29 protein-coding genes (2 of these 29 cut by a window edge) are annotated in these 57,671 nt (G+C 35.2%); 25 read left to right on the forward strand and 4 right to left on the reverse strand.

The genetic code is table 11. The features are described 5' to 3' along the window. From A4F88_RS10750 to A4F88_RS10870, 25 genes are all read left to right on the forward strand, one after another. A protein-coding gene (locus tag A4F88_RS10750; RefSeq protein ID WP_068842608.1) for a pectate lyase family protein crosses the window boundary here: on the forward strand, window positions 1-623 show its final stretch. Its footprint begins 1,837 nt before the window's first position; 623 of the gene's 2,460 nt are visible here — the last part of the coding sequence; the start codon falls outside the window, past its left edge; its stop codon occupies window positions 621-623. A 121-nt stretch (window positions 624-744) separates the two neighbouring features. After that, complete coding sequence (locus A4F88_RS10755) at window positions 745-2,769, forward strand: aceric acid hydrolase (RefSeq protein WP_068842667.1); 2,025 nt, start codon at window positions 745-747, stop codon at window positions 2,767-2,769. 204 nt (window positions 2,770-2,973) lie between these two features. Further along, a complete protein-coding gene (locus tag A4F88_RS10760) occupies window positions 2,974-3,960 on the forward strand; it encodes a pectinesterase family protein (RefSeq protein WP_068842668.1) in 987 nt (328 codons plus the stop codon). Between the two features lie 661 nt (window positions 3,961-4,621). After that, a complete protein-coding gene (locus tag A4F88_RS10765) occupies window positions 4,622-8,005 on the forward strand; it encodes a SusC/RagA family TonB-linked outer membrane protein (protein ID WP_068842609.1) in 3,384 nt (1,127 codons plus the stop codon). 19 nt (window positions 8,006-8,024) lie between these two features. Then, window positions 8,025-10,004, forward strand: coding sequence for a RagB/SusD family nutrient uptake outer membrane protein (locus A4F88_RS10770; protein WP_068842610.1), 1,980 nt, complete (start codon window positions 8,025-8,027; stop codon window positions 10,002-10,004). Between the two features lie 86 nt (window positions 10,005-10,090). Next, a complete protein-coding gene (locus A4F88_RS10775) occupies window positions 10,091-11,800 on the forward strand; it encodes a polysaccharide lyase (protein WP_068842611.1) in 1,710 nt (569 codons plus the stop codon). A gap of 169 nt (window positions 11,801-11,969) precedes the next feature. Further along, window positions 11,970-12,659 (forward strand): DUF3826 domain-containing protein, encoded by a 690-nt coding sequence (locus tag A4F88_RS10780; protein ID WP_068842612.1) that lies wholly within the window; start codon window positions 11,970-11,972, stop codon window positions 12,657-12,659. Window positions 12,660-12,709: 50 nt separating this feature from the next. After that, a complete protein-coding gene (locus A4F88_RS10785) occupies window positions 12,710-14,416 on the forward strand; it encodes a polysaccharide lyase (protein ID WP_068842613.1) in 1,707 nt (568 codons plus the stop codon). 105 nt (window positions 14,417-14,521) lie between these two features. Beyond that, window positions 14,522-17,728, forward strand: coding sequence for a DUF6298 domain-containing protein (locus A4F88_RS10790; protein ID WP_143155030.1), 3,207 nt, complete (start codon window positions 14,522-14,524; stop codon window positions 17,726-17,728). 259 nt (window positions 17,729-17,987) lie between these two features. Then, window positions 17,988-19,391, forward strand: a complete 1,404-nt coding sequence (locus A4F88_RS10795) for a glycoside hydrolase family 140 protein (RefSeq protein ID WP_068842614.1) — start codon at window positions 17,988-17,990, stop codon at window positions 19,389-19,391. A gap of 226 nt (window positions 19,392-19,617) precedes the next feature. After that, complete coding sequence (locus A4F88_RS10800; RefSeq protein ID WP_068842670.1) at window positions 19,618-21,186, forward strand: glycoside hydrolase family 28 protein; 1,569 nt, start codon at window positions 19,618-19,620, stop codon at window positions 21,184-21,186. A gap of 257 nt (window positions 21,187-21,443) precedes the next feature. Next, a complete protein-coding gene (locus A4F88_RS10805) occupies window positions 21,444-22,361 on the forward strand; it encodes a glycoside hydrolase family 43 protein (RefSeq protein WP_068842615.1) in 918 nt (305 codons plus the stop codon). A 134-nt stretch (window positions 22,362-22,495) separates the two neighbouring features. Continuing rightward, window positions 22,496-24,358, forward strand: a complete 1,863-nt coding sequence (locus A4F88_RS10810; protein ID WP_068842616.1) for a sialidase/neuraminidase family protein — start codon at window positions 22,496-22,498, stop codon at window positions 24,356-24,358. A 188-nt stretch (window positions 24,359-24,546) separates the two neighbouring features. Continuing rightward, complete coding sequence (locus A4F88_RS10815; protein WP_143155029.1) at window positions 24,547-27,327, forward strand: glycoside hydrolase family 78 protein; 2,781 nt, start codon at window positions 24,547-24,549, stop codon at window positions 27,325-27,327. A 212-nt stretch (window positions 27,328-27,539) separates the two neighbouring features. Next, window positions 27,540-28,958, forward strand: coding sequence for an acetylxylan esterase (locus A4F88_RS10820; protein WP_068842618.1), 1,419 nt, complete (start codon window positions 27,540-27,542; stop codon window positions 28,956-28,958). Window positions 28,959-29,219: 261 nt separating this feature from the next. Further along, a complete protein-coding gene (locus tag A4F88_RS10825; RefSeq protein WP_068842619.1) occupies window positions 29,220-31,670 on the forward strand; it encodes a glycoside hydrolase family 95 protein in 2,451 nt (816 codons plus the stop codon). A gap of 359 nt (window positions 31,671-32,029) precedes the next feature. Then, entirely contained in the window at window positions 32,030-33,598 is a 1,569-nt protein-coding gene (locus tag A4F88_RS10830; protein WP_068842620.1) for an MGH1-like glycoside hydrolase domain-containing protein, read from the forward strand. A gap of 70 nt (window positions 33,599-33,668) precedes the next feature. Then, window positions 33,669-34,757, forward strand: a complete 1,089-nt coding sequence (locus A4F88_RS10835; RefSeq protein WP_068842621.1) for a HEAT repeat domain-containing protein — start codon at window positions 33,669-33,671, stop codon at window positions 34,755-34,757. A gap of 176 nt (window positions 34,758-34,933) precedes the next feature. Further along, entirely contained in the window at window positions 34,934-37,684 is a 2,751-nt protein-coding gene (locus tag A4F88_RS10840; RefSeq protein ID WP_068842622.1) for a glycoside hydrolase family 78 protein, read from the forward strand. A 143-nt stretch (window positions 37,685-37,827) separates the two neighbouring features. Next, window positions 37,828-38,973, forward strand: a complete 1,146-nt coding sequence (locus tag A4F88_RS10845) for a sialidase family protein (protein WP_068842623.1) — start codon at window positions 37,828-37,830, stop codon at window positions 38,971-38,973. A gap of 230 nt (window positions 38,974-39,203) precedes the next feature. Then, entirely contained in the window at window positions 39,204-40,085 is an 882-nt protein-coding gene (locus tag A4F88_RS10850) for a sugar phosphate isomerase/epimerase family protein (protein ID WP_068842624.1), read from the forward strand. Window positions 40,086-40,168: 83 nt separating this feature from the next. Further along, entirely contained in the window at window positions 40,169-42,898 is a 2,730-nt protein-coding gene (locus A4F88_RS10855) for an alpha-d-galacturonidase (RefSeq protein ID WP_068842625.1), read from the forward strand. A gap of 331 nt (window positions 42,899-43,229) precedes the next feature. Continuing rightward, a complete protein-coding gene (locus tag A4F88_RS10860; RefSeq protein ID WP_068842626.1) occupies window positions 43,230-46,757 on the forward strand; it encodes a malectin domain-containing carbohydrate-binding protein in 3,528 nt (1,175 codons plus the stop codon). A 254-nt stretch (window positions 46,758-47,011) separates the two neighbouring features. Then, a complete protein-coding gene (locus A4F88_RS10865) occupies window positions 47,012-49,423 on the forward strand; it encodes a glycoside hydrolase family 2 TIM barrel-domain containing protein (RefSeq protein ID WP_068842627.1) in 2,412 nt (803 codons plus the stop codon). 305 nt (window positions 49,424-49,728) lie between these two features. Next, complete coding sequence (locus tag A4F88_RS10870; RefSeq protein WP_068842628.1) at window positions 49,729-50,940, forward strand: DUF4272 domain-containing protein; 1,212 nt, start codon at window positions 49,729-49,731, stop codon at window positions 50,938-50,940. A 161-nt stretch (window positions 50,941-51,101) separates the two neighbouring features. Here A4F88_RS10870 and A4F88_RS10875 read toward each other — a convergent pair whose 3' ends face one another. The 4 genes from A4F88_RS10875 to A4F88_RS10890 all read right to left on the reverse strand — a co-directional run. Further along, window positions 51,102-52,436: a hypothetical protein gene (locus tag A4F88_RS10875; protein ID WP_068842629.1), complete on the reverse strand. Its 1,335-nt coding sequence runs from the start codon at window positions 52,434-52,436 to the stop codon at window positions 51,102-51,104. 32 nt (window positions 52,437-52,468) lie between these two features. Further along, window positions 52,469-54,865, reverse strand: coding sequence for a TonB-dependent receptor (locus tag A4F88_RS10880; protein ID WP_068842630.1), 2,397 nt, complete (start codon window positions 54,863-54,865; stop codon window positions 52,469-52,471). 230 nt (window positions 54,866-55,095) lie between these two features. Beyond that, window positions 55,096-56,103, reverse strand: a complete 1,008-nt coding sequence (locus A4F88_RS10885; protein ID WP_068842631.1) for an FAD:protein FMN transferase — start codon at window positions 56,101-56,103, stop codon at window positions 55,096-55,098. A 284-nt stretch (window positions 56,104-56,387) separates the two neighbouring features. Then, window positions 56,388-57,671, reverse strand: partial view of a PepSY domain-containing protein gene (locus tag A4F88_RS10890; RefSeq protein WP_068842632.1) — the 3' portion only. It continues 900 nt past the right edge of the window; only the last 1,284 of its 2,184 coding nucleotides appear in the window; its start codon lies off the right edge, out of view; it ends in the stop codon at window positions 56,388-56,390.

Raw genomic sequence — 57,671 nt, forward strand, 5'->3', positions numbered from 1 at the left:
TTTTTCCTTCTTATGTAGAAACGCAATCAGCGAAAGCGGCTTATAAAAATGTGCTTTCAGATGTTGGTGCTAATCAGCCGTTTTTTGATAAACATGATAACAGAATTGTAGAGGAAACTTTAAAAGGAACTTTCACTTATAAAGGAAGTAAAAGCGGTTTAGGCGGAATGATTGATAACGAACAAGATGCAGGCGGATGGCCAAATTTTGTATCAGAAACTCGTCCAGCAGATTGGGATACAGATCATGACGGATTGCCAAACTGGTGGGAAAAAGCTTTTGGGTTAAACGAAAATTCAAAAGTTGGAGATTTCTCAGATGCAAATCAAGATAATGACAAAGACGGATTTACTCAATTAGATAATTATTTAGACTGGTTGGCTCAGCCTCATTATTTTATCAATTTAAAAGATAAAAAGACTTTAAACATAACAGATTATTTCAAAGGATATGAAAACAAACCAGTTTATACTTTCTCTGATCTTAAAAATGGAAAAGTGGTTTTAAAAGGAAAAGAAATTCAGTTTACAGCTGTTGAAAAAGGATTTGCTTCTTTCGTTCTAACTGTAAAAGATGTAGACGGAGATTCAATGAGCAGAACCATTAATTTCTTTGTAAAATAATATTAAACCATATAAGTGATATAAGAAATTATAAGATTGACTTAATGCTATGTGGTTTAAGTTCAAGAAAGTTTAGTTTAAATGAACTTAGATTACTTATATGGTTCAAAATCATTATAAAATGAAAAATTTATTAAATGTTTCCCTTAGCTTGTTTTTTATTAGTGCTGGAATATTGGCCCAAAATAAAGGTTTGGTTGCGAATTCAGAAAGTCCGTATTCAAAATTGCAAAGCGTAGGCTTGCAAGATGTAAAATGGACAAACGGTTTTTGGAAAGAACAATTTGATGTAGAAACCAAAAATACATTGCCATATATGTGGGATTTGTATCATAACGATGAGATTTCGCATGCATACAAAAACTTCGAAATTGCAGCAGGTTTAAGCAAAGGAACTTTCAAAGGGCCTTCGTTTCATGATGGTGATTTCTATAAGATTTTTGAGGGAATGGCAGCGACTTATGCTGTCACAAAAGATAAAAAACTCGATGCTGAAATGGATAAAACTATTGCGCTTTTCGCGAAAGTACAGCGCAAAGACGGTTACATTCATACGCCAGTTTTAATCGATGAACGTTGGGGTACTTTAGGCCCGGAGGAAGTGAAAAAACAATTGGGTTTCGAAAAATACAATATGGGACATTTAATGACTGCAGCTTGTATTCATTATCGTGCTACAGGAAAAACAAATTTCCTGAATATCGCAAAAGGTGTTGCTGATTTCTTGTATGATTTCTACAAAAAAGCTTCACCAGAATTGGCTCGAAATGCAATTTGTCCGTCTCATTACATGGGAATTGTAGAAATGTATAGGACGACCAAAAATCCGAAATACTTAGAATTGGCTAATAATCTAATTGATATTAGAGGAACTACAAATGACGGAACCGATGATAATCAAGATAGAGTTCCGTTTAGACAGCAGACTACCGCAATGGGTCACGCTGTAAGAGCAAATTATCTTTATGCCGGAGTTGCCGATTTGTATGCTGAAACGGGAGAAAAGAAATTATTAGACAATTTAGAATCCATTTGGGATGATGTAACCTATCGCAAAATGTACATTACTGGAGGTTGTGGATCTTTATACGATGGTGTTTCGCCAGACGGAACTTCTTATGATCCAACAATGGTTCAGAAAATTCATCAGGCTTACGGAAGACCTTTTCAATTGCCAAATGCAACAGCTCATACCGAAACCTGTGCTAATATTGGAAATGTATTATGGAATTGGAGAATGCTTCAAATTACGGGAGAAGCCAAATATGCTGACATCGTTGAATTAGCATTATACAATAGTGTGCTTTCGGGAATGGATTTAGAAGGAGAAAAATTCTTGTATAATAATCCGCTGAATGTTTCCAATGATTTGCCATTTCACCAGAGATGGGGAAATGAACGTGAAGGATATATTACCTTATCAAACTGTTGTGCGCCAAACGTAACGAGAACCGTGGCGGAAGTTGGAAATTATGCTTACAATATTTCGAAAGAAGGTTTGTATGTAAATTTATACGGAAGTAATCAATTGAAAACAAAGTCTTTAAATGGAGAAGAAATCGAAATCGAACAGCAAACCAATTATCCGTGGGACGGGAAAATAACATTGAAAATTGTAAAAGCGCCAAAAGATTTACAAAATTTCTTTTTAAGAATTCCTGGCTGGAGTCAGAATGCTGAAGTTTCAGTTAATAATTCGAAAATTACAGATAAAATCGCTTCTGGAACTTATTTGAAATTAAACCAAAAATGGAAAAAAGGAGATGTAATCGAATTGAATCTTCCAATGCCGGTTGAATTGATGGAAGCGAATCCGTTGGTTGAAGAAGTTAAAAATCAGGTTGCTGTAAAAAGAGGGCCTTTGGTTTATTGCTTAGAATCAGATCAGCTTCCTTCGAAAATAAGTGTAAATGATGTGGCTTTGAATTTGAAATCGAATTTCGCAACAAACAATTTCATCTTGAATAATAGAAATTTAGTAAGCATTGATGCAGAAACCGTTATAAATTCAAATAATTCATGGAATAAAACGTTGTACAAACCGCTTTCTTCTAAAAATGTTGATGCTGTACAAGTAAAATTGATTCCGTATTTTGCATGGGGAAATAAAGGAAAAGGAGAAATGACAGTTTGGATGTCGCACTAAATTTTGGATGCGGATGAAACGGATTTACTTCGTAAAGACGCGGATTATAAACGGATTTAACCCCACAGTTTGTCATTCCGAGGAACGAGGAATCTCCACAAGTAACTCTACAAAGATTGGCGAATCACAATGAGGAGTTACTTACGAAGATTTCTCCCTACGGTCGAAATGACAAATAGAAGAAGAATAAACAACTCAAAACATATGAAATATATCCTAGCATTACTTTTAATAACAACATTTTCCTTATCAGCCCAAACGCTCGATGATAAATTGACATTAACCGTTGCACAAGATGGTTCGGGAGATTTTAAAACCATTCAGGAAGCGATAAATAATTTGAAAGACAATTCAGTAAAAAGAGTTATAATTACTATAAAGCCAGGAAAGTATGTCGAGAAATTGGAAATTCCAACTTCAAAACCCTTTATTACTTTAAAAGGTTTAGACAGAAATAAAACCATTATTTCATTTGATGATTATTCGGGGAAACCGCTTCGAGAACTTGATTCGTCAGGAAAAAAAGAATTTGGAACAGGAACTTCGTATTCTTTCATGATCAAAGGAAATGATTGTACGCTTGAAAATCTAACTGTAGAAAATACAGCGGGACGAGTAGGGCAGGCGGTTGCACTTCACATTAAAGGCGATAGAATTATTGTTAAGAATTGCAATCTTTTAGCAAACCAGGATACACTTTATTTATCAGAAGGAAATACCCGAACTTATTTTGAAAATTGTTTTATCAACGGAACAACCGATTTTATCTTTGGCGCTGCAACGGCTTATTTCTATAAGTGTACTATTGAAAGTTTAGTCAATTCTTATATTACAGCGGCTTCAACTCCGCAAGGGCAAACTTATGGTTTTGTTTTTGTTGATTGTAAGCTTACTGCGAAAGACAAATCAGTCGATAAAGTATTTCTGGGAAGACCTTGGAGACCTTATGCACAAACTGTTTTCATTAATACAGATTTAGGTTCGCACATTATTCCAGAAGGTTGGAATGCCTGGATAGATACTAGATTTCCGGATAAAGACAAAACAGCTTATTATGCGGAATACGGAAGTAAAGGTGGGAGTGCAAAAAATATCTCACAGCGAGTGTCATGGTCACATCAATTAAAAAAAGAAGATATTAAAAAGTATAATAGAGATTTAGTTTTAAGTGAATGGAATCCTGATAAATAAATCTAAAAATTAGAATTATTATTCTTACCGATTATCTTGCGAGTGGCTGACCTTACTGCGTTGTAGTAAGTTTTGGTCACTCCTGTTTTTAAATTTAGTGTAAAAATCACGTTTCATTTTTTTATTGGTCAGAATTTACGTTTAAAAAAAATATTTTTTTGTGAAATATTTAAGGATTGTTTTAGGCCTCATTCCCTTGATTATCTTGTAAGTTTTTTACTTTTAATTGAAAAATGGATCGTAAAAGTGTAAGCATTTTTTGCTGAATTGATACTGACTTAACTTATTCAAAAACAGAGTGTCGGCGCGTTATTTTGCATAAAATAGACATAAAATTCCTTTTTGATGCATATTCTTTTTCTTTTATCAAAAAAGACTGCTTCCCATTTCGGTATGCTCAAACAATTTCTTTAATTTTTCTATATCGCACATTTATTCTTTCTCTTTTTTATTAATATTGTTTTTTTGAGTAGTTTTTTTTTAGATAATGCCATTAAAACAGGATAGAGCAGGACGGTTGTAATGTATCGTCGTTATATTTTTGGTATACAAAAAATAAATGTGTTTTAAACATTTAATAAGATTTACTTAAAGTTTGTTTTATTAAAAAGAAGCATATTAACATGACTAACAATTACTAACCTAACCAAAAAAAACATTTATGAAACAAACACTTTTAAAGAGATGTAGTTTTCTTTTGTTTACATTAATGACCGTGATGAGTTATGCTCAAAACTCGACCACTTACACTATTGTAACCATAACAGGAACTGTTACTGATAATTTAGGTGGCCAATTGCCCGGAGTTAACGTAACTGAAAAATCTACAAAAAATACAGTGACAACAGATTTTAATGGGCAGTATACAATTAAGGTAAAAGCAGGAGGGACCTTAGTATTTTCTTTCATCGGAATGAAAAAGTCTGAGATTGCATTAAACGGACGCACTATTATTAATGCCAAGTTAGTCGAAGATTCAAATCAATTAGATAATATAGTGGTTGTAGGTTATGGTACCCAGAAGAAAAAAGAACTTACAGGGGCTATTGCAACTATTAAACCAGATGATTTAATGGATTTGCCAGTAACCAACTTATCTGATGCCTTAAAAGGATTGGTACCAGGTCTTGCCGTTACAGGCGGTTCTGGTCGTCCGGGAGATGCTGCTAGTATTCAGATTCGTCAAACTTTTGGTTTTTCAAAAGATGGAAATTCAACTATACCATTAATTGTAATTGATGATATGGTTCAGGTTGACCCGGCAACAGGTAAAGCTACCTTAGATGCCTTTAACAGATTAGATCCTTCAGAAATTGAAAGTATTACTGTCTTAAAAGATGCATCAGCTGCTATTTACGGTTCACGTGCATCCCAAGGTGCCGTAATTGTAAAAACTAAGAGAGGAAAAGCAGGTAAAGCTAAATTTAGCTACAATAGCCAATTTGTAGTAAATGATGCAGTTAGCCATACCAAAACCATGAGTGCTTATGAGTTTGGAGTTTTTAGTAACAGGTTCTTCACAGGACAAAATCCGGCTACTGTTCCCGCTAACTTGTTTTCTGCAGCAGAACTGGAGGAAATGAAAGGTTTAAATTATGATTGGTTAAAAGAAGCCTGGAAACCAGCTATTCAGCAGAAACATTCGTTTAATGTAAACGGTGGTAGCGAAGATATTACTTATTTTGCAGGAGCTACATATTTAACGCAAGATGCAAATTTAGGATATCAGAAATATGATAAATGGAATTACCGTACCGGAATTAATGCCAAAATAGCGAAGAACTTAGATTTTTCTGCTTCTATTTCAGGAACTTCTGCATTTATAGATAAATCATTTACTAAAGCATCTGCAAATATTAGCGATGGTAGTTATGGTAGTGCCGCGGGTGGTGAACAAGCTGATTATGGATATTTAGTGCACATGCCGAAATTTATTCCATGGCAGACAGTAGTAGATGGTAAAACGTATTACATGTCTCCATTTCCTAACACGAATAAAAATTTTGGAAGTGCAAATGCAAATAACAATATAGCAGGATGGAATTACTTTGCCAACCTAAATAATGGATCTCACCAAACTACAGATGATTCTTCTTTCAATGTTAATGCTTCTTTGAACTATAAAGTTGCAGCTATTAAAGGATTATCTTTTAAAGCAACTTTTTCAAGAACTAAAAATTCTACCTATTCTGAACAAATCCAGTTACCATATGATTTAGCAAGAATTACAAATTACCAATTGCAGGATAATAAGCTTGCAAGTGCAGCTTATCCTAGTGCAATTACTAAAAATCCTGAGGTAGGAGGAATGATTGATTACGCTATAGAAACTAACGTTAGAAACTCAAGAGTATATTACAACAGTAATTTTTCTAAAAGTACACAAGCAGATTTTTTTGCCAATTATAGCAGAACTTTTGGAGATCACCAAATTAGTGGAATGTTTGGTATTGAAAGATCAGAATCTGAATGGGAGAGTACTCGCTTAGCATATACAAATACTCCTAAAGATTATCTTGGAGATTGGCGTACTGCAGGAACAGTAGATACAGGTAATTCTACAGCTCTAAAAGGAAACAATGCAACACTTTCGTATTTCGGAACTTTGAATTATAATTATAAATCAAAATATTTATTACAGTTTCTTTTGCGTAGTGATGCTTCTACAAAGTTTGCACCAGAAAATTATTGGGGAACTTTTCCTTCTCTTCAATTGGGTTGGGTTGCCTCTAAAGAAGAATGGTTTGAAAGAGCTCTTCCAGGAGTAAATTTCTTTAAATTAAGATACTCAATCGGTAAAACCGGAAAAGATAACCTTCAGCCTTGGAAATGGTATCAGTTTTATGATCTTACAGTCAACAAAGGTTGGCAGTTTGGACCTAATGGAGGTCAGTTAGGTTCAGGGTTAACTCCAAAAGTAAATCCAAACAGAGATGCAAAATGGGATTCTACATTAAAACAGAACCTTGGTCTAGATTTAGCTTTCTTAAAAAGTAGATTGGAAGTGAATGCAGATTTCTACTACGATATCACAAAAGATATGTTGACTGATATGGGTAGTGCGACAGGTGTGCCTATTTCAGTTGGAGGTGCATTTGCAGAACAAAATTATGCACATGTTGATGCTTGGGGATCTGAACTTAACATTAACTGGAATGATAAAGTTGGTAAAGTAAGTTACAGTGTAGGGGTGAACTTTAGTTATGCAGATAACAAAATTAAAAGATATCCGGACCAGGGAAATTTACTTCCATCAAATAATACACGAAGAGAAGGATATTCAGAAGGATTTAATCCGGTATGGGGATTCAAAACATGGAAAGGAACCTCAACAGGAGATGGTATTTTGCGTACAGATGAAGATATAGCCAACTATTGGAACTATCTAAGTACAAATGCAGCTGCAGCAGGTAAAACTCCAAGTTATTTAACAATAGTCGATCCAACTAAAATTCTGAAAGGGTCATTAGCTTATCAGGATCTTGCTGGTACTCTTAATGCTGATGGAACACTTACCGGACCTGATGGACAAATTCTTGCAGGTAATGATTATGCTAAATTGGCAAAAAGCAGCAGAACATATGGTTTTAATACCAATTTAGGTTTCAAGTACAGTAATCTATCTTTAAAGACTCAAATTTCAACATCTTGGGGAGGAGCTAATTTTGTTGACTTAGTAAGCCAGCCAACTTCTAGTGCCAGCAACATGTGGTCACGCGAGCCCTTCTGGAATGATATGTATGGGGTTGATAATTTAAATGGTAAATATCCTAATTTAGCAACAACAGGTGTATTAAGTCCTTCTGATTTTTGGCAGATTAGCACTTTTCGTTGTTTCATCAGAAATTTAACTGTTGCCTATGAAATTCCTAAACAAGTTTTCGCTAATACAAAAGTCAATAATATATCATTGGGTATAACAGGAAATAATCTTTGGGATTTATATAACCCATATCCGGGGCATTACAGAAATATGTACGATAATTCATCTGTGGGTTACCCTACACTTAGATCATGGTCGTTTAATTTCAATATCTCATTCTAATTTAAACTCGATTGTAACTATGAAAACAAAATTTAATATATATATAACTTTGGCACTTGTACTAGTTTTAAGTGCTTCCTGTAGTGAGAATTTTCTGGAAGATGTTAAGCCTATCGGACAATATGATGATTCGTTCTATCAAAATCAGGCACGTGTACAGGCTTATGTTGATAATCAGTATTATGATTTTTTTGCCTCTTTCAAAATGCCGACTGCCAGTGTAATTGGTGTTTACACAGATGCAAATACAAAACTTACCGAAGAACAGGGAGGCGTTCAGGATTATACAAATCCAAGTAAGCTCCTTAATACTTCAGATGCTGCTAAAGATTATTTTGGAGCAAAAATAGGTACAGGTCTTGTTAACAATGCTTATACAAGAATTAGAGAATGTAATAATTTAATTGAAGATATTGATGTAAAAGGAGCAAGCTTAGATAAAACATTCCGTGATCGTGCAAAAGGACAAATGTATTATATGCGTGCCATACAATATTTTGATTTAATGCGTACTTATGGAGGTGTTCCTATTGTTACGAAAGTTATGAGCCCTTCTGTTGATGATGAAAGTATAAAACTACCAAGAGCAAAAGTTTCTGAAGTTGTAGCTCAGATAGTTAAAGATTTAGATATGGCTGCCAGTTTATTACCGGGAGATTGGGATTCTGCCAATTACGGACGTTTCACAAAAGGGGCAGCTTTGGCGCAAAAATCCAGAGTATTATTAACCTTTGCAAGCCCTTTGTTTAATAAAAGTTGGGACGGATCGAATGAGCGTTGGCAGGCAGCATTAGACGCTGGATTGGCTGCAGAAGCAGAATTAAGTCAAAACGGTTACGGATTATACGGAAGTACAATTAAAGAATGGGAATCTATGTTTTTAATTGATAACATAAAATGTAGAGAAGCAATCACCGTACAGCTTTTATCTGCCTCAAATAGTGATGTCAATTTTAATGTAAATAATAACTGGGAAAAATCTACTCGTTTACCTAGTCAGGGTGGAACAGGCGGAATTTCTGCACCTAAAGAAATGATTGATTTATTCCCATTAGCAGATGGTAGAAGACCAACTGCAGCAAATGGTTATAATGATTTTACTTTCTTTGTTAACAGAGACCCTAGATTCTACAGAACTTTTGCTTTTTCAGGAGTTAAATGGGGGTATAAAGAAAGTGCTAATGCTGTTTTCTGGTCTTATCGTTGGCTGGATAGTGCTAACAAAGCTTACTTCAATGATCTTAATACTACAACAACAAGTCCGGCAGTGGTTAGAAAAATGACTAATCAGACGGCAAGTAATGCAATGAATTATGCTTATTCGCCAACTGATATTATAGAATATCGTTACGCAGAATTATTATTAAATATAGCAGAATGTTATGCGGCACTAGGACAAACTGGAAATACTATTGCTTATTTAGGAAAGATTAGAGCTCGTGTTGGTATTCCTTCAGGCAATAATTATGGAATTGGTACTTTGACAGACAAATATGCCGCTATTGAAGCTTGTTTATATGAGAGAAGAGTTGAATTAGCCTATGAAGGGAAACGTTTTTGGGATGTTCAGAGATGGATGTTATATGATAACGAAACACTTCCGGGTACTAGTGGAGGAACAGTTAGTAAATTAGGTTTAACACCAATTAACGGAACACAAAGAACTGGAAATTATTTACAATATAGAACTACAGCAACAGCAGCAGATCCTTTAACAGCTTCACGTGCAAGCATAGTTGTTGATCCAGATGCAGCTGCGGCTACTTTCCAAACGCAATTGAATACTTTGGCAGCTTATTACAATGCTAATTTTGTGCGCACTACTTTAGTTACTCCTATGGATAATGTTAGTGGAACTGCTGTTAAAATTAAATTCAATCCAAATTATTATATAAGTGGTCTTAATACAACTGCTTTAACATCAAACCCTTGGTTATTGCAAACAATAGGCTGGAATGATAATTTTGGTGGAGCTGGAACTTTCAACTATCAGGAATAAAACATAAAAACATAAAAAACGATCACCTGTACTCATTTTGATACAGGTGATTTGTTTAAAAACGCTTACCGTAATTAAAAATTAACATGAAAAATTCAGCATTATTTATCTTGACGCTTCTGTTTTTGGGAAGTGCAAATTGTTTCGCACAATACCCGAAGATAAGCCCGGAAGTTCAGGCGCAGGAAAAAGCTATTAAAGAAGAAGCTCAAAAACTTTCTGATGAAGCCTGGGAAAAAGCTTTAGTGATTATTGAAGAAGAAGCAAAACATGGAAAACCATATATTCCGTGGGCAGCAAGACCAACCGATTTACCTCAGGCAGAAATTCCTGCTTTCCCGGGTGCTGAAGGTGGCGGAATGTATACATTTGGAGGTCGTGGCGGAAACATCTACACCGTTACAAGTCTGGAAGACCGCGGACCTGGAACTTTACGTGAAGCCTGCGAAAAAGGAGGAGCAAGAATAATAGTATTCAATGTTGCCGGAATCATCAGATTAAAAAGCCCGTTAATTATTCGTGCACCATATATTACAATTGCAGGACAGACAGCTCCCGGAGATGGTATTTGTGTTGCCGGAGAATCAGTTTGGGTTGACACTCACGATGTAGTGATCAGGCATATGCGTTTTCGCCGTGGAGAAACTTTCGTAGGTCGTCGTGATGATGCTATTGGAGGAAATCCTGTTGGAAATATCATGATCGATCACGTATCTGCAACTTGGGGATTAGACGAAAATATGTCAATCTACAGACATATGTACAATCCGGGACCAGGTTATCCGGATATTAAAGTTGGAACGGTAAATATTACCATCCAAAACAGTTTATTCGGAGAAGCTTTGGATACTTACAATCATGCTTTCGGAAGTACTTTAGGTGGAGAAAACTGCTCTTTTATGAGAAATATGTGGGCAAACAATGCAGGTAGAAATCCTTCTATTGGTTGGAACGGAATTTTCAATTTTGTGAATAATGTAGTTTTCAACTGGTACAACAGATCTACAGATGGTGGAGATTATACTGCTAATTACAATATCATAAACAACTTCTATAAACCAGGACCTGTAACCGATTTAACACAGCCAATAAGCTATAGAATCCTAAAACCAGAATCAGGAAGAAGTAAATTACCATACATGGTTTTTGGTAGAGCTTATGTAAACGGAAACGTGGTAAACAATAACGAAAAAGTGACCAAAGACAATTGGGACGGCGGAATTCAGCTAGAAAATAAAAAAGGTGAGTTAATGACTTATGAAGAATCGAAAACGTATTTCGATAAAATGAAAGCAGACAAACCTTTCCCAATGCCTTGGTTCAACAAATTCATGACGGCTGAAGAATCGTATGAATTTGTACTTAAAAATGTTGGAGCTACTTTGCCAATCAGAGATAAAGTAGACGAAAGAATTGTAAGAACAGTAAAAACCGGAATTCCGGAATATGCAAAAGGATTAGAGAAAAAAGAATTCTACCAATTCGAACACAGACGTTTACCGATGGATTCGTATAAAAAAGGTATCATCACTGATATTTCTCAAGTTGGAGGATATCCGGAATACAAAGGAAAACCTTATGTAGATACAGACAAAGACGGAATGCCGGATGCATGGGAGAAAAAATACGGTTTAAACCCGAACGATCCATCTGATGCAAAAGGAGATTTAAACGGAGATGGATATACCAATATAGAAGATTACATCAACGGTGTAAATCCTGCAATAAAAGTAGACTGGAAAGATTTAGCTAATAACAAAGAGACTTTAGTTAGACCTTTATTAGATTTAAAATAAGAAAAACAGAAAAAATTATTTAACACATAGAAACATAGATTAAATCTAAAAAAGAAAATAAAAGAAAATCCAGATTTTGCACACATAGCTATGTGTATTAATAACAAGTGAAACGCCTTTTATGGACAAAGAAAATCTATGTTTCTATGTGTTTAAAAAAATAAAGACAATGGCACTAAATAAAATAAATGCTGGTTTATTATCGCTTGTTTTTGCATTTTCAACTTTAAATGCACAACAGCATTTAGATCCTGAATATGTAAAAGTTACTAACGAAAGAGCTGCAAAAATCGTTACCAAATTAGATTTGAAGAACGAAGCAAAAGAAAAAGCAGTTTCAAATATTATCGCGCAGCAATTTAGAGATTTAACTGAAATCCAGGACGGAAGAGATGCTGAAATAAAAAAAGTGAAAGAAGATACTTCTTTAGCCAAAGAAAAGCAAAACGAGAAAATTGATAAACTGAAGTCAAAAGCAGACGAATCAATTGCAAAACTGCATAAATCTTATATCAAAAAATTAGGTAAAGAATTATCAGAAGATAAAATCACTGAGGTAAAAGACGGAATGACTTATGGAGTGCTTCCTATCACAGTCGCAGGTTACAACGATATGTTGCCAAATTTAACTGCAGAACAAAAAGACTATATCTACAAAGCTTTAGTTGAAGCCAGAGAGCATGCAATGGATGCAGGTTCATCTAAAGAAAAACACGGCTGGTTTGGTAAATATAAAGGAAGAATCAATAACTATTTATCCAAACAAGGTTACGATTTAAATAAAGAAAGTGCTGACTGGCACAAACGTATCGAAGAAAGAGAGAAAAGTAAAACAAAAGATTCTACTGTAAAAGAATAAATTTCTTTGACTTTTTACCAAAAACTATTAACTACAACCACACACAATTCATGCAAAATATTTTTCCCAATCGTACTTTAAAGAGAACATTTATGGCGCTGTCATTTTGTTCGCTTGTATCATCGGCATATGCCCAATATCCCGTAATTCCAAAGCCTGTTCAGGAAAAAGCAGATGCTATTTTAGCGGATGAAGAAAAAAGGCTGAGCGAAATCTGGAATAATAATCTTCATATAATCAAAGAAGAAGCAAAACAAGGAAAACCATATTTACCTTGGGCATCCTATCCAAAAGATTTTGTTTTTGCTGATATTCCTGCTTTTCCAGGCGCAGAAGGCGGTGGAGCTTACACACAAGGCGGGCGCGGCGGAAAAATATTTGTAGTTACGAGTTTAGAAGACAGCGGAAAAGGTACTTTTCGTGAAGCTTGTGAAGCTGTTGGAGCGAGAACAATCGTCTTCAACGTTTCAGGAATTATTCGTTTAAAGAAAAGAATCAGCATGCGTGCGCCTTACGTAACCATTGCGGGGCAAACTGCTCCAGGTGACGGAATCTGTATTGCCGGAGAAACTTTAGAAATCGACACACATGACGTTATTATCAGACACATGCGTTTCAGACGTGGGGAAACTGATGTAACCAGAAGAGATGATGCGTTGGGAGGAAATCCGATGGGAAATATTATCGTAGACCACTGCTCGGTAAGCTGGGGATTAGACGAAAATGTTTCTTTATACAGACATCAGTTTGCTCCGAATTCAAAATCAAAATTGGAAAAATTACCAGCTTGTAATATCACGATTCAAAACACTATTTCATCAGAAGGTTTAGACACGTATAATCACGCTTTTGGAAGTACAATTGGCGGATTAAATAGTACTTTTATGCGCAACTTATGGGCCGACAACATTTCGAGAAACGCTTCTATCGGAATGTATGGTGACTTTAATTTTGTGAATAACGTAGTATTTAATTGGTGGAATCGTACGCTGGACGGAGGAGATTATCGTTCGATGTTGAATATCATCAACAATTATTTTAAACCGGGGCCAATTACACCACAAAACGAACCTATTGCACACAGAATCGTAAAACCTGAATCTGGATATATTGAGCCAAAACAATACGGAAGAGCTTACGTTTCAGGAAACTTTATTGTTGGTTCTCCTGAGGTGACAGCGGACAATTGGAATGGCGGTGTGCAATTGGAAAACCTTCCAGAAGCAGAAACAAAAGAATTTTTAGCCGCAATCAAACAGCCAAAACCTTTTTCAATGCCAAAATTCAATATCATGTCAGCAGAAGAAGCTTATGATTTTGTTTTGACGAATGTTGGAGCGACAATTCCGAAAAGAGATGCTGTTGACGAAAGAATTATCAAACAAGTTAAAACTGGAAAAATCGAAGTAAAAGACGGTTTAGAAAATTCAATCGGAAAAGAATATATCAAAAGAAGATTACCAGCCGATTCATATAAAAAAGGAATTATAACGCATCCTGATCAAGTTGGCGGATATCCAACTTACAAAGGAAAAGCGTATAAAGATTCAGATAATGACGGAATTCCAGATGCTTGGGAAAAGAAATACGGTTTAAATCCAAATGATGCTTCAGATGCTAATAAAGATGCAAACGGAGACGGATACACCAACATCGAGAAATATTTTAACGGAATCGATCCAAACACTAAAATTGATTGGACGAAAACGGAAAACAATACAGATACTCTAGCGAAGCTGAAATCATTGTTGCAATAGTTAAGTATTCTCAACGTAAACCTGACAGGTTTTTAAAACCTGTCAGGTTTATGTACACTAAGAATATCCACCTAGTTTGTGGAAAAAGACAAACCTAAAAATTATATGAGCTTATATTACTTATATGGTTTAATTTTAAAGTCTAAAAAAAATAATAAGGTGAATTTTATCCAGTTAAAAAATACAATCTCCCTTCAAAAAGATAAAATAGTTTTGTCTGGTTTGGCGATGCTTTTCAGTATAAACATCACAGCCCAAAACAATTTCCCAGATATCATCAAAACCAAAGAAGGAAAGCTTTCTTTCACAACAGATAATCAAGGAAATCAAATTCCTGATTTTTCTTTTGCAGGATATCGAAACTCTGAAGTTGCCATTCCAAATTTAGACAACAAAATTTTTGTTTCGAAACAAGAAGATGATGCAACACAGAAAATCCAAAATGCAATTGATTATGTAAGTGCATTAAAACCTGATAAATCAGGATTTCGTGGAGCGGTTTTGTTAGACAAAGGAACGTTCAAAATCAGCGGAACATTATACATTAGAAAATCAGGAGTTGTTTTAAGAGGAAGCGGTAATACAGAAAACGGAACCGTACTTTTAGGAACAGGTTTAGAAAGAGAAGCTTTAATTAGAGTTTTAGGCGAAAATGATAAAGCATATAAAGATTCATTTGAATTTATGAATGCTTACACACCACTTGGAACTCAGAAAATCCAATTAAAAAATACATCAAAATTAAAAGTTGGAGACGAAATAGAAATCAGCAAACCTTTAACGGATAATTTCATTAAAGAAGTAAACATGCAGGATTTCGGGGGAGAAACCTCTTGGATTGGATGGAAAAAAGGGGATTGGGAGACAACTTGGAATCGTGTCGTAACCAAAATAAACGGAAACGAAGTAATGGTAAACGCTCCAATCACAATGTCTTTAGATAATGTTTTCGGAACTTCTAAAGTAACTGTTTATTCTTGGCAAGGAAGAATTGAAAATAACGGAATTGAAAATATCTTAATAAAATCAACCTACAATTCTTCAAACTTAAAAGACGAAGAACACCGTTGGCAGGCAATCAGCATTGAAAGCGCTAGAAATGCTTGGGTAAAACAAGTAAATTTCAAACACTTTGCAGGTGGAGCCGTTACGGTTTTAAAGACAAGTCAGCAAATTACAGTTGAAGATTGTATTGCCACAGAACCAATTTCTGAAATCGCTTCATTTAGAAGACATACTTTTTATACAGAAGGTCAGCAGACTTTATTTCAACGCTGTTATTCAGAATTTGGATATCATGATTTCGCCGTAGGCGGATTTGGAACAACAGGTCCAAATGCGTTTGTTCAATGTGAATCACATTTACCATTCGAAAATAGCGGCGCAATAGGAAGCTGGGCAACCGGAGTTTTATTTGACATTACCAATATCGACGGAAAAGCATTAAGCTACAATAACAGAGAACAAGGAGGAAGAGGAGCAGGATGGACAGCTGCTAATTCTGTAATCTGGGAATCATCAGCCTCAAAAGTAGAATGTTATAGTCCGCAAACAGCACAAAACTGGGCTTTTGGAGTTTGGGGACAATTTGGTGGAAATGGACATTGGAAAAACGTAAACGAACATATCAGTCCAAGAAGTTTATTCTATATACAATTAGAAACAAGATTAGGAAAACTTCCGGTTCAGCCTTTTATTTATGATTTAGGTTCAGAAGCTTCTTCAAGTCCGAGTGTAGAAGTTGCTGCAGAATTGACTAAAAACTCTGCTACAACGGCAAAAAGTTTACAAGAATTGATTGCAGAAGCTTCAAAAGCAAATCCGATTAATACAGACAGTAAAGGTTTAAAAAATGCAAACGATTTAAAAGTTGCTTCAAATAAAACAGAAAAATCAACTTCTAAAGTAACTACAGAAAATGGCTGGTTAACTTTTGAAGGAAAAGTAATTGCAGGAAAACAAACCAATGTAGCTTGGTGGAGAGGAGATTTAACCGATGATTTCGTCAATAAATCAACACCGCATATCACTCGTTTCGTTCCAGGAAGAACAGGAAACGGATTGACAGACAAAGTGCAGGAAACAGTAGATTATTTGACTAAAAATAATATCGTTGCCTTAGAACACAATTATGGTTTATGGTACGACAGAAGAATGGACGATCACGAGCGTGTTCGCAGAGTTGATGATGATGTTTGGCCTCCATTTTACGAACAGCCTTTCGCCAGAAGCGGAAAAGATTTTGCTTGGGATCATTTGAGCAAATACGATTTGACTAAATTCAACGATTGGTACTGGAGCCGTTTAGCGCAGTTTGCAGCGCTGGCAGAACCAAACGGACAATTGTTAATCAATCAGCAATATTTTCAGCACAACATTTTAGAAGCCGGAGCGCATTGGGCAAGTTCACCTTGGCGTTCTGCTAACAATATCAACAGTACAGGATTTCCAGAGCCACCGCCTTATGCAGGAGACAAACGTATTTTTATGGCGGAGCAATTTTACGATATTACAAATGCTCAAAGAAGAAAATTACACGAAGGTTTCATTAGAAAATCATTTGAAAACTTTCAGGAAAACAGCAACGTAATTCAGTTAACAAGTGCCGAATATACTGGCCCGCTTCATTTTATGGAATTCTGGTTAGACCAAGCTCAAAAATGGAAAGACGAAACAGGAAAAAAAGGCTTAATTGGATTAAGTGCTACGAAAGACGTTCAAGATGCTATTTTAAATGATGCTAAAAGAAATAAAACTGTTGACGTAATCGACATTCGTTATTGGTATTACAAAGAAGACGGTTCGGCTTACGCTCCGCAAGGAGGTGTAAATTTAGCGCCAAGACAGCACGCCAGAAAACTGAAAACGGGAAAAGAAACCGATAATCAAGTGTATCGCGCTGTTCGTGAATACAGAGAAAAGTATCCAGAAAAAGTCATTTTGTATTCAACAGATGGTTCTTCAAGATTCGGATGGCCTGCTTTAATGGCTGGAGCTTCATTGCCAAACATTCCGAAAATTGAACTGCCTCACTTTTATGCCGCTTTAAGCGAAATGAAATTAGTTGAAGGAAATACGTTTTCAGACAATCTTTGGAAATTAGAAAACAAAGGAAAAAGCTATCTTTTCTATTTGAAAAACGACCAAGATATTACAATCGATTTATCAAACGAAAAAGGAACATTTGAAGTATTTGCAATTAATGCAACAACAGGAAATATAACGAAAAAAGCAAATATCAGCGGAGGAAAACAAATGGTAATCCCACAAGCTGAAATAAAAGAAAAAGTGCTTTTTGTAGTGAAAAAATAAAAGTTATTAGCCACGAATTCACGAATTAATCAGATTAATTAGAGAATAAAATCTGCTTAATTGCTCAAATCTGCGAGAGAAAAATTTCACGCAGATTTAGAAAATATTTAAGCAGATTTAGCAGATTTAGCAGATTTTTTAAATTTTAATCTGCCAAAATCAGCAGAATCTGCGTGAAATAAAACACAAAGATTATAAAAAAATAATTCGTGAATTCGTGGCTAAAAACCAAAAAACATAAATTCAAAAACAAACCAAAATGAATCTGAAAATTAAATCTTTATACGCTCTTTGTATAAGCTTTATGTTGACAGCACAAAACGGGTTTTCGCAATCTGCCAAAACAAAAGCAACTCTGCCTGAAATCAAAGTATCTAAAAATCAGCATTATTTTGTTACCGAAAACGAAAAACCATTTTTCTGGTTAGGCGACACAGGCTGGCTGGCATTCGGAAAACTAGACAGAGCAGGAATTGAGAAATATTTTAAAGACAGAAAAGACAAAGGATTCAACGTTGTTCAGGTAATGGTTTTGCATAATATCAATGCCGTTAACGTTTATGGCGATGCAGCTTTAATCAACGAAGACGTTTCAAAACCTTTGATTACGGCAGGAAATGATTTCAAAGATGCAAAACAATACGACTATTGGGATCACGTAGATTACACTTTAGATGTAGCTCAAAAAAACGGAATTTATGTAGCGATGGTTCCGGTTTGGGGAACCAACGTTTCAAAAGGAGATAAAGTTAGCAAAGAACAAGCAATAGTTTATGCTGATTTCTTGGCTAAAAGATATAAAAACAGAACCAACGTAATCTGGTTAAACGGTGGAGACACACACGGAAACGAATTTAAGGACATCTGGAATGCCATCGGAAATACTTTAAAAACAAACAATCCAAACCAGTTAGTGACTTTCCACCCGTTTGGAAGAACCGATTCTTCAGAGAATTTTCACAATGAAAAATGGCTGGATTTCAATATGTTCCAATCCGGACACAGAAGATACGATCAGGATTCTATAAAAACGAATTTCAAAGAAGACAATTACAAATTTGTGCTTAGAGATTTCGAATTAAAACCTACAAAACCTACACTTGATGGAGAACCATCTTATGAAGGAATTCCGCATGGTTTGCACGATACTCTACAGCCAAAATGGACAGCAAACGATGTTCGCCGTTACGGATATTGGTCAGTTTTATCGGGCGCAGCGGGTTACACATATGGGCACAATGCTGTAATGCAAATGTTCAGAAAAGGCGATAAACCAGCCTACGGAAACAAAGAATTATGGACATCGGCAATCAATGCGCCTGGAGCAAAACAAATGGTTTATATTAAGAAATTAATGGAAGAAGTGCCATTTTTAGAAGGAGTTCCAGATGTTTCTTTAGTAGTAAACCAAGGCGAGAAATACGATTATATTCCGGCAATAAAAGGAGAAAAATACGCTTTATTATACACTTACAATGGAAGAATAATAGAAGTAAAACTTGGAAAAATTGCTGGAGATAAATTCGAAGCGACTTGGTACAATCCGAGAAATGGGAAGAAAACTAAAATCGGAACTTTTGATAATAAAGGAACTCAAAATTTTCAGCCAGAAGGTAAAAAAGAAGATGGTAATGACTGGGTTTTGATTTTGAAGTCAAAGTAAAAAAAGTCTAGTATGTCCTCCTGAGCGAAGTCGAAGGACCGCAACGATTGGACATATTGTTTGATATAACATGCGCCCTTCGACTTCGCTCAGGGTGACAAAAATGAGAATAAAATATTTCACGCAGATTTAAAATGATTTAGCAAATTCTGCAGATTTTTTAAAATATAAATCTGCGTTGATCTGCCAAAATCTGCCAGATCTGCGTGAAACCAAAAACACAACTATGAAAAACATATTAATAATACTCTGCTTCATAACCGGATTGAACACCGCTTTCGCAAACGAAGGCTGGCTTAACATCCTAAACGAAGGCGGAAACAACAAAGGAATAAAATGCACCCAAGCCATTCAGAATGCGATTGAAAAAGCATCTAAAAACGGCGGAGGAACTATCTTTTTTCCTGCTGGAGAATACTTAACAGGAGCTTTAACACTAAGAAGCAACATTACGATTCACTTAGATTCTGGAGCACTTTTAAAGTTCTCAGAGAACTTTGATGATTTTCTGCCTTACGTAGAAATGCGTTATGAAGGAATTGTAATGAAAAGCTTCCAACCATTATTTTATGCAAAAGATGTAGAAAATATCACGATCACAGGAAGAGGAGTAATCGACGGACAAGGAAAAGTGTGGTGGAATGAGGTATACAGAATCGAAACAGCCAAAGAACCGCTTCCTCCAACAAAATACCAAACCATGTGGGAAGAGCAAAACAAAGGTCTTTACACAGAACCTTATTACAAAAGAACGGTTGATAAAAAATTCTTTAGACCATCGTTCTTTCAGGCTTACAACTGCAAAAACATTTTAATTGAAGGTGTTACGTTTCAAAATTCACCTTTTTGGACCATCAACCCGGAATTCTGTGATAATGTTACTGTAACCGGAATTTCAATTTTTAATCCGCATTCGCCAAATACTGACGGAATCAATCCTTCTTCTTGTACAAATGTTCACATTTCAAACTGTCATATCAGCGTTGGAGACGATTGTATTACAATCAAATCGGGAAGAGACGGAGATGGACGTAGATACGGAAAAGCAACAGAAAATGTTACGATTACCAATTGTACGATGTTAAGCGGTCACGGCGGTGTTGTAATCGGAAGCGAAATGTCGGGCGGAATCAAAAAAATTACCATCTCAAATTGTGTTTTTGACGGGACAGATCGTGGAATCCGCATAAAATCGGCTCGAGGAAGAGGCGGTGTTGTAGAAGATATTCGAGTAGATAATATCGTGATGAAAAACATCAAAGAAGAAGCTATCGTATTGAGTCTTTTCTACGATAAAGGAACACAGGTTGAACCAGTAACCGAAAAAACGCCGATCTTCAGAAATATTCACATGAGCAACATTACAGCTTCTAATGTAAACAAAGCTGGGCAAATTTTAGGAATTACAGAAATGCCAATTCAAAACATCACTTTTTCGAACATCAATATGGATGGAAAAGAAGGTTTTACCGTAAACACAGCAACAGATGTTGAATTTCACGATGTAAAAGTGAACGCAATTGTAGGTTCGTCTTTCAAAATATCAGATTCAAAAAACATCATTTTAGATAACGTTGGATCTTCAACAGCAATAAAAGGCGTTCCGGTTATCAAACTAGATAATGTTTCGAATGCGTTGATCAACAATAATTTTCCATTCAATCCAACTGATATTTTTATAGAGGCCGATGGAAAAGATACTAAAAATATTTTCTTGAAAAACAATGTTTTAAACAACGTAACAACGAAAATTAAAAAAGGAGCTTCTTTAGATAAAAAAGCAATTACAGAATAATCATTTAGTCGTATCCTAACAGGTTTTTAAAACCTGTTAGGTATTAATAATTAAAAGCAGAAAGATCAGGCATTTTTGGAAACATCGTCCCGCTCTTCGTTACAATCTTGTAAACTGAACCCCAGTTTACAAGGATTTCCACTTCGATCGGGGCTAGAGAGAAAGATTTGGCTTTTTTTGCAATCAGTAGGATTCTGGATTAAGCATAAAATATACCTACAAGGTTTTGAAAACCTGGTAGGAAAAGAAAACAAGACATGAAAAAAATATTCATCATAGTAACCCTTTCACTTTTTGCGATTAGTTATTCGCAGAAAAAGAAAGATTTGTATCTTTTTACGTCGTTTAGAGAACCCGCAACAGAAGGTTTATATTTGGCATACAGCGAAGACGGTTACAACTGGAAAGGATTAGAAGGATCGTTTTTAAAACCCGAAATCGGAGCGAGTAAAATCATGCGTGACCCGTCAATCACAAAAGGGGCAGACGGAACCTATCACATGGTTTGGACAACAGATTGGAAAGGTGGAAATGGTTTTGGTTACGCAAGTTCAAAAGACCTGATTCATTGGTCAGAACAGCAGTATATTCCCGTGATGAAAAACGAACCGGAAGTGGTAAATGTTTGGGCACCGGAAATTTTTTATGATGATGTAAAAAAAGAGTACATCATTATCTGGGCATCAACAATTCCATTCCGATTTGAAAAAGGAGTAGAAGACGAGAAAAACAACCACAGAATGTATTATGTAACGACTAAAGATTTTAAAACTTTTTCAGACACAAAATTATATTACGATCCAGGTTTTAGCGTAATCGATTGTGTGATTGTCAAAAAAGGAAAGAAAGATTATGTTTTGGTTTTGAAGGACAATACAAGACCGATGCGAAATATAAAAGTTGCTTTCGGAAAATCACCTTTAGGTCCGTTTCAGAAAAGTTCTGAACCTTTAACCGAGTATTTATCAGAAGGTCCAACAGTTGTGAAAGTCGGTAAAAACTGGTTATTGTATTATGATAATTATGGCTCAAAGAATTATAAAGTATTAAGTACAACAGATTTTGTTCATTTTGAAGATGTATCATCCAAAATAAGCCTTCCAGAAGGGCACAAACACGGAACGATTACAACAATCTCTGCGGACGTTTTAAAAGGACTAATTGAAAAGAAATAGATAGAAAAATTTCACGCAGATTTAAAATGATTAAAGCAGATGAGGCAGATTTTATTTTAATCAAAAGCAGATCAAAAAATCTGCTTATATCAGCTAAAATCTGCGAAATCTGCGTGAAACAAAAAATATAAACAATGATTACTTTCCAAAACATAAAAACCAACATTATTATAGCCACAATCCTTTTGGCTTGTACTGCTTTAAATGCGCAGAACGATACTGTGCGTTATGTTGGCAAAACACTTTCAAACATTGATTACCATCACGGAATGTTAAGTCCAGCGGTTGGAGTTCACGCTACACAAATCATGCGTGCAAGTCGTGAACATCCCGAAAAATCGGATGGTTTTGGATGGACATACAACCACCAGCCGATGATGGCGTATTGGAATAATACCTTTTATCTGCATTATTTAAGCGATCCTTCGGGCGAACATATTCCGCCAAGCCAGACTTTATTAATGACTTCTAAAGACGGCGTAGCGTGGACAAAACCAGAAGTGATTTTTCCAATTTATAGAATTCCAGACGGATGGAAGAAAGAAGGAGTTGAAGGCGTTGCCAAAAATCTGGATGCAATTATGCATCAAAGAATGGGCTTTTATACGTCAAAAGACAATAGACTTTTTGCTTTAGCATATTACGGAATCGCAATGGATGAAAAAGACGATCCAAACGATGGAAAAGGAATTGGTCGTGTGATTCGTGAAATTAAGAAAGACGGAAGTTTAGGCGAAATCTATTTCATCAGATATAATAAAACTTGGGATAAATCGAAATCTAAATTCCCATTTTATACTGCATCAAAAGACAAAGGTTTGAAAAAAGCTTGTGAAGAAATCTTATCAGAACCTTTGGTTTTACAGCAATGGGTTGAAGAAGCCGATCGTGACGATGAATTGATTCCGTTACAGAAACCGTACAAAGCTTTTAGTTATTACCATTTGCCAAACGGAAATGTAGTGGGATTATGGAAACACGCTTTAACTTCTATCAGTAGAGACGGAGGAAAATCTTGGGATTATATGCCATTACGTGCGCCAGGATTTGTAAATAGCAACGCTAAAATCTGGGGACAAAAAACGTCAGACAATCGTTATGCAACGCTTTATAATCCGTCGGAATATCGCTGGCCTTTGGCAATTTCAACAAGCGATGACGGATTAAATTATAAAGATTTATTGTTGGTTCACGGAGAAGTAGGTCCGATGCGTTACGGCGGAAACTACAAATCGGCAGGTCCTCAATACGTTCGCGGTATCACAGAAAAGAATGGAACTCCGCCAGACGGAAAAATCTGGGTAGGTTACAGCATGAACAAAGAGGATATTTGGGTAGCGTCGATTCCCGTTCCTGTAACTTCTGTAGTTACCGAAAATGTAAATGATGTTTTTAATAATCTTCCTGACGGAGACGAATTGAGATTGTGGAATACCTATGATCTTTCTTGGGCATCAACAAAAATCGAAAAGAAAGCCGATGGTAAAAAATGGCTGACTTTAAGAGATCAGGATTATTTTGATTATTCTCGTGCTGAAAGAGTAATTCCTTTTGCATCAAAAATGGAAGCCATTTTCACAGTTAAACCAGAGCAAAATAATCACGGTTTATTGCAGGTTGAATTTCAAAACAAACAAGGTCTGCCATCGGTAAGATTGATTTTTGATTCGGATGGAGAATTAAAGGTAAAAAATGGTGCGCGTTTGAGTTCGGTTACAAAATACGAAGCTAATAAAGCATATACAATCACAGTTAAATTAGATGCTAAAAACCGTCAGTACACTATAAAAGTAAATGAGGGAAAAGAATCAACAAAGATATTTTATGCGCCAACAGATGGTTTTGAGCGAATCATGTTCCGCACAGGAGAACAAAGACACACGCCAAATCCTGACACCGAGCCAGATACATACGATTACGACGATCTGCCTCAAACCGGAAAATTAATCCCAGAAGCAGTATTCAATATCGAATCGGTGATTACTAAAAAGTTGTAATTATTTTACCATTAAGATATTAAGTAAATTAAGCTGAATGTTTAGTTTGACTTATTTGAGGTCATAAAGTTTTCACATCGAAAGATTAAGTAACGGAAGACTTAATGAACTAAATTTAAGGCTTAGATTTTCGACATAGTGAGCTTAATTTACTTAATATCTTAATGGTTCAATTAAAAATTTATAAAGTGAATATTTCAAAATCCATATTAACCTTCATTTTTGTTTTTTTCTTTTTCATTTCGAATGGACAAATTCTGCCTATACGTTTAGCAACAGAAATGGCTGAAAACCCATTAGCAGTAATTCAGAATCAGCCGAGATTGAGCTGGCAATTGATTTCAAAAGAATCTGATGCATCACAAATCGCTTACATTATTTTGGTAGCCTCATCAGAAGAAAAATTAAATAATGACGAAGGAGATATTTGGAATTCTGGAAGAGTAAATACCGATAAAAATCTCCATATTGTTTACAACGGAAATCCATTAAAAAATGAAACTAAATATTTCTGGAAAGTAAAAGTTTGGAATCAGGAAGGAAAAATTTCTAAATGGAGTAAAGTCGCTTCTTTTAGAACTGCTTCGTTAGAATCAGATTTAAACGCAACTTGGATTGGTGCAATTACCAAAGCCGACAGTCATTTGCCGGAAGGTAGAAACTACCACACAGCCACTTTCAACAGAGAAAAAAAGATGTCCTTTATCAATGCTTCCGATTCTTTGGCACGTAGAAGTATTATGTTGCGCAAACCTTTCGAAATAGAGAAAGTAGTCAAAGAAGCTGTTGTTTATATTTCAGGTTTAGGACATTACGAATTAACTATCAATGGTAAAAAAGTGGGTAACAGCCAATTTGCACCTTTATGGACAGATTATGATAAAACGGTTAACTACAATGTTTACGAATTAAGTGCAAAAGAATTTCAAAAAGGCGATAACGTAATTGGCGTTTTGTTAGGAAACGGAATGTACAATACGCTTGCTGAAAGATATACCAAATTCTTCGTGAGTTTTGGACCGCCGACTTTATTCTTCAAAATGAAAATCAAATATAATGATGGTTCAGAAGAAATTATAAAGTCAGATAGATCTTGGAAATATAGCAAGAGTCCGATTACGTATAACAGTATTTTTGGAGGAGAAGATTACAATGCCAATTTAGAGCAAAAAGGTTGGGGTCGTAAAGGTTTCAAAGATAGAGATTGGAAAAAAGTAGTGATTCAGGAAGCGCCAAAAGGAGTTTTGAGACCGCAGACCGCATCGCCAGTTACCATTCAGAAACAATACGAAGTTAAAACCGTAAAAGAACTGAAACCCAATTTCTATGTTTTTGATATGGGGCAAAATCTCTCTGGATTTCCAACCATTAAAGTAAAAGGAAAAAGAGGACAGACGATTCGTGTTTGGGTGGCTGAAGGTTTAAATGAAGAAGGAACAATAGCGCAGGGAAGATCAGGAAAACCATACTATTACGATTATACTTTAAAAGGCGATGGAGTGGAAGAATGGACGCCAAAATTTAGTTTCTACGGTTATCAATATGTTCAAATTGAAAACATTAATTATAAAGAAGATAAAAATAAAGAGCTTCCAACTTTGGTTGATTTAAAATCGAATTTCATTTACAATTCGGCAGGAGAAGCAGGAAGTTTTTCATGTTCAAATGAGATTTTCAACAAAACACATGAACTAATCAATAACTCGATTAAAAGTAATTTCCAAAGTGTTTTTACCGATTGTCCGCAACGTGAAAAGTTAGGCTGGCTAGAAGAAATTCAGCTGAATGGCCCAGGTTTAATGTTCAATTATAACTTACAGACTTTCCTTCCAGCAACGATGCAGAATATTTCTGATTCGCAAAGAGACAATGGTTTAATTCCGACAATAGTTCCAGAATATGTAATTTTTGGAGGTGATTTTACCGATTCTCCAGAATGGGGTGTTACAGGCGTAATTCTGCCTTGGATGTATTATGAATATTACGGAGATGCTTCATTATTAGAGAAATATTTTCCTGTAATGAAAAACTATGTGGATTATTTGGGAACGAAAGCAACAAATCATATCGTTTCACACGGATTAGGCGATTGGTACGATTACGGAACGCATCCTGCAGGATATTCAAAGAATAGTCCGATTGCGCTTTCTGCGACTTCGCACTATTATTATGGAACTTATTTAGTAGCAAAAGCATCAAAATTACTAGGAAAAACCGAAGATTTTGAGAAATATAATGCTTTGGCTTCTGAGATTAAAACAGCTTTCAATGCGGCATTTTTCAACGAAGAAACCAAACAGTACGGTACCAATAGTCAGTTTAGCAACGCCGTTCCGATATTTATGGATATCGTAGAACCGCAATATAAAGAGGCAGTAATGCAGAATTTACTAGCAGATATCAAAGAAAAAGGAGATCGTCTGACAACGGGAGATGTTGGAAATCGTTATTTATTTCAGACTTTGGAAAGAAATGGCGAAAACGAAACCATGTACAGAATGCACAATCATTACGATGCGCCGGGTTATGGTTTTCAGATTAAATTTGGCTTGACCACTTTAACCGAGCAATGGGATCCGAGAAAAGGAAATTCTTGGAATCATTTTATGCTAGGTCAAATTGAAGAATGGTTTTATCAAAGTTTAGCCGGAATTATGTCTGATCCTGAAAAACCGGGTTTCAAACATTTCTTTATTCAGCCGGAAGTAGTCGGCGATATGACTTTCGCGAAAGCAGATTATCAATCGGTTTATGGAAAAATTGCTTCTTCTTGGGAAAAGAAAGATGGCAAATTTATTTTGACAGTTCAGATTCCTGTGAATACAACAGCGACAGTAAAATTACCAGTTGCTAAAAATTCAGAAATAAAAATTGATAATAAAAAGGTTAGAGCAGGTTTTGATGAAAAAGATAAGAAACCGATGCTAGAACTTGGTTCAGGAATTTATACAATAGAATGTCAATTGTAATTATGAATTATGAGTTATGAGTTATGAATTGTAAATAAACTCGAAAAAGTAGAAAAAATCAATTGCCTCCAGCTTTAGCTGGAGGTTTAAAATAAAGTAAGTCACAAGGCTTTAGCCAAATGAATAAGTTCGGCTAAAGCCAATTTAAAAAATCAATTTGTTTTCCTCCAGCTAAAGCAGGAGGCAATTCAAAAAATGTGTTGAATATCAAAATGAAAAAAATAAAATACATCTTCTTAGTTTCCATCTTAGCTTTGACATTTGCCAATGCACAAAGTACTTCTGATACGAATTTTAGAAAGCCAGTATCAGAAACCCTTAAAAAAATAGAAACTGTTTTTAATGTTACGATCAACGATGACAGAGGTTTATTAAAAGGAAAAGAACTAGATTATGCCGACTGGAGAATTGAACCTGGAAATTTAGCACTTTCGTTAACGAACATTTTAGCGCCGTTTGAATTGATGTATTTTAAACAACCCGATGGAACCTACATCATACGCAAGTATGAAAACCATAAAGTTTCGGTTGATAAAGGAAAAGAACGTTTGTTTTACTTAGAAAGTCTTTACTCGACCAAAGAAGAATGGGAAAAACGTAAAACGGAGTTAAAAGCTTGTATGATTGAATCATTTGGTTTGGATAAGGCGCCCCCTACACCGAAGTCTAAACCACTTTTAACTCCAAAAAGAATTTATAAAGATTACAGTGTCGAAAATATTGCATTGGAAATTTTGCCTGGTGTTTATGCGACAGGATCGATTTACAAACCATATCCGTTAAATAAAAAAGCAGCTGTTATTTTAACTCCTGACGGACATTTTGGCGACGGAAGATATAGAAAAGATGAGCAATATCGTTGTGCTATGATGGCAAAAATGGGAGCAATTGTGGTAGGTTACGATTTATTTGCTTGGGGAGAATCGTTACTACAATTTCCAGAAGAAACACATAGAAACAGCATTGCATCTACGGTTCAGGTTTTAACTGGAATTCGTTTATTGGATTATTTGGCAACGGTAAAAAATGCTGATATGTCAAGAGTTGGCGTTACAGGAGGTTCTGGTGGAGGATCGCACACGATGTTTTTAGCCGCAATTGATGACAGAGTTAAAGTTTCAGCTCCAGTTGTAATGGTTTCGTCTCACTTTTCAGGCGGTTGTCCATGCGAAAGCGGACGTGGAATTCACTTATGCGGAAACGGAACTAATAACGCCGAAATCTCAGCAATGATGGCACCAAAACCGCAATTGATTGTTTCTGACGGAAAAGACTGGACATTAGCAGTTCCAGAATTGGAATTTCCTTTTATCCAAAGAACCTATGAATTATACGGAAAGAAAGATTTAGTCGAAAATGCTCATTTTGCGAAAGAAGGACATGATTTCGGAATCTCGAAACGTATGGCTTTGTATCCGTTTATGGCGAAATATTTAAATTTAGATTTGAATAAAGTGAAGAACGATAAAGGTGAAATCGACGAATCGAGTTGTGTGATTGAGCCAAAGGAAAAGTTGCTTGTCTTTGGAGATAAAGGCGAAAAACTGCCAGCGAATGCTTTAAAAGACATCAATAAATTATATGAAATGTTTGGAGAAAAAAATCTGAAAGTTTACGAGGTTAAGAAGTAATAGAGTTTGCCACTAATTTCACGAATTGGCACGAATTATTTTTTTGCCACAGATTACACAGATTAAAAGGATTTTTTTATCTCCTTAATCTGCAAAATCTTCGGGAGTAAAATTTTCACGCAGATTTAGCAGATCTAGCAGATTTTTAATTAGTGGAAATCCTTTTAATCTGTGGCAAAATAAATTAGAGAAATTGAATTAAAAATTTAAAAAAGAAATTAGTGTTAATTCGTGTAATTCGTGGCAAGAAAAAAAATATTTATGAAGTTAAAAATTAAAGTAACGGTAATCTGTATAGGAATTTTTTCCTTGACTGCAACAGCTCAAAGTAACCTAAAATTATGGTATGATAAACCAGCTGCAATCTGGAACGAAGCTTTGCCTTTAGGCAACGGACGTTTGGGCGCAATGGTTTTTGGTGATCCGGCAGTAGAACGTTTACAATTGAATGAAGAAACCATTTGGGCGGGTTCTCCAAACAGTAATGCACATTCAAAATCTTTGAAAGCACTTCCAATTGTTCGTCAGTTGATTTTTGACGGGAAGTTTGATGAAGCACAAGATTTGGCAACACAAGATATTATGTCGCAGACGAATGATGGAATGCCGTATCAGACTTTTGGAAGCGTTTATATTTCATTCAATGGACATCAAAAATATACCGATTATTACCGTGATTTAGACATCAGCAACGCTACTACAAAAGTAAAATACAAAGTAAATGGAGTTGAATTTACACGAGAAATTCTAACCGCATTTTTAGATCAGGTTATTGTAGTAAAGCTTTCTGCAAGTCAGCCGGGACAGATTACTTGTAATGTTTTTATGAACAGTCCGATTGATAAAACGGTTGCTTCGACAGAAGGAAACCAGATTATACTTTCAGGAGTTGGGACTAACTTTGAAGGCGTAAAAGGAAAAGTAAAATTTCAGGGAAGATTAAGTGCTAAAAATAAAGGTGGCCAAATCGATGTCAGCAATGGCGTTTTAAGCATTAACAAGGCTGATGAAGTGACTTTGTACATTTCGATTGCAACTAATTTCAAAAACTATCAGGACATTTCAGGAGATGAAATTGCAAAAAGCAAAGATTATTTGGCTAAGGCCGAAGTAAAAGATTTTGAAACAATAAAGAAAGCCCATGTTGATTATTACCAAAAATTCTTCAACAGAGTATCTTTAGATTTAGGTTCGAATGAATTACTAAAGAAACCTACAAACGAAAGAATCAGAGATTTTTCGAAACAATTTGATCCTCAATTAGCGTCGTTATATTTCCAATTCGGACGTTATCTTTTAATTTCGAGTTCACAGCCGGGCGGACAGCCAGCGAATTTACAAGGAATTTGGAACGATATGGTGACTCCGCCTTGGGACAGTAAGTACACCACAAACATTAATGCCGAAATGAATTATTGGCCTGCACAGGTAACCAACCTGCAGGAAATGCACGAACCTTTTGTACAAATGGCAAAAGAATTAAGTCTAACTGGTGGAGAAACGGCTAGAACAATGTACAATGCCAACGGATGGGTTTTACATCACAACACTGATATTTGGCGCGTTACAGCTCCAGTAGATTCAGCTGCTTCGGGAATGTGGCCGACTGGTGGTGCTTGGGTTTGTCAGGATTTATGGGAAAGATATTTGTATACAGGAGATAAAAAGTATTTAGCAGAGATTTATCCGATCATGAAAGGCGCTGCCGATTTCTTTTTAGACTTCATGATTGTAGATCCAAACACAGGATATTTGGTTGTAGTTCCTTCAAGTTCTCCAGAAAACACACACGCTGGAGGAACTGGAAAATCGACAATTGCATCAGGAACGACAATGGATAATCAGTTGGTTTTTGATTTGTTTACACATGTTATGGAAGCTTCGGCTTTGGTTGCTCCAGATGCTGCTTTTGTGAAAAAAATAAGTGATGCTTTGGCAAAAATGGCTCCAATGAAAATTGGAAAACACAATCAGTTGCAGGAATGGCAGGATGATTGGGACAATCCGAAAGACAATCACAGACATGTTTCGCATTTGTACGGATTGTATCCGAGTAATCAGATTTCACCAACTAAAACACCTGAATTATTTGAAGCCGCTAAACAATCTTTAATTTACAGAACAGACGAATCTACTGGGTGGTCAATGGGATGGAAAGTGAACTTGTGGGCGAGATTATTAGACGGAAATCACGCTTATAAATTAATTCAGGATCAATTGCATTTGGTAACGGCAGATCAAAGAAAAGGTGGTGGAACGTATCCGAATATGTTAGACGCGCATCAGCCTTTTCAAATTGATGGAAACTTTGGATGTACTGCCGGTTTTGCTGAAATGCTGATGCAGAGTCAGGAAGATGCGATTCATTTATTGCCGGCACTACCAAGTGTTTGGAAAGATGGAAGCATAAAAGGATTGGTTGCTAGAGGCGGTTTTGTAATTGATATGACTTGGAAAAACAATAAAGTTTCTGAATTAAAAATCTATTCGAAAATTGGAGGGAATTGTAGGTTAAAAGTAGAAAACACGCTGAAAGGATCTTCAATCAAAAAAGCAAAAGGAAAAAATCCAAATATGTTGTTTTACGATGTGGAAGTGAAGAAACCGATAATTTCTAAAGAAGCAAAATTGCCTAAAGTACAGTTGCCAACGTACAATATTTATGATGTAAATATGAAAGCTGGGCAGACTTATATTTTTACTGGGAATTAAAATAACAAATTAAACCCGACAGGTTTTGAAAACCTGTCGGGTTTACGTACAGTTTGTCATTCCGAGGAACGAGGAATCTCCGTTAGAAGCTCGACAAAGATTGGACTTTCGGCGCGGAGCTACTTACAAAGATTTCTCCTTCGTCGAAATGACAAGATTGTATTAAAAAAAATAACATACCTACAAGGTTTTTAAAACCTTGCAGGATTAGTAAACCTTGAAAGAGTAGGAAAACGTAAAGGTCTCTTGCGTGAGTGATGGAAGTGGAGCTCTCCCGATTTTTCATCGGGAAGCGGGAACGGACAGCACGACCCAGAGGGACAGGCCCAAAGAATTAGTTTAAAAAAAATAATTAGAATATGTTACAACATTTCAAACATAAAATAATAACGCTTTTAATAGTAATCGCTTGTATAAACAGCGGTTGCAAATCGACTGCAGAACATTCTCAAAAAGGAAAATCGGTTATTTTAAAAGAAAAAAACTTCAAACATTATGTTGATTATTTCAACACGATGGAAGACGAGAATTTAAAATTTGCGATTCCGAATGACAGTGCTTGGGCTTGGATGGAAAAGAATATTCCGTTGTTTGAATGTCCACAGCAGAATTTTGAGGAAATCTATTATTTCCGTTGGTGGAGTGTTCGAAAACATATTAAAAATACACCACAAGGGTTTGCAATTACAGAGTTTTTGGTAGATCGTTCGTATGCCGACAAATACAATATGATCAGTTGTGCTTTGGGACATCATATCAATGAATTCAGATGGGTTCACGATCCGAAATATATCGAGCAGGATGTCAAACTTTGGTATAGAGGAAATGATGGAAAACCAATGAACAAATTGTATAAATTCAGCAGTTGGACAGCCGATGCTTTGTACAATCGTTATTTAGTGAATAAGGATGAAAAATTTTTATTGGATTTGTATCCAGATATGATCACTGATTATGCGGTTTGGGAAAAAGATCGTCAGCGTAAAGATGGTTTGTTCTGGCAACATGATGTGAAAGATGGAATGGAAGAATCTTTAAGCGGAGGAAGAAAAGTACAAAATGCTAGACCAACAATTAACAGTTATATGTACGGGAATGCTGTAGCGGTTTCTAAAATGGCTGAGCTGAAAGGTGATAAGGAAACAGAAACCAAATTCAAAGCAAAAGCTGACGTTTTACAACAATTAGTTGAAACCAAATTATGGAATTCAAAAAGTGAGTTTTTTGAAACTTTAACAGAAAAAGATACTTTAGCACAAGTTAGGGAAGCGATTGGGTTTATTCCTTGGTATTTTGATCTTCCTGAAAATGGGAAAGGATTTGAAAAAGCCTGGGAACAGATTAAAGATGAAAAAGGATTTTCGGCACCATTTGGTTTGACAACGGCTGAAAGAAGAAGTCCGAGATTTAGAACTCATGGAACAGGAACCTGTGAATGGGATGGTGCGATTTGGCCATTTGCAAGTTCGCAGACCTTAACGGCTTTAGCTAATGTTTTAAATAATTACAATCAGAATTATGTTGCGAAAACAGATTATTTCAAACAAATGGATTTATATGTGCAATCTCAATATTACAGAGGAAAACCATATCTTGGCGAATATTTGGACGAAACAACGGGTTATTGGTTAATGGGCGACAGAGAAAGAAGCCGTTACTACAATCATTCGACATTTAATGATTTAGTTATTACAGGATTGGTTGGTTTACGTCCGAGAGCTGATGAAAAAATTGAAGTAAATCCGTTGATTCCGCAAGAAAAATGGGATTGGTTTTGTTTGGATAATGTTTTGTATCACGGGAATATTATTACGATTCTTTGGGATAAAACTGGAGAAAAATATAAAAAAGGAAAAGGTTTTAGAATCTTTAAAAATGGAAAAGAAATTGCGGTTTCTGAGAAATTGGAAAAGTTAGTTTCTGAATAATTTTAAAACCAACAGTTTTTTAAAACTTGTCAGGTTTAGTAGTTAAAATTGATTTAGTTAAGAATAAAATTTGGAGAAAACATTATTAAATTATTCAATCAAAGGAGGTGTATTTCATATTGCATGGAATATGGTATTTGTGGTTTTAGGCATTTACTTTTTATCACTCATAAATATTGAAAAAATTACATTTAAATTTAGCAATTTAGTATTACCAATTGTCGCTGTTTTGTTTATCATCGTTTATGGAAAAAAGGCGGTAATGACTCTTTTTAATTTTCATAAAAAAATAGTATTCTCGCAAGAAGGATTAGAACTTAATGAGATTTTTTATGAATGGAAAGATATTGTATTTCCAAGAGTTATCGCCAAAACAGAACACACGGCAAAGTACAATTTGTCATACAAGGAGTTTTACCTCACTTTTGTTTATAAGCAGAAAACGATCGAAATAAAAATAGATGATTACGATGTATCTGAAAATGAAATTAAGGAACTTCTAAAAAAGTATACTCCAAAGTTTACACCAAGCACTATGAGCGAAAATAAAATTGTTTACCAACCTATTCATGATTTTGACCAGATCATCACGCTAGATGAATATTACGATCTTGAATATGAGGAATCTGAAGAAGCGATTAAAGACATTCAGAAATTGGCAGTAAAAGATCTAGAGTCAGTAAAGCGTTTTTGTGAAAACAATCTTTATACACAGCCTGATAAAGTTAGGTTTGTCTACTATGCATTGAGTGAGGATGAAGATCTTGATAAATGGGCAGATTTTCTTTCGGATGAATTCAGAAGGGTTTACCAAATAGGATTAGAGCAAAATAAAGTTAATGAACTTTCTTCTGTTATTAATGAGATTATAGTCGAGACAATAGATTCTTATGGTGCGGAAAGGGTTAGAGAAACATTGCTAAAAGGTTTGGATCATAAAGAATTTGAAACTCGTTTGAATGCCTTGGAATTTCTTTCTGATTGGATTGATGAACAAGTTTTAAAGAGTAATCCATCTATAGTATCGAAGCTGAGACAAAAGCTGAAAGACCCAGAGTGGAAAATACGCTGGGAAACAAGTAAGTTATTAGAACGGAATAAAATAGCTTTTGAGAGTTTAGGCACATTGGATAAATTAAGACGATTTGTAAATCCTTAACAATCTAATTTTGAGCTTCGGAGAAGCTTAATATTTATAGCAAAATAAAGATCCAAATGATAAAAGCTCCAACGGAGCGATACCTATAGAAAATTATGTCACTCCGCTGGAGCTTATTGAACTTGTTATTATAAAATCTATAAATATATCGTCCCTCTGGGACTGAAAATAAAATCATGAAAAAGTTTTTTTTACATCTTACCTTAATCATTTCACTATTCACAATTTCGGCGAAAGCCCAAAACAAAATTATTGTAAGTGATTTAAAATGCGAAATGCTGACCAATCCGGAAGGAATTGATATTTTGCAGCCAAGACTGAGCTGGAAAATAAAAGCAGATATTAATGATGTAAAACAAACAGCTTATCAAATCACAGCTTCTTCATCTTTAGAAAAACTAAATGCAGGAAACGGAGATTTATGGGACAGCGGAAAAGTACAAAGCGACGAATCTGTAAATGTAATTTATAACGGAAAAAAGCTAAAAGACAGACAAGACGTTTATTGGAAAGTAAATGTTTTTACGAATAAAGGCGAGGTTCAATCAAAAGAAATGGCACATTTCAGTATTGGAATTTTAACTTATGCCGACTGGAAATCGACTCGTTGGATTGGTTATGAGAAAACTTCTCCAGGAGATAGTATTTCGCAATATTCCAGATTATCAGCAAGATATTTAAGAAAAGAAATTGACTTTAAAAAGAAAGTCAAAAGTGCCAAGGTTTATATCATGGGAATGGGCTTGTACGAGTTATACATTAACGGAAATAAAATTGGTGATCAGGTTTTAGCTCCCGTTCCTACGGATTATACAAAGAATGTAAAATACAATGTTTTTGATGTGACTTCGCAATTTCAGGAAGGAAAAAACGCGTTGGGAACGATTTTAGGAAACGGACGTTTTTTTACGATGCGTCAAGATTATAAACCTTATAAAATCAAAACTTTTGGTTACCCTAAAATGGCTTTGCAGTTGTTTGTAGAATATACGGATGGAAGCAAAGATGTTATTCGCACAGATGACACTTGGAAGATAACGACTGATGGACCAATCTTATCCAACAACGAATACGACGGCGAGGAATACGATGCCCGTAAAGAAATGAAAGGCTGGAATACCATTAATTTTAATGATAAGAAATGGCTTTCGGCAGAATATGTTCAGGAACCAGGTGGATTCTACGAAGGACAGATGTCGGCGAATATGAAAATTAAACGCGAAGTAAAACCGATTTCAATCAAACAAACACAAAAAGGAACTTATATCTTGGATATGGGGCAAAATATGGTGGGTTGGTTGCAGTTGAAAGTGAAAGGAAATGCAGGAGATAAAATCACGATGAAATTTGCTGAATCTTTACAGCCTGACGGTTCGTTATATATTGCCAATTTACGTGATGCCAAAACAACGGATATTTATACGTTAAAAGGAGAAGGCGAAGAAGTTTGGGAACCTCGTTTTATTTTTCACGGATTTAGATTTGTTGAAATTTCAGGTTTCAAAACTAAGCCTACTTTAGAAAATTTCGTTGGAAAAGTCGTTTATGATGACATTGCTACAACAGGAACTTTTGATTCTTCAAACCCAATTATGAATCAGATTTTTAAAAATGCTTGGTGGGGAATCAGCGGAAATTATAAAGGAATGCCAATTGATTGTCCGCAGAGGAATGAGCGTCAGCCTTGGTTGGGAGATAGAACGACTGGAGCTTACGGCGAAAGTTTCTTATTTGATAATCAGACTTTGTACGCAAAATGGTTAGATGATATTAAAAATGCCCAAACTATCGATGGCGGAATTCCAGATGTTGCACCAGCTTTTTGGCGTTATTACGGCGATAATGTGACTTGGCCGGGAACTTATATTACCGTTGCTGATATGCTGTATCAGCAGTTTGGAGATAAAAAAGTTGTGGAGAAACAATATCCGTCGATGAAAAAATGGATGGATTATATGGAAGAAAACTATTTGGTTGATGATATTATGACCAAAGATAAATACGGCGATTGGTGTGTTCCGCCAGAATCGTTGGAATTAATTCGTTCGAAAGATCCTTCTCGTTTAACAGATGGCGAATTGATTTCGAGTGCATTTTTCTATCAGCTTTTAAATACCATGAAAAAGTTTGCTGTAATCGCAAATGCCGAAAATGATATTAAACATTATGATGAATTAGCTTCAAGAATTAAAAAAGCATTTAACGTTAAATATTTTAATGCATCCAAAAACAATTACGCTAATAATACCGTAACAGCCAATTTACTTCCTTTAACTTTTGGAATGGCTCCGGAAAATTTACAGCAAAAAGTTTTCGAAAATCTGGTACACGAAGTGGAAGTGACTAAAAACGGTCATGTAAGCACTGGGGTTATTGGAACCCAGTTTTTAATGCGAACATTAACCAATTTCGGTCGTGGCGATTTGGCTTTCAAATTAGCTTCAAATAAAACTTATCCAAGCTGGGGTTATATGGTCGAAAACGGCGCCACTACGATTTGGGAATTATGGAACGGAAACACTGCCGATCCTGCAATGAATTCGCAAAATCACGTTATGCTTTTAGGCGATTTACTGATTTGGTATTATGAAAATATGGCAGGAATCAAAAGCAATCCTGAAACTCCTGGTTTCAAGCAAATTATTATGAAACCCGATTTTAATGCCGGATTGACTTATGTAAGTGCTTCATACGAATCAATTTATGGAACAATTAAAAGTGACTGGAAAAAAGATAAAAAGGCCTTGGTTTGGAATATTACGATTCCTGCAAATACTTCTGCAATTGTATATCTTCCAACAACTGATATTTCGAATATTTCCATTAATAAACAGAAACTGGATAAGACTTCTTATGTTTATTCAACGGAAAAAAATCAAACAGTTATCACACTTTCGTCAGGAAATTTTGCAATTAGCGTTAAATAATTTGCATTTTTAATAATTCGGGACAGTACAGGATACATTGTTAATTTTTTAGTGTTATTTTTACACTTAATAAATATTTTTACCTAAAAAAATGTTAGGTGTGTATTTATAGTCAGAAAAAATAATTCATAATTTAATTAAGAATGAAGATAACAAAATTAGCATTTGTCTTGTTTGGACTTTTCCTTTTAGGAAGTTGTAAATCGGCTTTAGAGAAAAAGACTTGGAAAGAAGGAATTTTAGTAGATGAGTTTATTTATGATAAAGCGCCTTATCCGTCTTGCCACGCCGTTACAATTGTCGAAGCATCAAATGGTGATTTAGTTTCATCTTGGTTTGGAGGAACTCACGAAAGGCATCCTGATGTTTGTATTTACGTTTCCATCAAACCTAAAGGAAGCGATAAATGGGGTGAAGGTGTGAAAGTTGCTGATGGTGTGATGAAAGAAGGCCCAAGATTACCAACGTGGAATCCGGTTTTATATCAAATTCCGGGTGGCGATTTAATGTTATTCTACAAAATCGGGCCAAAACCATCGGAATGGTGGGGCGTAATCAGAACTTCATCTGATGGCGGAAAAACATGGTCTGAAGCTCAAAAAATGCCAGATGGTTTCTTAGGGCCAATCAAAAACAAACCTGTTTTATTAAGCAACGGCACTTTATTATGTCCGTCAAGTATTGAAGGTGACGGTTGGAGACTTCGTATGGAATCTACTCCAGATTTCGGGAAAACTTGGGTAATGGGCGATACGCTTCCAAGAGGAAAACAAAAAATAAATGCGATTCAGCCAAGTATTTTATTTCACAAAGATGGAAGTATTCAAGCTATCGGAAGAACTAGAAATAGAGCCATTTTCAGTACATTCTCAAAAGACAACGGAAAAACCTGGTCTGATGTAGAGTTAATCGGACTTCCAAATAACAACTCAGGAACTGATGCTGTAACACTTAAAGACGGCAGGCATTTACTAGTTTACAATCATGTTCTTCCTCCGGGAAAAGAAGCAAAAGGGCCAAGAACGCCTTTGAATGTTTCGGTTTCTAAAGACGGAATCAATTGGAATGCGGCTTTAGTTTTAGAAGATTCAAAAATCAGCCAATATTCTTATCCTTCAATGATTCAAAGTTCTGACGGAATGGTTCATATCGTCTATACTTGGAGAAGAGAAAAACTGAAATACGTAAAAGTGGATCCAAGTAAATTGGTTGCACTTCCAATCAAAAACGGTGTTTGGCCGGGTGACGAAGGAAAAGTGGTAACAGCAGTAAAAGCGGAAGAAGAGTAAAATAAAGTTCGCCACGAATTTCACTAATTTCCACAAATTTTTTTAAATACTAATTCGTGAAAATTCGTGGAATTAGTGGCAAAGAATCTAAAGCCACAGATTAAAAGGATTAAAATGATTTTTTCTAATTAATCTCCAAAATCTGCGAGAGTAATTTTTTTTCACGCAGATTTAGCAGATTTTTTTTAATCCATTTAATCTTTATAATCTGTGGCAAAAAAATATAAAGCATGAAATCTAAAAAACATTTATTTATTGCAATGCTTGTTGTTCTATCAGCAACATTCAATAGCTGTGCAACGGCTCAATCTTCCAAAAAACAAAAATATAAAGTGGCGGTTTGTGACTGGATGATTTTAAAAAGACAAAAATTAGGTTCTTTTGCTTTAGCAGCTGAAATAAAAGCGGACGGAATCGAACTAGATATGGGAGGTTTAGGAAATAGACCAACTTTTGACAGCAAACTGGGTGATCCAGTTGAAAGGCAAAAATTTTTAGATAAATCAAAAGAAACTGGCGTTGGAATCAGTTCAATTGCCATGTCTGGATTTTATGCACAGTCTTTTGCCACAAGAGAAATCACACCAATGATTGTGGATTGTATCAAAGCTATGAAAGACATGAAAGTAAAAGTGGCTTATCTTCCATTAGGAACACAAACGGATTTAGTTAAAAATCCGGAGTTACGTCCAGAAGTGATTAAAAGACTGCAATGGGCAGGAAAAGAAGTGGGGAAAATTGGTGGAGTAATTGCAATGGAAACTTCTTTGAGCGCTACAGAAGAGAAAAAACTTTTAGACGAAGTCGGTTCAAAATACATTAAAAGTTCTTTCAATTTTGCGAATGCTTTAGATAATAAAAGAGATATTTCTTCGGAATTGAAAATCTTAGGGAAGAAATATTTAGCTCAGATTCACGCTTCGAATACCGATCAATTTTGGTTAGAAAATGACAAAGCGATTGATATGCCAAAAATCAAACAAACTTTGGACGAAATGAAATGGAGCGGATGGTTGATTGTAGAACGTTCTCGCGATGTAACGCAAGTGCATAATGTAAAAGCCAATTACGGAGCTAATGTGGCTTATTTAAAACGCATTTTCCAGAATTAATTTTACGTCTGAATGAAGACCTAACAGGTTTTTAAAACCTGTTAGGTCTTTAAATCGTTCCCCAAGAATAAAACTAAAATACTATGAAATATTTACAATTACTTTTTTTATGTCTTTATGTCTCTTTCGCGACAGCGCAGAGTATCACTATTGTTAGTGATCCGAATTCCCCAAGAGCAAAATTTGGAGCAGAGAAATTATCAGAAACCCTTTCGGCAAAAGGATTCAGCGTAACTTCTTCTGATAAATTCAAAAAATCAAAAGATAAAGTAATTGTAATTGGAGAAAAAGGAACTGATTTCTGGAAGAAAAACGCGAAAAGCGCTAAAATCGATGATAACAAATTAAACAAGAAAGAAGGTTTTCAGATTCGTACTCAAAACAATGTAATCTATATTGAAGGAACAGATGCTTCTGGAACTTTGTATGGCTCTTTGGAATTAACAGATAAAATTAAATCTTCGGGTCAGCTTCCTTCAGAAATTAATCTTGAAGACAGTCCAGAAATGGTTTTGAGAGGAGCTTGCATCGGAATGCAGAAACCTGTTTATCTTCCAGGTCGTGATGTTTACGAATATCCATATACACCAGAAACTTTTCCTTGGTTTTATGATAAAGCTTTATGGGTAAAATATCTTGATATGCTGGTAGAAAACCGTATGAACTCGCTTTATTTATGGAACGGACATCCTTTTGCTTCTTTAGTAAAATTAAAAGAATATCCATTTGCGGTAGAAGTAAGTGACGAAGATTTCAAAAAGAATGAAGAAATCTATAAATTCTTAACGGTTGAAGCCAATAAAAGAGGAATTTGGGTAATTCAGATGTTTTATAATATTATTGTTTCTAAACCATTTGCAGAGCATTACAACATTAAAACACAAGATCGTTCACGACCAATTACGCCTTTGTTGTCAGATTATACGAGAAAATCTATTGCAGCTTTTATCGAAAAATACCCAAATGTTGGGCTGCTAGTATGTTTAGGAGAAGCTATAAACACGATTGATGATGATGTAGAATGGTTTACCAAAACGATTATTCCGGGAGTTCAAGACGGATTAAAAGCGTTGGGAAGAACTGATGAACCGCCGATTATTTTGCGTTCTCATGATACTGACGGGCCTTTGGTTATGGAAAAATCACTTCCGTTATACAAAAACCTTTACACAGAAAGTAAATATACAGGAGAATCTTTAACGACTTATACGCCGGGCGGACCTTGGGGAGAAACCCATAAACAGTTAAGTGCTTTAAAATCAATTCATATTGAAAACGTTCATATTTTGGCAAACTTAGAACCTTTTAGATATGGCTCGCCAGATTTTATTCAGAAAACGGTTAAAGCGATGCATAGTGTTCATGGCGCAAATGCATTGCATTTATATCCGCAAGCATCGTATTGGGATTGGCCTTACTCGGCAGATAAGACGAAATCAGGAGAACGTTTATTAGAAATGGATCGTGACTGGATTTGGTACAAAGCATGGGCAAGATATGCTTGGGACAGCAAAAGAGATAGAAACGAAGAAGTTGAATATTGGGATAAAGATTTAGCTGCGAAATTCGGAACTTCTCAAGAAGCGGCAAATAACATTCTAAAAGCGTACGAAGAAACGGGAGAAATTGCTCCAAAAACATTAAGACGTTTTGGAATCACAGAAGGAAACCGTCAGACTTTATTGTTAGGAATGTTTGAAAGTCAATTGGTAAATCCGTCAAAATGGAGAGTGTATCCGGGATTCCACGAATCGTGTGGACCAGCGGGCGAATTGCTTTTGGAATATGCTAAAAAAGAATGGAACAAAGAACCACATTCGGGCGAACTTCCAACGCAAATTATTGCTGGAATTACAGAACACGGAAGATTGGCAGTTGAAGCTATCGATAAAGCTGAAGCCAGCGTAACTAAAGACAAAGAAGAATTTGAACGTCTTAAAAATGATATTCATGCTTATAAGGCTTTCGCCGATTTCTTCTCAGAAAAAGTAAAAGCAGCTTTATTGGTTTTAAGATACAGTTATTCAAATGATATTACCGATTTAGATAAAGCGATGCCTCATTTAGAAAAGAGTATTGAGTATTATGAGTTATTGGTAAAACTAACAAAAGATACGTACTATTATGCCAACAGTATGCAGACTGCTCAACGTAGAATTCCGATTGGAGGAGACGATGGGAACAACAAAACTTGGGCAGAATTGTTACCGCATTATGAGCGTGAATTGGCTAATTTTAAAAGAAATCTAGAGAAGCTAAAATCTTCTAAAGATGGTAAAATTGAAACTAAAGAAGGAAAACCTTGGAAACCAGCAGAATTAACTTTTATAGATGAAAAACCAGGAACGTATTTAGTAAAAACGGGAACAAAAGTGTACGGAACAGATATTTCTGAATTAACAAAAGTTGCTCCAGAACTTCAGAATTTAAGAGGATTTTCATTTGTAGAAAACGATCAAAACGAAAAAGGAACACATTTGAAGTTTAGAAATACAAAAGCCGTTAAATTAGTGGTGGGTTATTTCAATTCAGATCAAAGGAGATTTTTATTGCCGCCAAGTTTGGAAACAGATGCAGCAGGAAATGCGCACGGTCAAGCCGAAGTGATTTTGGCAAGTGCCTTGAATTTAAAGGATTTACCTCGTGTAAACATTCATACGTATACTTTCCAGCCGGGCGAGAATAAATTAGATTTAGGAAAAGGAAAAGTATTGATTTTAGGTTTTATCGATGCAGACCAAACCATAACACCACGCGATGTTGGATATATCGATGCAGGAGAAAAAGCAGCTATTGACTGGTTGTTTTATTAAAAATGATTTGGGCGTGCCCTTTCGGGTCGGGCTTTCGGCTATATCTTTTATTCCGCTCCGCTACATAAAAGGATAACGCCTCAATCCCTCACGCAAACTCGTAGTTAATTTAGACCTAACATGTTTTTAAAATCTGTTAGTTTTAATTAAGAATATAAACACAATCTTGTCATCCCGAGGAACGAGGGATCTTCGCAAGAAACTCAACAAAGATTGGCGACATTTCTATGCGGAGTTACTTGTGAAGATTTCTCCTTACGTCGAAATGACAAAAAGGTGAGTAAAATAAAAACTTAAACAACCTTATAATCACTTATATGGTTTTAAAAATATGAATAGAATAGTTTTTTTTATTTTTTGTTTTTTTTCAAGTCTTTGCTTTGTTTGGAGTCAGAGCAAAGATTCGGGGAAGTTTCGTAAAGAAATTTCGCTGAATTCGTCTTGGGAAACCGTAATACTGGATAATCTTCCGCTGAAAGAAGAAGATTTTGTAGAAAATCCAAAAACTGATTCCAATTGGCAGCAGGTTAGTGTGCCTCACAATTGGGATCAGTATTATGGTTTTAGAAGAACAAAACATGGAAATTTGCACGGTACTGCTTGGTACAAAAAAACGCTAAAACTTGACAAAAAAGACAGTTCAAAACAGCATTTTCTCTATTTTGAAGGCGTTAGTTCTTATGCAACGGTTTGGATAAATGGTAAAAAAGTGGGCGAACACAAAGGCGGAAGAACTACTTTCACCTTAGATATTACAAGAGCAATTTCTTTCGACAAAGAAAATATCATTTTAGTAAAAGCAGCGCATCCCTCTTTTATTGCCGATTTGCCTTGGGTTTGCGGTGGCTGTTCGGGAGAATGGGGATTTTCAGAAGGTTCTCAGCCAATGGGGATTTTCAGGCCAGTTTCTTTGGTTGTTACCAACGATGTTAGAATTCAGCCTTTCGGTGTTCATATCTGGAATGATAAATCGGTTTCGAAACAAAAAGCGATTCTTCATACTACGACCGAAATCAAGAATTATGGTACTTCACAACGAAATTTAACTATAGAAAATATTCTTTTTGATGCATCAGGAAAGAAAACTGCTATTATAAAAAGCGACAACAAAATCAATTCGGGAGAAACAAAAGAAATAGCACAGACACTTCCTGAGATTCAGAATCCGAAATTATGGTCGCCATCCAATCCTTATTTGTATAAATTAGTTACTTCAGTTTATGAAAACGGAAAAATAATTGATCAGTTAACAACTTCGTACGGAATTCGTTGGGTAAGCTGGCCAGTTAGTCGTGATGGAAAAGACAATCGTTTTTTCATTAATGATGAACCTGTTTTTATAAACGGCGTTTGCGAATACGAACATTTAATTGGAAAAAGTCATTCGTTTTCAGACGAAATGATTCATTCACGAATACAACAAATCAAAGCAGGCGGATTTAATGCTTTTAGAGAAGCACATCAGCCTCATAATTTATTATATCAAAAAGAATTAGACGAAAACGGAATCTTATTTTGGAGTCAGTTTTCAGCACATATTTGGTACGATACGCCAGAGTTTAAGGAAAACTTTAAAACTCTTTTACGAGAATGGATTAAGGAACGCAGAAACAGTCCGTCGGTTGTCATGTGGGGATTGCAGAATGAAAGTACCATTCCGAAGGAATTTGCAGAGGAATGCACCAAGATAATCCGCGAAATGGATCCGTTATCGGCATCGCAAAGAATCGTAACAACTTGTAACGGCGGAGAAGGAACAGACTGGAATGTCGTTCAAAACTGGTCTGGAACGTATGGCGGAGATCCTTTAAAATATCATTTAGAAATGACGACTCAGCTTTTAAACGGAGAATACGGCGCATGGCGTTCTGCCGATTTACATACCGAAGGCGAATTTGACCAAAAAGGAGTTTTAAGCGAAAACCGTTTTTCTCAATTAATGGAAATTAAAGTTAGAGAAGCTGAATCGGTAAAAGATAAAATTGCAGGACAATTCAACTGGCTTTTTGCTTCGCATGAGAATCCGGGACGTTTACAAAACGGAGAAGGTTTTAGAGATATTGATAAAGTTGGTCCAGTAAATTATAAAGGACTTTTTACGATTTGGGGCGAACCTTTGGATGCGTTTTACATGTATCGTGCGAATTATGTTTCGAACAAAACCAACCCGATGGTTTATATTGTTTCGCACACGTGGCCAAGCCGTTGGGAAAAGCCAGGAATTAAAAACGGAATCGATATTTATTCGAATTGTGATGAAGTAGAATTGTTCAATGACGTCAATAAATCTTCTTTAGGAAAACTAAAAAATCCAGGAATCGGACAGCATTTTCAATTCAATAATGTCAATATTCAGTACAATGTTTTATATGCCGTTGGATATGTAAATGGAAAAGCAGTTGCCAAAGATTATATCGTTTTAAATTCACTTCCAAAATCACCAAATTTTGATGCTTTAACAACGGATAAAACCGATATTACAAAAGCAAAAAGTGGTTACAATTATATTTACAGAGTCAATTGCGGAGGTTCTCAATTGACAGATTCTGCTGGAAATACTTGGTTTACCGATACGCATAAAAACGGTCAAAATACTTGGGGTTCGTTATCATGGACAGATAATTTTGAAAAATTGCCAGATTTTTTTGCCAGTCAAAGAACAACTTTCGATCCAATTAATGGAACAAAAGATTCAGAGTTATTTCAAAGTTTTAGATATGGAGTTGATAAACTGCGTTACGAATTTCCTGCACCAGACGGCGAATATTTAGTAGAATTATATTTCACAGAAACTTGGTACGGAACTGGCGGGGGGGTAGACTGCAAAGGCTGGCGTTTGTTTGATGTTGCAATAAATGAAAATGTAGTTTTAAAAGACTTTGATATTTGGGCAGAAGCAGGACATGATAATGCGTTGAAAAAGACATTCAAAGTAAAAAGTACAAACGGAAAAATTGTTATTTCGTTTCCAAATGTAAAAGCTTCACAAGCGATAATTTCTGCGATTGCGATTGCGACAAAAGACATTCACGCAAGACCAGCAGAAGAATCTTCAAAAAACATTCAAAATCTGGTTTTAGATTCTTATAATAAAACTAACAGAGTGGCTTCATGGCTGGATATTAATTCAAAACAATATTTAGATTCTGATGTTATTTTTACCGAATTGCCTTCGGAAGTTTTTGGAGCGGATTATATGCAGTTTTCATCTCATTCTAAAAATAAAGGTTCGTTTACAGCTAAAGAAGATTCGGAATTATACCTTTTTATAGATAATAAAAGTTTTAATTTAAAGTCATTTTCGGAGTATAAAAAATTAGAAGAAAAAGCGAAAAATAGCAATGGAATTTCATTTGATGTTTTCACTAAAAAAGTGAAGAAAGGCGAGAAAGTTCTGTTTGATAATTCGGAAACAATTTCTACAATTGCAATGGTTCCAACTTACGATATGGGCGAAAAAGACGATTCGAGACCAGTTGTAATCATTGAAGCTGAAAAGACAAAAACAACGGGAACAGGAATCGAAAAAGGAAATTTCAAAAAAGCGGATTATATTGAGTTCACAAAAAAGACAAACAACAGCATTGAGTTTGAAGTAAAACCTGGAGTTGCCGGAATTTATTTAATGCGTTTCCGTTTTATGAATAGAAATGAAAAACCATTAAAAGTCAAATTCAAAATGGAAGATGCTTACGGAATTTTGATGCGAAATGATACGATTGAGTTTTTCCCTTCCCCTGAAAAATGGAAGATTTTGAATACAACTTCTGGTGGATATATTAATGCTGGAACGTATAAAATTACACTTGAAGGTGATGATTTGAAGGGATTAATGTTGGATAATTTCGAATTTCAATAGTTTTTTTGAGGTTCAAAGAGGCAAAGGAGCAAAGGAGCAAAGATTTATGTTGTTTGTCAGGCTGAGCGAAGTCGAAGCCCACGTAAAGTTTATACCAAGTCTAGTTTGTCATTTCGACGAAGGAGAAATCTCCACAAGAAGCTCGACAAAGATTGGCGAATTACATTGCGGAGTTACTCGCGAAGATTTCTCCTTCGTCGAAATGACAAGATTGTAGAAATTTGGAATTTTAAAAAAGAGATTATTTATATATTATGATTTTAAAAAAGATAGTAGTTGCAATAATAATATTATTTTCAGTATCAGTTTTTGCACAAAAACAAGCCAGAATTGTCGAAGATTTTAACAAAAACTGGAACTTCAAATTAGGTGATTATCCTGAAGCAGTTAATGCCAATTTCAATGCATCAGATTGGAGAGCACTTCAATTGCCACACGATTGGAGTATTGAAGGCGCTTTTGACAAAGACAGCAAAACCAAACAAGCACAGGGATTTTTGCCCGCTGGAAAAGGCTGGTATCGCAAAGCGTTTACTATTCCTGCAAATTGGAAAAACAAAACGATTTCAATTGAGTTTGATGGTGTTTTTAAGAATAGTGAAGTTTTCATTAATGGAAAATCATTAGGAGTTCGCCCGAATGGCTATATATCTTTTGGATATGATTTAACGCAGTATTTAAATTTCGGAAAAGAGAATTTGATTGCTGTAAAAGTTGATAACGATGCACAACCCAATTCAAGATGGTATACAGGTTCTGGGATTTATAGAAATGTGCGTTTGGTTGCAAGTGAAAAACTTCATGTTGGAAAATGGGGAACTTATGTTACTACGCCTGAAGTTTCGGTAGAAAAATCAAAAATACATGTAGAAGTTACGATTGATAATGATAATACTGTAGCAAAAGAATTTAAACTCGTTACTTCGATTGTAAATGCAGAAAATAAAGAAGTTGCTAATTATACTTCAACAGAAAAAATTGTTGCTAAAACATCAGAAAAAAAGGTTCATGATTTGGTTTTAAATCAGCCGAAATTATGGAGTACAGAGAATCCGTATTTGTATAAAGTAATTACAAAAGTTTACGAGAAATCGAAATTGATTGATAATTATGAAACTCCTCTTGGATTTAGATTTTTTAATTTTGATTCAGAAAAAGGTTTTTCATTAAATGGCGTTCCAACGAAAATTTACGGAGTTTGTCTGCATCATGATAATGGCGCTTTGGGTGCGGTAGAAAACATTCATGCGGTTCGCAGAAAACTGGCTTTAATGAAAGAAATGGGAGCAAATGCTATCAGAATGTCTCATAATCCGCATTCTTTGGAAATGATGCAATTGTGTGACGAAATGGGATTTATTGTTCAGGACGAAGCTTTTGACGTTTGGAAAAAGAAAAAAGTAACCAACGATTATCACAAAGATTGGGATGCGTGGCATAAACAGGATTTAGAAGATTTTATCAAAAGAGATCGTAATCATCCATCGGTTATGATGTGGAGTATTGGTAACGAAATCAGAGAACAATTTGATTCGACCGGAATTGCGATTACAAGAGAATTGGCCAAGATTGTTAAATCTTTAGATGTTACTCGCCCTGTAACTTCGGCTTTGACAGAGAATGTAATTGAGAAAAACTTTATTTATCAGTCAGGAGCTTTAGATCTTTTGGGATTCAATTACAAACACGAAGAGTATAAAGATTTTCCAACTAAATTTAAAGGACAGAAAATCTTAGCTTCTGAAAGTGTTTCGGCTTTAGAAACACGTGGACATTATGATTTTCCTGACGGAATTAAAGCATGGCCAACAAAATACGGCGCTGCGTTTGATGGAAATGCAGATTGGACGGTTTCGGCTTATGATCAGGTGAAATCGTATTGGGGAGCCACGCACGAAGAAAACTGGAAAACTATTAAAAGTCAGGATTTCATGGCGGGAACTTTTATCTGGACAGGTTTTGATTATATTGGAGAACCAGACCCGTATCCATTTCCTGCAAGAAGTTCATATTTCGGAATCGTTGATTTAGCCGGACTTCCAAAAGATGTGTATTATATGTACCAAAGCGAATGGTCGAATAAAACGGTTCTGCATATTTTACCGCATTGGAACTGGAAAAAAGATCAAGAAGTAGAAGTTTGGGCGTATTACAATAATGCGGATGAAGTAGAATTATTTTTAAACGGAAAGTCGTTAGGAAAGAAAGTCAAACAAAATGATGATTTGCATATTTCTTGGAGAGTAAAATTTGAACATGGAACATTAAAAGCGGTTTCTAGAAAGAACGGAAAAGTAGTTTTAGAAAAGGAAATCCACACAGCAGGAGAAGTTTCAAAATTAGACTTGCAAGCCGATAAAACTGCAATCAAAAACGATACTTACGATTTGGTTTACGTAACCGTTTCTATGACAGATAAAGATGGAAATTTACTGCCAAACGCAATGGATTTAATCAATTTTGAAGTTTCTGGCGGAGGAAAATTAGTTGGAGTTGATAATGGTTATCAAGCCAATTTGGATTCTTTTAAAGCGAATTCCTGTAAATTGTTTAATGGAAAATGTATTGCGATTATTCAGTCGAATGGGAAGAAAGAAAATATTCAGTTGAAGGCTAAGACTGGAAATGGAATTCCGGTTTCAGCAATTGATATAAAGGTTAATTGATTGTTATTGAATTTATATGTCGCCCCGCTGGGGCTTTGATACTCTAATCTTTTATTTTGCTATAAATATTAAGCTCCTCTGGAGCTTTTTTTTGTATAGAATTGTTTAGCTCTGGAAGAGCAAAATATTTATAGAAATAGTAATTTAAGATAGAATAGCTCCATAGGAGCGGCATATAAAATATTCTACAAAAAAGGATTATTTTTTTTAAACCGCCCGTTATTTCTAAGGTTTATAAAATTATGCTTGGATCTTTTGTAGGATTAAACTTATATTAGCCAGTATAATAATATAAAAGCCAAAAAATGATTTGTACCATTTATTCGCATCATTTAGGACTTGAAAGAATAAAGGAAATATTTCTTTCACATATTCCTAAAGGAAGTTTTTCAGGTGATAATGAATTTCTAGAATTTGAAATTAAGGGAGGAATTTTAAATCCTTCAAAAAAAGTAAAAATTTCATATAGAGAAAGGGCTATTCCTTCTTATCAAATTCCTGAAATTGATGATTCTGAATTAACAGCTAATCTGAAAGGATTATATGGCTTTGTAAACTCATTGCCAACTGTAAATGAAAAAGTTAAAAACCTATTTCTTCATAAAATACTAACGCTGAATTCTGAGTTTTCGATTAACGAGGAAAAAGGGGAAATAAAGGAATTAAAAAACATCATAAAAGATATTGCGCAAGAATTTGATGCTGTTTTGTTTGTACAGCCTGATACGATCGTTAGTAAATCAGATACACAGCATTTTTTAGATAAAGATTTAAATTTGATAATTGATACTAATGGAAATTGTGACATTGATGATCTGGGAGTAAGTATAAATTCAGTTTATTTTGATGAAGATCAAAATGAGGTAGATGATGATCAAAAACAAAGAAAAGATAACAGCGAGAAAATTCTTGAAAAAGGGAATATCAAAATAAACAAACATTTGCCTTGTATTGAATCTGAAAATGAAACTACGATCAGAACACCAAAAGAAATTGCAGAAAGAGTAAGTGTTTTGGCTGTAACAAATTTAGTTGCCTTTAATAGTATTTCTTCTGAAGAAGCTATTGATTATCTGCAAAACTATAAATTGTGGGATTTTACTACGGAAGGCGAAAAAGAGTTTTTAGCTAATCCAACAGATGATAAAAAGGCCTATGAAAGCTGGAAATGTGAAGGAATCTGGACGTTGATGTGGGCTTTAAATAAAGTTGAAAAATTAGATTTCCCGAATGAATTCTGTAATTTAGAAAATATCAATTCTGAGGATTATCCTGTGGGGAAAGATAAAGATCCTTTTGATTTTATTAATTCGATAGTTTCTTCCCGATCTAAAAGTGAAATTTTAGATGCAAATGATTTGTACTACAGATACAATTGGGCTTGTGTAGATGAAAGAATTAACGGCAGACAGATCGAAGAAATCAATCCCGGAATTGTTTATGAAAGACAATATGCCCTGAACTGGCTTATAAATTACATGGAGCAGGATTGGGATTCTATTTCTTGTGATACTTAAAATTAGAGGTAATTAATTTTACTACGAAGAACGCTAATATTTTTAGAATACTATTAAAAATAAACATTCCGCTCCAAAATAATGAAGCGGAATGTTCCCATTAAAAAAAAAACTCAAGTAATAACAATTGTTACAGTTAGCATTGCTGCCTCTGTATATTTTTAGAATACACCAATATAATGGTTTCCAGGTTTGTTGATTAATTTAGCACCTTTAGTAACAGCACCTGTTGGGATATCAATAATGTATATGTTACCATCTTTTCCTACTGGTGTAACTGCAATGTATAAATCGTTTCCGTCTACTACAAAACCTTGGTATTGACCAAAATCTAAAGCAGGGTCATAAGCAATACCTTCAACCAGTTTAGCTGTTTTTGCATTAAGGTCGATTCTTGCTACAAAACCTTGCCCGTTTGAACCGTCATGTGTATATAAAGCATAGGCAATTCCGTTTCCGGCATATCTCCAGGCATCGATGTAAGATCCTTTAACACCAAGTGCGGTATCTAAACTAAAAGAATAAGAGTTGTCGTATTGATTGTTTTGGTTGATTTTTAAGATATAAGAACCATTTTTAGTATCTCTTTGAGTAGCCTGATAAATGTTACCATCTGTACCAACAAAACTATTGAAACTGCGGAAACCGCTTGTATCTCCAAATGCTACTGTCGAAGTAATAATTTGAGGATTCTGTAAAGATGGGTAATCTACAACAATCGATTTAGAACCTAAGCGATCAAATGTAGCCTCGATTTTTCCTGTAGCAGGATCAGTTTTACGCATCCAGGTTCCAATGATAAGTTTGTTTCCAGCCTTATTAAGTGTTGGAGCATCTAAACGAAAGATATGATGTCCTTTTGCTTCTTCTGCAGCCGTTAACGGAAGTTCATATTGCTTGAATGCTGAAATTAAAATGTTTTGTAAATCTAAAGATAAAACAGTAGCCACACCTCTTGTATGTTTGTATGTTTTTCCATCTGCCTCTGTAACTACTACAGGAGCTGTTACATTTACAGCTACACCAGTTTTATCTCCGTCAAAAAGTTTATTCCATCTTGGAGATGTTCCGGCATATTGAGAAATATTGACAGTAGTTCCGGATTGTACAAAATTTTTGGCTCCGTTTACTTTATAGGTCATAAACTCACCACCATTTGCACCGGTATAGGTAATATTAAAAAGCGTATTTCCATCCACTGACGATTGTAAACGAGCTGTTCTACTGGATTGCACTGGCGCACCATTTTCATATACATCGATAGAAAAGTTAGGATTTTTTGCATCGGCTTTGCTTACTGAATATACTTTTGTTCCTCCGTTTCCGTCTCCGGGATCTGTCTGCATTAATGCTCCGGCAATAGTTATCCAGCGGTCTTTAGTTTCTGGATTTACCGGTGTTTCATTTTTGTTATCATCACTGCTGCAGCTTGTAGTAAGTGCAAATGTGGTTAAAACCAATCCACATGCAAGTAATTTAAATGTACTTCTTTTCATATTTATAGCATTAAAAATTAATTATTTAGGTATTAAAACTTATTGATGATGTAGTTAAGCTTTAAGTAAAAAGCTCTTCCGGGTTTTTGTACGGCAAAATTGTCGTAAACCTGTTCGTTTGTTATATTTTTGGCATCAAAACTTACAATGAACTTTTTATTAGGGAGTACATAACTGATTCCTAAATCATGTGGAAACTGAGCCGTTGTTTTATCAATCTCAAGCCAGGTAGTATAAAATTCTCCTACATATCCAAAATTGTAATAAAGGTTTAATTCTGAATTTTTTTGAAGAATATCTTTAAAATTATACTGTACGTTGCCATTAACTGTGAAATAAGGTTCGTTGGGAAGTTGTTTATTATAATGGGGCAGTATACCACCATTGATGTCGTATTTATCTTTGAAAAGCGAATTAAATTTTGACATGTTCATACCAATAAATAACCTGTTATTGTATGAATATTCAAAAGAGGCCTCGTAACCTATTGACTGTGCTTTTCCTAAGTTTACAGATGGTGTAGTTTGTAATGCTTCGTTCAAACGATTGCTAAACTGACGTACAATTTTGTCTTTGGAATTTCTCCAGAAACCAGATCCTCCAATGCTTAATTTGTGATCATTAATTTTATAAGGACCAAATCTTAGTCCAACATTTAAATTGTCACTTTGTTCCGGTTTTAATGAACTGTTTCCGATAAGGTTTTCAGCCGGATCGCCAAATATCTCATTCTCATTAGGCATTCTGATCGCTTTTTCTGCGGATAAGGTGAACATCATTTTTGGGAGAATAAAGTATGAAGAAGCAAATCCGTAGCCATAAAAAGAGATATCATTTTTTCTGATTACCTCAACAATTTTGTTCTGTCCATTTTCAGTTACAATTGTAGGATCTCTTTCTTCTGTTTTTTGTCCGTAATGTTTTCCAAAGGCATTGATTCTTAATCGTGAATCAAAAGCTTGTAATTCATAGCCCAGTGAAAGCACGTTTTTTTGCAGGTCACGTGTTGGTAAAAAAGCACTTGTAAGTGGTGATAATTCATCATATTGTATTCTGTCAACGGTATAGAACATGCTGTTAAAAACAAACTTATTGTTTTCATTCAGGTTATACATTAAACCTGCTCTTGTGCTAAAAATATTGCTGTTGATGTGTTGTATTGTTTTTGCTCCCTGTTGTGCACCACTTGGTGATAAAATAGGATCACCATAAAGTCCCAAAGCTTTTTCTCCAAACCAGTTGTAATTCCATTTAACGGTATCGTTGACTACTTCATTTCTTTGGCTGAAAACAGAGTTTACAGTAAATTCAAGGTCTTTAACCAGAAAGTCCTTTTTTGCATAATTCAGACTGATAACCCTGGAATTAGCTTCACTAAATCTTCCTTTATAAGGTTTTGTCATTGATTGTCCATGCTGAATTTCATTAAAATCTTCAGAAACATTCATGCCTATTAAAAAAGTATCAGCCCATTTAACATCGGTAAAACCAGCTTCAATCCTGCCTCCATAAGATCTGTAGGCATCATTAAAACGTTTGGCTTTTACGTATTCATATCGGCCATTAGGTAAAATGTTGTACACAAATTTTCCCCAAACCTCATAATCATTATCAGAGTAATTATAAAAACCGGAGCCTTTTACGGTAAAACCTGATTTGTCACGAAACGTAGTATTAAAATTAGACTGAACAGTATTAAATGAACCGTAAGATACTGAGGCATTCAACGTATTTTTTGCTCCTTTTTTCAAAATTACATTAATAGCACCGCCTAAGGCATCATCTGCCAAATGAGCGGGAACAACACCTTTATAAACTTCGATACGTTCTATTAATGCGGGAGGAATACTATTTAAACTGAAAGAGGATCCATATGTTGAAATTGGAATTCCGTCTATAAAAATTCGGATTGAATTACCCGACATTCCGTTTAGATTGTAATTAACGCTGGAACCTAATCCCCCGTTTTGTCTTACCCGAACACCAGCCGATTGGCTTAATAAATCATTTGTCTGAATATTTCTTCTTGCTGCATCCTGAGTTTCTATAACATTGACAGAGAAACCTTTGTCTGTAATTTCTTTTTTTACAGTTGTCTTTTTAACTACAACTTCATTTAAAATTTTAGGATCATTTGTTTTTTCTAATGAAATATGTACGGAATGGGAAGGTTGTTTTAAATGAACATTTACGATTTTTGTTTTGGCTTCGAGTGATGATATTTCTAATGCATAATGTCCGTAAGCCAGTCCTTTTAGTTCGAATTTGCCATCTTGATCTACAATAACAAATTTTTGCGTTCCTGAAACTAATACTGTAGCTCCAAAAGCCGTTTCGGAATTTCCAAAAGTTACTTTTCCTGTGATTTTTCCGTTTTGGGAATAGACTGAAACATTAAGAATCAAAAGAACAAATAATAAAAACCTCATAACTAATTTTGCTTATCAATATGAGCGCAAAACTAGATTATTGTTTATATTTAATCTAAATAAATGAATTAGAAGATTATTAGATTTACATTAGAAATTTTAATGTTGGGTTTTATGATGCAAAGAACCTAATTCACAAAGATTTAATTTTGAATTGACTTCGGTTTGAGCCTGATTAGCTATAAATAAATTAGAAAAAACTTAGTGTCTAAGTGCCTTTGCGATAATCATTACAACTTCGCTGTAAACTTTTTAATTGAGAAATTTTTAGACTTGATGACTTTTCCATTATCGGTAATCATCAGACAGCTGTAATTTGGAAATTTTTGAAGTAGCAATAAACCTTCATTCTTACCCAGAACCATCATGGAGGTGCTTAATCCGTTGGCAGTTTCTGCATCAGGACCAAAGACTGTTACGCTGCATAAACCGGTTGCAGGATATCCGGTTGCAGGATTTATAATGTGTGAATATCGTTTGCCGTTAAAAACAACAAATTTTTCATAGCTGCCCGAAGTCGTAACAGCGCCTCCATTGAGGGGAACAATGGCCAATACTTTTTCAGGTTTAAACGGATTTGTAATGCCAATTTTCCATGGCTGTCCACTAGGTTGTTTTCCCCAAGTGCTCATATCTCCGGAACCGTTTATAATTCCGGCTTCAATTCCTTTTGCTATCATCATGGCTCGACATTTATCAGTTGCATAACCTTCGCCTAAAGCGCCAAAACCAATTTTCATTCCTTTTAATTTCAGGAAAATTGTTGACTGAACAGAATCTAAAATGATATTTTTATAACCTACTTTCTCTACAGATTTTTTTATGGCTTCCGCCGAAGGCATTTCGGTCATCGACCCGTCAAATTTCCAGATTCTGTCCATTGCAGCGAAACTTACATCAAATCCGCCTTTTGTTATTTCAGATAATTTCAGGGCTCTTTGTGTGAGTTCAAAAACTTCACGATCTACTTTTACCGGTTTGATTCCTGCATTTTGATTGACTTCAGACACCTGAGAGGTTGGTTTCCAGTCAGAGATTAAATTTTCAATTCGGGTAATTTCAGCAATTACTTCGTTGATGTTTTGTTCAGCAGTTAAAGAATCTTTAGCAACAATACTAATGTCAAAACGTCCGCCCATAAGCAGTGTTGTTCTTTTTCTTAAAACCTGTGAGTTTGCTGAAAAGCACGAGATAATTATAAATAGAAATAAGAATTTATATGACAATTTTTTATGCATCTTTTTTATGAATTTGATAAAGCTTCAGCAGAGTGATATATGCCACCCCGCTGGGGCTTTTGGTTTGCGATAAACTTAAATTAATCTATAAATATATCATCCCTCCGGGATTTGTATTATCTATTTTTTAAACCAACAATCTAAAGTTTGTTATCTAATTTATTTAGAAATTAATAAGGCTCCAGCGGAGTGATATATGCCACCCCGCTGGGGCTTTTGGTTTGCGATAAACTTAAATTAATCTATAAATATATCATCCCTCTGGGATTTGTATTATCTAAAATCTAATAACAATCCGTTAATAATTGCCCGTTATTTTTATATTCTGATAAACTTTTTGTTCCATTTTCCAGACACAATTGATTTAGAATAATTTCAACATCCTGTTGCATGGCAAGCGATCCGCAAATCATAATCACACCACCTTGTTTCAATAAATCAATAAAAAAGGCTTCATCTCTTTTGATTAAATCCATTACATAAATATGCTGGGCTTCGCGTGATAAGGCAACATGAAAATGATCAAGATGTTCTCTTTGAATCATGATTCCGGCAAACTTTTTATAAGCTAAAAGTGTTGGCGTTTCCATTCTAAATCCGCTATAAAGATGTATTTCTTTCTTGGTTTTATTTTGCTCGATCATTCCTAAGAAAGGCGCAATTCCGGTTCCGTTCGAGATAAAAGCTACTTTTGGAGCTTTCTTAGGAAAATGAAAAGCTTTGTTATTGATAATTCTGGCCTTGATTGTATTTCCCGGTTCGAGATTATTTAAAAAGCCCGAACCTAATCCGTTTGGATGTAGTTTTACAACCAATTGAACATTTCCGGAATGGTTTCCAATAGAGTAAAGACGCTCTCTCGAATCATTAGCAGGATAAATAGCCAGTAAATCACCTGAGGCAAATTTAGATCTGCTATTGGCGCGTAAAGTCAGTATGAAAGTATGTTCGGTTTCTGAGATTGGCGTTTTATCCAAAACCATTAATTTTTCTAAACCTTTTGGAACATGATTGTATAAAGATGGAGTAGTGGCTAATGAAATTTCAGCTTTAGCACTCCATAATTTTACCCATTCTACAAATTCCACAGCCGATTTATCGTTAACCGTCTGCAAATCTAAAAAGCGTTCTGCCCAGTTTTGAGCTTCTAATAGCTGATCGATTTCAATAGCAAACTGACAGAAATCAGGATATGATTTTGAACCAAAACCAACGACTGAAAACTTAATTTTTTGTTCCTGATTTTGTTTTTGTAATAATGTTTTAAATTTTGTCCCGTTTGATGGAGCATCTCCCAGACCATGAGTTGAAGAAAAAACAATAATATGTTCTGCTTTTGGGTAAACCGAAAAACTATTTAATTCGGCAATAAAAGCTTTTTTTCCATGACCTATTAATTGTTTAAGGATCGCATTGGCAAATCGAAATGAGCTTCCGTTTTCAGAACCCACCAAAAGGATGTAGTTACTTTCGTTAGCTTTAAATTTATTTTTGATTCGGCTGGATCTTCGTTTTAAAGTAATTGCAAATCCTGAATAAATAAAGAAAAGGATATTAAGACACGCAAT

Origin of the sequence: Flavobacterium chilense (assembly GCF_001602525.1) — a bacterium.
GTDB classification, from domain to species: domain Bacteria; phylum Bacteroidota; class Bacteroidia; order Flavobacteriales; family Flavobacteriaceae; genus Flavobacterium; species Flavobacterium chilense.

Excerpts from the sequence above, each read along its gene's own strand:
- A4F88_RS10870 (WP_068842628.1), top strand. The coding sequence starts at position 49,729 with ATGATTTGTACCATTTATTCGCATCATTTAGGACTTGAAAGAATAAAG.
- A4F88_RS10865 (WP_068842627.1), top strand. The coding sequence starts at position 47,012 with ATGATTTTAAAAAAGATAGTAGTTGCAATAATAATATTATTTTCAGTA.
- A4F88_RS10860 (WP_068842626.1), top strand. The coding sequence starts at position 43,230 with ATGAATAGAATAGTTTTTTTTATTTTTTGTTTTTTTTCAAGTCTTTGC.
- A4F88_RS10765 (WP_068842609.1), top strand. The coding sequence starts at position 4,622 with ATGAAACAAACACTTTTAAAGAGATGTAGTTTTCTTTTGTTTACATTA.
- A4F88_RS10795 (WP_068842614.1), top strand. The coding sequence starts at position 17,988 with ATGAATCTGAAAATTAAATCTTTATACGCTCTTTGTATAAGCTTTATG.
- A4F88_RS10885 (WP_068842631.1), bottom strand. The coding sequence starts at position 56,103 with ATGCATAAAAAATTGTCATATAAATTCTTATTTCTATTTATAATTATC.
- A4F88_RS10850 (WP_068842624.1), top strand. The coding sequence starts at position 39,204 with ATGAAATCTAAAAAACATTTATTTATTGCAATGCTTGTTGTTCTATCA.
- A4F88_RS10780 (WP_068842612.1), top strand. The coding sequence starts at position 11,970 with ATGGCACTAAATAAAATAAATGCTGGTTTATTATCGCTTGTTTTTGCA.
- A4F88_RS10775 (WP_068842611.1), top strand. The coding sequence starts at position 10,091 with ATGAAAAATTCAGCATTATTTATCTTGACGCTTCTGTTTTTGGGAAGT.
- A4F88_RS10770 (WP_068842610.1), top strand. The coding sequence starts at position 8,025 with ATGAAAACAAAATTTAATATATATATAACTTTGGCACTTGTACTAGTT.
- A4F88_RS10800 (WP_068842670.1), top strand. The coding sequence starts at position 19,618 with ATGAAAAACATATTAATAATACTCTGCTTCATAACCGGATTGAACACC.
- A4F88_RS10755 (WP_068842667.1), top strand. The coding sequence starts at position 745 with ATGAAAAATTTATTAAATGTTTCCCTTAGCTTGTTTTTTATTAGTGCT.
- A4F88_RS10830 (WP_068842620.1), top strand. The coding sequence starts at position 32,030 with ATGTTACAACATTTCAAACATAAAATAATAACGCTTTTAATAGTAATC.
- A4F88_RS10820 (WP_068842618.1), top strand. The coding sequence starts at position 27,540 with ATGAAAAAAATAAAATACATCTTCTTAGTTTCCATCTTAGCTTTGACA.
- A4F88_RS10785 (WP_068842613.1), top strand. The coding sequence starts at position 12,710 with ATGCAAAATATTTTTCCCAATCGTACTTTAAAGAGAACATTTATGGCG.
- A4F88_RS10805 (WP_068842615.1), top strand. The coding sequence starts at position 21,444 with ATGAAAAAAATATTCATCATAGTAACCCTTTCACTTTTTGCGATTAGT.
- A4F88_RS10840 (WP_068842622.1), top strand. The coding sequence starts at position 34,934 with ATGAAAAAGTTTTTTTTACATCTTACCTTAATCATTTCACTATTCACA.
- A4F88_RS10810 (WP_068842616.1), top strand. The coding sequence starts at position 22,496 with ATGATTACTTTCCAAAACATAAAAACCAACATTATTATAGCCACAATC.
- A4F88_RS10825 (WP_068842619.1), top strand. The coding sequence starts at position 29,220 with ATGAAGTTAAAAATTAAAGTAACGGTAATCTGTATAGGAATTTTTTCC.
- A4F88_RS10880 (WP_068842630.1), bottom strand. The coding sequence starts at position 54,865 with ATGAGGTTTTTATTATTTGTTCTTTTGATTCTTAATGTTTCAGTCTAT.
- A4F88_RS10790 (WP_143155030.1), top strand. The coding sequence starts at position 14,522 with ATGAGCTTATATTACTTATATGGTTTAATTTTAAAGTCTAAAAAAAAT.
- A4F88_RS10760 (WP_068842668.1), top strand. The coding sequence starts at position 2,974 with ATGAAATATATCCTAGCATTACTTTTAATAACAACATTTTCCTTATCA.
- A4F88_RS10855 (WP_068842625.1), top strand. The coding sequence starts at position 40,169 with ATGAAATATTTACAATTACTTTTTTTATGTCTTTATGTCTCTTTCGCG.
- A4F88_RS10845 (WP_068842623.1), top strand. The coding sequence starts at position 37,828 with ATGAAGATAACAAAATTAGCATTTGTCTTGTTTGGACTTTTCCTTTTA.
- A4F88_RS10875 (WP_068842629.1), bottom strand. The coding sequence starts at position 52,436 with ATGAAAAGAAGTACATTTAAATTACTTGCATGTGGATTGGTTTTAACC.